The sequence below is a fragment of the Paenibacillus sp. JT31N11 genome (genome assembly GCF_056269285.1).
The window spans coordinates 1-55328 of sequence record NZ_JBWDNQ010000026.1; the positions used below are offsets into that span (position 1 = coordinate 1).

The following is a 55328-nucleotide window of genomic DNA, read 5'->3' on the forward strand; positions in this document are numbered from 1 at the left end:
CCACGCGTACCCATCCCGAACACGACCGTTAAGCCCTTCAGCGCCGATGGTACTTGGACCGCAGGGTCCTGGGAGAGTAGGACGTTGCCAAGCACGAGAAGCCGACCGCAGCACTGTGGTCGGTTTTTTGTTGTCTGCTGGCTTATATCCATATATGATGAAATTTTTAATCGTAGCCGTCAATATTGAAGAATGCATCAAAGTAGCAAGAAGAGGATACCGATATTTCACATCTTTAATTATTCGCTTTATTTAATTTTAATTGTATAAAATAGGCTGGTTCTGCGTGAAGTCAATTAAGCAAATGTTTCGGCAGCTGCCCAGAAAAGGTAAAGAATAGAACAGCCTCCCTTCAAGCCGCAAAGATCTTTTGCCTTGTCCGGTATCAAGTTATGAACATTCTGACGTATAAAAGCGGCAGATACGCCCAAGCTAATAGCAGATCAGAAAACCATGATACGCGGCTTGACGTTTTAAAAAAAATGCGTATAATAAAGTTAAAGTCAAAGAAAGTCAAAGTCAATTAATTAGAATATTGAATGATTTTGATGCTTCTTGACTGCTTAGCTGTTGTTGGTTGCATTTTAGGGAGGTTGGTGAAATGCGCAACATTTCCGATCTCATTGAGCAGTATTTGAAGCATATGCTGCAGGAGAGCTCCGATGGTGCGGTTGAATTGCAGCGTAATGATTTGGCGGATCGCTTTTCCTGCGTTCCTTCACAAATTAATTACGTAATCAGCACCCGGTTTACACTGGAGAAGGGCTACTTTGTTGAAAGTAAGCGCGGTGGAGGCGGATATATCCGTATTCAACGCATTGAGCTGCCGACGTTAACGGTCATACAAGGGCATATTGCCCAAACCATTGGCGATCAGGTGGATCAAGGAGCGGCCGAGGGACTTATTTATCAGCTGGAAGAAGCGCAGCTTGTATCCAAGCGGGAAGGCAATCTGCTGAGGGCTGCAATCTCCCGTGAAGCGATCGCCGTAAAGCTCCCCTTGCGGGATGAAATAAGGGCGCGACTCCTGAAAGCGATGTTGATTACATTACTCGTCAAATCCCGATGAGTACTGCTCACTCCTATAAGGTCAGCTTGAACTTGCTTAACCTTAATGGGAGAATGAGAACCATGGATGCGATTTTTCTTGAACCTTGCAGGAGGAGGGATAGTACGGAATGCTTTGTCAGGAATGCGGTAATAAACCGGCTTCACTTCATTTTACGAAAATTGTAAATGGGGAAAAAACGGAATTTCATATTTGCGAATCCTGCGCACGTGAAAAAGGAGAAGGGTTGCCGGGTGTATCCAACGGATTCTCCATTCACAGTTTGTTATCCGGACTGCTCGACTTTGAACCTGCAAGCGGAGTAAACGCCTTTGGTGCAAGGCCGCAGCAATTACGCTGTGAAACATGTGGTCTTACCTATACACAGTTCAGCAAGATGGGGCGGTTCGGCTGCAGCGAATGCTACACGACTTTTGGCAGCAAGCTGGATCCGATTCTCAAGCGTGTTCACGGCAACTCGTCGCATGTCGGCAAGATTCCGAAGCGCACGGGCGGACAAATTCAGCTCAAGCGTGAAATTGAGGACCTTCGGGCCGATCTGCAGCAGCGAATAGAATGCGAGGAGTTTGAGAACGCAGCTAAAATCCGCGACCAGATTCGTGAACTGGAAGGTAAGGTTACAGATGTTTAGGCTAAGCGTGAAAGGAGGAACCGTTTTTGTCGGAGCGATCTTTTGTACAGGAAGCCTTAAGTGAATGGATGAGAGAAGCTGGGCCTGATTCAGATATTGTTATCAGCAGTCGAGTTCGGATCGCCCGTAATTTACGGAGCCATCCTTTTCCGATGCTCGCCACAAACGAACAGGCGCAGGAGGTTATGGAGAATCTCACCGCTATGGGATCTTCTCCCGAGCTGGGTGAGATTGACCGGTTTGAGACGATTGAGCTCTCCGAGCTGAGCGAGCTTGAACGCAGAGTGCTCGTTGAGAAGCATCTCATAAGCCCGAATCTTGCGAATGAGTCACGCTGCGGGGCACTTATATTAAGTGAAAACGAATCCGTCAGTATCATGGTGAATGAAGAGGATCATCTGCGGATCCAATGCTTGTATCCCGGTTTTCAAATTAAAGAAGCCTGGAGCTTGGCTAACCGCATTGACGATATTTTTGAAGAAGCAACCGATTACGCCTTTGATGAACGCCGTGGTTATCTGACCAGTTGTCCGACGAACGTCGGTACAGGTATTCGTTCTTCGGTCATGATGCATTTGCCTGCGCTTGTCATGACGCATCAGATCAACCGTATTTTGACGGCAATTACTCAAGTAGGGCTGGCAGTGCGGGGAATTTACGGAGAAGGCAGTGAAGCGTTAGGCAATTTGTTTCAGGTATCCAATCAGATTACGCTGGGACAATCCGAGGAAGAGATCATCGATAATTTGCACAGTGTAGCCAAACAAATTATTGAGCACGAAAAGGCGGCGCGTCAGCGTATGCTGGAGGAGTCGCAGATTCGTCTGGAGGATCGGATTTACCGTTCCTACGGAATTCTGTCACATGCGACCATAATGGATTCCAAAGAAGCAGGTCAGCGGTTATCCGATGTCCGGCTGGGAATCGATCTTGGTCTGATCAAAGGGGTATCGCCGCTTGTAATGAATGAAATGATGGTTTTAATGCAGCCGGGTTTTCTGCAGCAGGTGTTTAATGAAAAGATGAATACCGAGCAGCGGGATATCAGGCGGGCAGAGCTTATACGTCAGCAATTACAACTAAGTAAATCCGATCATGGGGGTGTGTAAACATGATGTTTGGCAGATTCACGGAACGTGCGCAGAAGGTACTTGCACTTGCACAAGAAGAAGCGGTGCGTCTGGGTCACAACAATATTGGAACAGAGCATATTTTACTTGGGCTTAATCGTGAAGGGGAAGGCATTGCTGCCAAAGCCCTTATCGGACTTGGTCTGAGCCTGGAAAAAATCCAGGATGAAGTCGAGACGCTTATCGGCCGCGGACAAGAGCAGCCGACCAACATTGCGTATACGCCGCGAGCAAAGAAAGTAATTGAACTTTCGATGGATGAAGCGCGTAAGCTGGGTCATACCTATGTAGGAACAGAGCATATTCTGCTCGGCCTGATCCGCGAAGGCGAAGGCGTTGCCGCCCGCGTACTTAATAATTTGGGCATCAGCCTGAACAAAGCCAGGCAGCAGGTCCTGCAGCTCCTGGGCAGCAGCGAAGCGGTCTCGAGCAACCATGGCGCACCGGCTAATGTAAGTACACCAACGCTGGATGGCCTTGCCCGCGATTTGACCGCTTATGCCAAAGATAATAATCTGGATCCTGTTATTGGACGGGGCAAAGAAATTGAGCGCGTCATTCAAGTGCTCAGCCGCAGAACCAAAAACAATCCGGTTCTTATCGGTGAACCTGGCGTAGGTAAAACCGCTATTGCCGAAGGGTTGGCTCAGAAAATTATCGCGGGTGAAATTCCGGAGACGCTGCGTGACAAACGCGTTATGACGCTCGATATGGGCTCTGTTGTTGCCGGAACCAAATATCGCGGTGAATTTGAAGACCGTCTGAAAAAAATTATGGACGAAATTCGCCAAGCCGGAAACATCGTATTGTTTATTGATGAGCTTCACACGCTTATTGGTGCAGGCGGTGCAGAAGGTGCGATTGACGCTTCGAATATTTTGAAACCAGCTCTGGCACGTGGCGAGCTGCAATGCATCGGTGCCACGACGCTGGATGAATATCGCAAGTATATTGAGAAAGATGCCGCGTTGGAACGCCGCTTTCAGCCGATTACTGTTGATCAGCCTTCGCCGGAGGAAGCTGTTCTTATCCTTCATGGACTTCGCGACCGTTATGAAGCCCATCACCGTGTGAAAATAACGGATGAAGCGATCGAACAGGCGGTTAAGCTTTCGGACCGTTATATTACGGACCGTTTCCTGCCGGATAAAGCGATTGACCTGATCGATGAGGCCAGCTCCAAAGTACGCCTTAAATCCTATACGGTACCGCCTAATTTGAAACAGCTGGAAAATCGTCTTGAGGATATCCGCAAGGAGAAAGATTCGGCGGTTCAAAGCCAGGAATTCGAGAAGGCTGCTGCCCTTCGTGATACGGAACAGAAGATTCGCGAAGAGCTTGATGTTACCAAGAATCAATGGAAAGAAAAACAAGGCCGTACGGATTCGGAGGTCACACCGGAGGATATCGCTCAGGTGGTTGCCAGCTGGACGGGAATTCCGGTGAGCAAACTGGCTGAGGAAGAAACGCAGCGGCTGCTCAAAATGGAAGATATCCTTCATGACCGTGTTATCGGTCAGGATGAAGCCGTCAAAGCGGTATCCCGCGCAATGCGCCGTGCCCGTGCCGGCCTGAAGGATCCGAAGCGTCCAATGGGATCATTTATCTTCCTCGGACCTACCGGGGTTGGTAAAACTGAGCTTGCCCGCGCACTGGCGGAAGCAATGTTCGGTGACGAGAATGCTGTTATCCGTATCGATATGTCGGAATATATGGAGAAGCATTCGACCTCACGTCTGGTCGGCGCGCCTCCAGGGTATGTCGGCTACGAAGAAGGCGGCCAGCTCACCGAGAAAGTACGCCGCAAGCCTTATTCGGTTGTACTGCTTGATGAGATCGAGAAGGCGCATCCGGATGTGTTTAACATCCTGCTGCAGGTGCTGGAGGATGGCCGTTTAACGGACTCCAAAGGCCGTGTCGTCGATTTCCGCAATACGCTGATCATCATGACCTCGAACGTCGGTGCGGATCAAATCAAGCGCAACACGTCACTTGGATTTACAGCCGCACAGGATGCAGGCCGTGACTTTAATATCATGAAAGAAAAAGTGCTCGCGGAATTGAAAAAGAGCTTCCGTCCCGAGTTCCTTAACCGGATTGATGAAACGATTGTATTCCATTCTCTTGGAGAAGAGCATATTGCTCAAATCGTTACCTTAATGTCCGAGGAGCTGCGCAAACGGCTTCGTGAGCAGGAAGTAGACTTCACGCTTACAGATTCGGCCAAAGCATTCCTGGCTAAGGAAGGCTACGATCCGCAGTACGGCGCCCGCCCGCTGCGTCGTGCGATTCAGAAGCATATTGAAGACCGGCTTTCTGAGGATCTGTTGACAGGTAATATCAACAAAGGCGATACGCTTACAATTGATGAGAAAGACGGTGCGCTGACGGTTTCGCCATCAGCACCGGCAGCTGGAGAGCCAGCCACCAAGTAAGCCAAATAATTTTTTAAAACCTTGCCCCTGAAGGCTCTTCGCTTCCTTAGCGAAAGCCCGTCAGGGGCAAGGTTTTTTTGCTACATCCAGCAAATCAGCGTATGATTAGAGTGAGTTGTCATTTGGCGCAGTTGAATGTTCGCTAAACCCCTGAGGAGGTAATAATAATGATCGTTGTTGTGAATACGATAAAAGTAAAAAAAGGCCATGGGGAAGAAGTGGCGCAGCGTTTTCAAAATTCCAAAGGTGTTGAATTAACCCCCGGATTTGTTCGAATGGAAGTTCTCTTCACAGAAGACTTGGAAGAACATGACGAATTAAAGGTATGTACCCACTGGGCAGACAAGCCTTCATTTGAGAGTTGGGTGAACAGCGATTCCTTCCGTCAAGCCCACGCCAAGCGCGCAGGCAGCCCGGGTGGACAATCGCAAAGCCAATCCCAAGGTCAGCACCCGCAGAGCGGCGGGCAGGAGCAGCAGGTCCAACACGGCAGCCAAGGACAAGCTCACCAAGCTTCGCCGCAGGGCGAAAGTGTCATGCTGGGATCGAAAATGACGATTCATAATGTACTTGTTTCACGTACGCCCAACGAGCAATAAATACCGTAATTCTCAACTTCATCGATAATCATCTGTTTCCCGCCCGGTGGTGTATTGCTGAGCGGGAAACTTTTATTTGGACAGCGCGCTTAAGGGTTTATCCCATCCTCTAGAAATGGTAAACTTTGAATGATAAGTAATATGTATAAGGAGCCGCTCATGGCAAAACTTAAAATAAAATTCGCTTGTACGGAATGTGGAACGGAATCGCCCAAATGGTTGGGGAAATGCCCTGGCTGCGGTGAATGGAATACGATGGTCGAAGAAAAGGAATCTGTAGTCAAGACGCCTGGAATGGGTTCCAGACTTATTCAGACGAAAGAAAAGCCGCAATCCATCATACACATAGATAATGAGCAGGAGCCCAGAATTGAAACGACCCTCCTGGAGCTCAATCGTGTGCTTGGCGGCGGGGTTGTTCCCGGATCGCTCATTCTCGTTGGCGGGGATCCCGGCATCGGAAAATCGACGCTACTGCTGCAAACCTCCCATGCGTTAGCCTCCCAGGGTCTTACTGTCCTTTATATTTCCGGAGAGGAATCGGTCAGACAAACAAGGCTGAGGGCCGATCGCCTGGGGGCGCTTACCGAAAAGCTTTATGTGCTTTGCGAGACGAATATGGATCAGATCAGCGATGCGATCGAGTCGCTGGAGCCGGATTTTCTCGTCATCGACTCCATCCAGACGGTATATGATCCCAGTGTCTCTTCGGCACCCGGCAGTGTTTCCCAGGTTCGTGAATGCACAGCTCATTTCATGCGCGTGGCCAAAGTGAAGGGAATCGCCACTGTCCTTGTCGGGCACGTTACAAAGGAGGGAGCGATTGCTGGACCCCGATTGCTTGAGCATATGGTGGATTGTGTCCTTTATTTTGAAGGAGAACGACATCATTCCTACCGGCTGCTCCGGGCAGTCAAAAATCGGTTTGGATCCACCAATGAAATCGGGATATTCGAAATGGGAGAGCTGGGTCTGCGTGAAGTTAGCAATCCGTCTGAACTCTTCCTCTCGGAACGTCCGCTTGGCGTATCGGGTTCGACCGTAGTGGCCAGTATGGAGGGAACGCGTCCAGTATTGGTGGAGCTCCAGGCACTTGTAGCGACAACGAATTTCCCTTCGCCAAGGCGGATGTCTACCGGTATTGACCACAATAGGATGTCGCTCATCATTGCCGTATTGGAAAAACGGATGGGTATGTTTTTGCAAACGCAGGATGCCTATTTGAATGTGGCGGGCGGCGTCAAGCTGGACGAACCCGCTGTTGATCTGGCAGCAGCGGTGAGTATTGCATCAAGCTTTCGCGATGCGCCGACAAGGCCATTCGACGTTGTTTTTGGTGAAATTGGCTTGACTGGAGAAGTTCGGGCCGTTTCGCGTGCAGAGCAGCGGGTCAAGGAAGCGCATAAGTTGGGCTTTAAACGTGTGATTATGCCCACGAAAAGCTTGAAGGGCTGGAGTCCGCCTGCAGGCATCGAAATAATTGGGGTCGAGACAGTGGCAGAAGCCCTCTCGGCAGCACTCGGATAAGAGGGGGAAGATGATGAAGGAGCCGAATCAACTAGAAGTTATGAATCAACTGCTGCAAATGGTCGCACCAGGCACGGCTTTTCGGGAAGGACTGGACAATGTGCTGCGGGCAAAAACCGGCGCGCTGATCGTTGTTGGATACAGTCCTGAGGTTATGGAGGTCGTGGATGGCGGATTTTCGATCAATTGCGACTTCTCCCCTTACTATCTGTATGAGCTTGCCAAAATGGACGGCGCCATTATTTTGAGTGAGGACCGCAAGCGGGTTTTGTATGCCAATACTCAGCTGATTCCCAACAGTTCGATTTCATCGGTTGAGACGGGAATCCGGCACCGGACGGCCGAACGGGTCGCGAAGCAGACCGGCAAGCTTGTGGTTTCCATTTCGCAAAGGCGCAATATTATTACTCTGTATCAGGGTCAGCTCCGCTATTCGCTCAAAGAAATGGGCGTTATTCTGACCAAGGCGAACCAAGCCATACAAACGCTGGAAAAATATAAAACGGTGCTCAATCAGGCGTTTACGAATTTATCAGCTCTTGAGTTTGAAGAATTGGTTACGCTGCATGAAGTGGCTCATGTCGTCAAACGCATGGAGATGCTCATTCGTGTGAAGATGGAGATTAAACGATACGTCAATGAGCTGGGGACAGAAGGCCGGCTTATCAGCATGCAGATGGAAGAATTGGTTGGCGGCGTTGAGGAAGAAGCCTGGTTTTTAATAAAGGATTATGCGAAAAATCCCCATGAGGACAAGATTCGTGAAATTCGCGCAGGCATCCATAAATTGAATTCAGAGGAATTATTTGATAATAGTTCAATTATTAAACTGCTGGGATACACGGGTACCAGTGTGGCCTCTGAAGAAATGATTGCCCCTCGGGGCTATAGGCTGCTCAGCCGTATCCCGCGCCTACCTACCGTTATTATGAATAATCTGGTGGACCGTTTCGAGCGGTTGCCCCATATTTTAATGGCCACTATTGAGGAATTGGACTCCGTGGATGGTATCGGGGAAGTGCGGGCCCGCGCGATTAAAGAAGGGCTGAAGCGGATTCAGGAACAGATGTTCATTGACAGACATATTTAAATCACATACAATGTTAGAATGTGGATAACCATGTAAATCGCTAATAACTGTAAAAAATGGTTTTGGGGCATAGTAAAGATGAGGTGGAACAAAATGATCACGAAGTCGATACCGAGTCTTTTTACGGTGGCGAATTTATTTTTGGGTATCGTCGCCATTATTCTCGTTTTTCCAGAAAATTCAAAACCGGAAATCGCTGCGATGATGGTTATCATTGCGATGCTGATGGATGGCGTGGATGGCCGGGTGGCCCGCGCCCTGAATGCGCAAAGTGAATTCGGCAAGGAGCTGGATTCCCTTTCGGATGTGATCTCGTTCGGCGTTGCTCCGGCTTTTATTATGTATAGTGTAGCCTTCCAGGAGCTGAGCTCGGCGGCCGCGTGGATTATTACCGCGCTGTTTCCCATATGCGGTGCTCTGCGGTTGGCCAGATTTAATGTCATATCCAGCATGCCCGGTTATTTTATCGGATTGCCCATTCCGGCGGCAGGAGGCGTGCTTGCAACACTCGCGCTGTTTCACAAGGATATATCAGTTGCAGTATTGATGGGAAGCACGCTGGTGCTTTCCTTTCTCATGGTGAGTACAATTAAATACCCCAGCTTCAAAAAAATGGGCATTCCCAAAAGTGCGATTTGGGTCGTCCCTATCATCATTGTCGTCACGGTTGTACTGGGCATCCTGTTTCATAACCAGTTGTCCAAGATCCTCTTTATACCTTTGGTTCTTTACGCGCTGTACGGCCTAAAAAAAAACGTTGACCGGCGTCTCCCTTTTCCAGGGCGAAATCGCAAGCGCCGGAAACAAGCCGAATTGCTTGAAGAGATCATACCTACTGAGCATGGTGCATAGAGCTGCTGTAAAAATGTAAAAACAAACCGCCTGCTCATCCCGTAAAGGATGAGTCAGGCGGTTTGTTTGTTATATGATCCTGTTCACAGCTCTGCGATGCGATTACTTTAGGTCAGGTTGAAGAGTCCTAATGTCGAGCACTTGTCAGATTCCTGGGCAACTACATCGTCAAGCTGAATGTCGAGGAGATTGCACATGGCTGACATGTAGAACAGGTTACGGCCAAGCTCGCCTTTAATGGCATCTCTGCAGTGCTCGCACAATTCACCGCTGACGTGGTAATGAAGAGTATTTTTGGCTTGTTCCAAATTGATTTCATCTGTGTACTCTTGCCTTTTAGCATTTAACTCGATACAACCGCATTCCGTCACCGATTTAGCAACAGCTCGATTAACGGAGGCACCGGATTGGCCGTATTTCGATAAAACATCAAGCAAACTGCGATGACGCAAAAGCAGTTCAGAAACTTGTTGCTGAAATTGATCCAATGTTGGGGCGCTCATCGATTCCACCTCGTTTCGGGATTGGCAGTGCTCCTCTTATTATAAGCTTCGACCGCCAGTAATTCAAAACCGTTTTGCGTAATTTGTCTGCTTTATCGACCAAGGTTAATAATTTCTAATACTTTCATCCTTCCCTACGATTAACCTCCGAGAAATTGGAACATAATTGTAAAGGAGGTGGAATTATGATGAAACGAATGATTCAATTGTTTGGTTTATGTTTTGGCGGGGTCCTGGGCGCTCAGATGCACAGCTGGATGAATATAGGGACACTATGGACGGAGTCTTCCTACGGGATGATGCAGCGGTCCGGCAGCTATTATATGAATGTCGGTATTGGAGCTTTGTGCGGCTTGGTGCTGGCCTCGATGCTTGCAGTACCGCTGATCCAGTGGATTCAGCAGGGAGCTGACCGTATATCCTCGATGCCCACTGGGGATCTGTTTTCCGGGGTATTGGGGCTTATGATCGGTCTGGGACTGTCTGCGCTGCTATATCCTGCAGTTGCCGGATTGACGGGCGCCGGGCAATTCATTCCCATAGCATCCATGCTGGTGCTCGGTTACGCGGGTATGCGGATCGGACTCAGCAAACGGGAGGAACTGACTGAACGGATGAGTTTGATTATGGAACGCGGCAAAAGTAACAATGGCGAAGATGACAGCAGCTATGAAGAGCATAAAATTTTGGATACAAGTGTCATTATCGACGGCCGAATCGCCGATATTTGCAAAACCGGATTTATTGAAGGGACACTTGTAATACCAGAGTTTGTGCTTGAAGAGCTGCAGCATATTGCCGATTCCTCGGATCTGCTCAAACGAAACCGCGGTCGTCGTGGACTCGACATTCTGAATAAAATTCAGAAGGAACTGGATGTGAGAGTCCTTATTTATGAAGGGGACATGGAAGAGGGAGAAGTGGACAGCAAATTGGTCAAGCTCGCCAAGGTGCTTCATGGCAAGGTGGTCACGAATGATTTTAACCTGAACAAGGTATGCGAGCTTCAAGGTGTTTCTGTACTTAATATTAATGATTTGGCCAACGCGGTGAAGCCGGTCGTTCTCCCCGGAGAAGAAATTGTGGTTCAGGTGATCAAGGATGGCAAGGAGCATGGTCAGGGAGTCGCCTATTTGGACGATGGAACCATGATCGTGGTGGAGGGCGGCCGGGAATACATCGGAACAACGATGGAGGTGCTCGTGACGAGTGTTCTTCAAACCTCGGCGGGCCGGATGATTTTTGCCAAGCCAAAGCTGTTGGAAAAAGCGCAGTAACACGTTATGATAGTAAACGGATGATGTCTCCATCAAGCGGGAGCATCGAGGTTTACAGTTTATAGCGAGGCGGTTGAAGGGCATGCAGGCAGGACAGGCAAATTGGGGCGTCGTCGTCGTGGCGGCCGGACGCGGAACACGGATGGGAACGAAGGAGAGCAAGCAGTATTTGCTCCTGCAGGACAAGCCCATCATTGTTCATACGCTGGAACGATTTGAGATGTTGGATGAGGTCGGCGAGATTGTCTTGGTTGTAGGCCCTGATGATACGGCCCGCGTCGAATCGATTGTACGGGATAACTTGCTGCTTAAGGTCAAGGCCGTGCTGGCTGGCGGCAGTGAGCGTCAGCACTCGGTTCGGACCGGACTGCAGTCGCTGAGCAAGGAAATGGAATGGGTCATGGTGCATGATGGTGTGCGTCCATTGGTAACTGCCGAGGCCGTACGCTCTTGTATGGCTCAAGCGGTAAAAACCGGGGCCGCTGTGCTTGCTGTGCCCGTTAAAGATACAATCAAGCAGGTTGGTGAAGCCGGTGTGATCGTGGCGACACCAGACCGCCGGAGCTTGTGGGCGATACAAACGCCGCAGGCTTTTCGGCGTTCCCTGCTGCTGGAAGCGCATGAGAGGGCGGCGGCGGACGGCTTTGTCGGAACGGATGATGCCATGGTCGTAGAACGTCTCGGTGTACCCGTTACAGTTGCAGAAGGCGATTATACCAATATAAAAATTACGACACCTGAGGATTTGCCATGGGCGGAATTTCTGCTAGCGGCTCATTTGAACAAAGACAATCAGGGAAATGAATAGAGGGGGAAAGCGGGAATGATTCGAGTTGGACAAGGCTTTGATGTGCATCAACTGGTGGAAGGGCGGCCATGTATTATCGGCGGAGTGACGATTCCCTATGAGAAGGGACTGCTCGGCCATTCCGATGCCGACGTGCTGCTGCATGCAATCAGCGATGCAGTACTGGGCGCCCTTGGACTCGGCGATATCGGCAAGCATTTCCCCGATACCGATCCGGCCTTTAAGGATGCGGACAGCCTGAAGCTTCTGGAGCATATCTGGCAGCTCGTGAAAGAGCGCGGCTATAAATTGGGCAACATTGATTCGACTATTATTGCGCAGCGTCCCAAGATGGCGCCTTTTATTCCTCAGATGGTAGAAGTCATTGCACGAGCGCTGGAGGCGGATGAGCCATCTCAGGTAAATGTGAAGGCAACCACAACGGAGCAGCTTGGTTTTACCGGACGGGGCGAAGGGATTGCTGCCCAATCAGTTGTCTGCCTTGTCAAGACTATGCTATGATCGGTTGAAAACGGAACATCATGGAAGGAGTATTGGATACCATGTCAGAGAATATTCGGGTGCGGTATGCGCCGTCGCCTACAGGGCATCTGCATATCGGCAACGCGAGAACGGCCTTATTCAACTATTTGTTCGCACGCAGTCTGGGCGGGAAGTTTATTATACGTATCGAAGATACTGACCTGAAACGGAATATTGAGGGCGGCGAGGAAAGTCAGCTTACCTATCTCAAGTGGCTGGGCATCGACTGGGACGAGAGCGTTGATGTCGGAGGGGGATATGGGCCATACCGCCAGACGGAAAGGCTCGACATTTACCGCGAATATTGGCAGGATTTGATTGCCAAAGGTCTGGCCTATAAGTGCTACTGCACGGAGGAAGAGCTGGAAGCGGAGCGGGAAGAACAAACAGCGCGCGGAGAGATGCCGCGGTATTCCGGCAAGCATCGCGATTTAACCGAAGAGCAGCGGCAGTCATTTGAGGCGGAAGGCCGTGTACCCAGTATCCGCTTTCGCGTTCCGGAAGGCCGAACCATGACGTTCAGTGACATCGTAAAGGGCGAAATCAGCTTTGAATCCGATGGAATCGGCGATTTCGTTATTGTGAAGAAGGACGGCATTCCCACTTATAATTTCGCGGTTGCCCTTGATGATCATCTCATGGCAATCAGTCATGTGCTCCGCGGAGAAGACCATATCTCAAATACGCCAAGGCAGCTGCTGATCTATGAAGCATTCGGCTGGACGCCGCCCGTATTCGGACATATGACGCTTATTGTGAATGAACAGCGCAAGAAGTTGAGCAAACGCGATGAATCCATTATTCAATTTATTGAGCAATATGATAAGCTGGGCTACCTGCCGGAGGCAATGTTCAACTTTATTACACTGCTCGGCTGGTCTCCGGAGGGCGAGCAGGAGATATTCACACGCGATGAGCTTATTGAAGCTTTTGATCCCGCCAGATTGAGCAAAAGCCCGGCCTTCTTCGATACAGCCAAACTGAGCTGGATGAACAATGAGTACCTGAAAAAGACGGAGCTGACTCGCGTAGTTGATCTCTGTCTGCCTCATTTACAGAATGCCGGCCGGCTCCCGGAGGTTCTGGATGAGAGCGGGAGGGAATGGGCAAGCGACCTGATTGGGCTGTATCAGGATAAACTGCACTGCGCTGCAGATATCGTTCCGCTGACGAGCTTATTCTTTGAGGATGAAATGAACGATGAAGAGGAAGCGAAGCTTGTGCTCGCCGAGGAGCAGGTCCCAGCGGTGCTGCAGGGCTTCGCCGGGCAGTTGGCATCAATAGAGTCCCTGGATGCTGATGGCATCAAGGCGGCAATCAAAGCAGTACAGCAAGCTACAGGCTTCAAAGGAAAGCAGCTGTTTATGCCTATACGTGCCGCCCTGACCGGACAGACCCATGGACCGGATCTTAATCGTACAATCGCTCTGCTGGGCAAAGTCAAAGTGGAGAAACGTTTGCGTTTCCGGTTAAATTAATTCATCTTTTGCCGATAACCGGGCTCGTCTTGAATGCAAGGGCACTTGTCAGTTAATCGGCAGTCCGCTATACTTGTAGTACCTAATTATCAAGTTGTATCGGTTTAAAGGCTTGGAACAGGATTGTTCATTTCCGAGAGGAATCCAGAGAGAGCGACCTTTCAAATTGGAACAGCTGCACATGAATGCAGGATGTCTGCCATTTTGAATAGGCTGGGAGTCGTTCATTCCTTGAAATGCAGCATTGCGCCTGGGAGCCGCTCTTTCGATCCGCGCATGCGGGCGGAATTTCTTTTGTTGTCCGTAACAGGTGCAGCAGGAGAATTCAGCTTGCAGAGTGCGGGGTAGAACGTGACGATTCGTCCGCGTTATGGACTTTAAGATGGGGGTCTTTGTACGGATCTCCAAGCAGAGTGGAACCGCGTCCACACGCCTCTGCAGCCCTCGGGCTGCAGAGGCTTTTCTTTATGCCCAGGGCTGCATGGCCAATCATGCGGTCGGTACAGTTCGATGGCAATGCCTTTCCGAGAGGAGTCTTGACCATGTTTCGCCATATAAAATCCGATATAGATACGGTGCTTTATAATGATCCGGCAGCACGCAGCAAATTCGAGGTCGTATTCACCTATTCGGGTTTGCATGCCATATGGTCTCATCGTATTGCCCATCGCCTGTATAAGCTGCGCTTGTACACGGTTGCGCGCCTGATCTCTCAAATCTGCCGTTTCTTTACGGGCATTGAAATCCATCCGGGTGCGACGATCGGAGACCGGTTGTTCATTGACCACGGTATGGGCGTTGTAATTGGCGAAACATGCGAGATTGGCGATAATGTTGTCATTTATCAAGGTGTGACTCTTGGGGGAACCGGTAAGGAAAAAGGAAAACGGCATCCGACAATCGGCAATAATGTAGTAATCGCATCGGGGGCCAAAGTGCTTGGATCGTTCAAGGTCGGGGATAATGTAAATATTGGCGCCAATTCGGTTGTACTCCGGGAGGTGCCGTCCAACAGTACTGTTGTCGGAATTCCCGGAAGAATAGTCAGGAAGAACGGCGAGCGGGTGAAGGACCGGCTGGATCATGCCCAGCTGCCTGACCCGGTCATTGAAATGCTTCGTGAGATGCACAAGGAAATTGAGAATTTAAGGTCCGAGCTTGAGCGCGAGAGGCAAAAGCAACCTATTGCTGGAGGAGATCCGAGAATATGACTTTGCAAATTTATAATACGATGCACCGAAACAAGGAAGACTTCATACCCCAGGAGCCTGGGCAGGTGAAAATGTATGTATGCGGTCCGACCGTGTATGATTATATTCATATCGGCAACGCACGGCCTGTGATCTTTTTTGATGTAGTGAGGCGGTATTTGGAAGCTGTTGGATATCAGGTGAATTATGTCGTTAATTTTACCGATGTGGATGATAAGCTGATACGCAAGGCCGAACAGCTCGATATGACCGTTGCGGAAGTGGCGGAGAAATTTATCCATGCATTCAACAGCAATATCGAAGGACTGGGCGTGCATAGGGCGACCATCAATCCGCGTGTGACCGATCATATTCCGGAAATATTGGCTTTAATTGAAGGCTTGGTCAACACCGGCTACGCTTATGAAAGCGGCGGTGATGTTTTCTTCCGTACGAGCAAATTCCAGGATTATGGGAAGTTGTCGCATCAAAATATGCAGGAGCTGCAACTGGGTATCCGGATCGAAGTGGACCGTCGCAAGGAGAACGGCCAGGACTTCGTCCTGTGGAAAGCGGCGAAGCCCGGAGAAGTGTATTGGGAAAGCCCTTGGGGAGCAGGGCGCCCGGGATGGCATATCGAATGCTCCGCAATGGCACGCAAGTATCTGGGCGATACGCTGGATATTCACGGCGGCGGACATGATTTGCAATTTCCGCATCATGAGTGCGAAATTGCGCAGTCTGAGTCCTTTACAGGGAAACCGCTCGCCAGGTATTGGATGCATAATGGATATATTCACATTAATAATGAGAAAATGTCGAAATCCCTCGGCAATGGAATTACGGTCAATGAGCTGTTGAAGCGGGTAAAACCGGAAGCAATCCGCTATTTCATGCTGTCGGCCCATTACCGCAGTCCGCTGAACTTTAGCGATGAGACGCTTGCGCAGGCAGAGAACAGCGTGGAGCGGATTGCCAACTGCTACAGCAACCTGCATCACCGTTTGGCTGTCGCCGTAAGCGAGAAGGATGAAGAGGCAGCTGCGCTTCAAATCCGAATAGAAGCTATTCAGAGCGAGTTTAACGCAAAAATGGATGATGATTTTAATACCCCTGATGCGATAACGGCTGTATTTGAGCTTGTCAGTGAGGCTAATCAATATTTGCAGCGTCCGGTTGCATCAACTGAAGGCTTGCAGCTGCTGATCAAGGCGTTTGAATCCCTTGACCGCGTTCTTGGGCTATTGCCGGCTTCAGGTGCTGCAGAATTGCTCGATTCGGATATTGATGCGTTAATTGTCGAACGGACGAACGCGAGATCGGCGAAAAATTGGAAACGTGCGGATGAAATCCGCGATTTGCTGGCGGATCAAGGGATTATTCTGGAGGATACCCCTCAGGGCATTCGCTGGCGGCGCAAATGATGGAAGACCGAAATCAGGGACTTTGGTTCCATCCCCCGGCCAAACAGCCCAATCAAATAAATCCGGTCGTGCTGGCCTATTTGGGAGACGCGGTTTTTGAGATGATGGTTCGCCAATATTTGATTGCCCAGCCGAATCACAAGTCGAATCATCTGCACCGCCTGGCAACCGGCTTCGTTTCTGCAAAAGCCCAGTGCGCGCTTCTTGAGCGGTGGCAGCCGCTGCTCACGGAACAGGAAGCGGACATCGTCCGCCGCGGAAGGAACGCCAAATCGGGTGCCCCCCCGAAAAATGCCAATCTCGCAGATTACCGTCAGGCGACGGCGTTGGAATGTTTGGTCGGCTATTTGTATTATGAGAAACAGACAGAGCGGCTTCGTGAGCTAATGGCAGTTGCCTTTGACGAACCGGCTGCAGCGATCGGCAAATTCGAGGAGGACAACAGATGACTGAGCAAGATTCGCAACAGGACTCACAAGAAGAATGGATTGCAGGCAAGCATCCGGTCATGGAGGCGCTGCGCTCCGGGCGGGAAATCAATAAAATATGGATTGCCGAGCAATCTCAGAAAAATGCGGCGCCTATCATAGCCGAGGCGAAAAAGGCGGGAATTATCGTTCAGTTTGCCGATAAACGCAAGCTTGATCAAATGGCCGAAGGCACTACCCATCAAGGCGTTGTAGCTCAAGCCGCTGCCTACCGCTATTTTGAGTTGGAGGAGTTGCTGGAGAGGGCTCGTTCAAGCGGAGAAATGCCTTTTCTGCTGCTGCTTGATGAAATCGAGGATCCCCACAATCTGGGTTCCATACTTAGGACGGCGGAGTGCACGGGAGTGCATGGCGTGATTATTCCCAAACGCCGATCCGCATCGCTTACGGCAACGGTGTCGAAAACCTCCGCGGGTGCTGTGGAATACGTTGCCGTTTCCCGGGTCACCAATATTGCACAGACGATCGATAAGCTGAAAGAAGCGGGAATTTGGGTTGCGGGTGCGGACGTTGGCGCACATCAGGATGTGTATACCTCGTCCACAAAGTTTGATATGCCGCTAGCTCTTGTCATTGGCAATGAGAGCAAAGGCATCGGCAGGCTGATCCGTGAAAAATGCGATTTTCTGATCAAGCTGCCAATGAACGGGCATCTGAATTCTTTGAATGCTTCGGTGGCTGCTGGTGTGCTGATGTACGAAGTGCTGCGGCAGCGCCGGAGCCTCTAGGCAATGCGACGGCGTGATGATGTACTGCTTGTGGACGGCTACAACATGATTGGAGCATGGCCGGTTCTTGCTGCAATGCGCGACACTGATTTGGAGGGCGCACGCGATAAGCTGCTGGAGATGCTGGCTGATTATCAGGGATTCACAGGCATGTCCGTCACGGTCGTATTTGATGCGCATCAGGTTCCCGGCACAGGATCGGCTTTTAACCAGTTCAGAATCTCTGTAGTCTATACAAAAGAGAAGGAAACGGCCGATTCATGTATTGAACGGCTGGCTTCGGAGCTTGCGCTGCGCAGCCGCAATCTCTATGTGGCGACTTCCGATCTGGTTGAGCAGCATGTCGCTTTCGGCAAAGGCGCTCTCAGGATATCCGCACGGGAGCTGCTGATCGATATCGAGCAGAACCGCAAGGCGATCGAACGCACGATAGAGGACAAGTCCCATCAGCGTAATGAACTGGATACCAATCTGAGTCTGGAAGTCCGGACAAAGCTTGAACGATGGCGCCGTGGGCAGAATTAACTCAGTTCGTCTTTAATTCACATTCAATAATGTCACAATACTTGACGCGAATCCCGCTTGAAACGGGACTAACTTCCAATTTTTCTATTTAATTAAAGTTTTATCGATAGGAAGTTGATTGACGGCCCAAGGTTACATAATGTATACTGATTCTATGTTTCTGAACGGATCTGGTAGAAGTTAGTTATGGCTTGGTATCGTTTCCTGTAGTGGCATAGTGTTACACGTAACCTAATCAACGAAAATGATTGCGTTCGGTTAAATTTTGCGCAATGCACGCCTTTCGAGCCGGAGGGATTGTTCGTGAGCATCGACCTCAAAGAGTGGAAACCGCTGGACTATGACTGCAGAACGGACGAAGATATTGTAGAAGCGGTTCGTGAGGGTGACGGCGAAGCGCTGGAATATTTAATTAATAAGTATAAGAATTTTGTGCGTGCCAAGGCCAGATCCTACTTTCTGATCGGGGCTGACCGCGAGGATATCGTACAAGAGGGCATGATCGGGCTTTACAAGTCAATCCGCGATTTCAAAGGGGACAAGCTTGCATCCTTCAAGGCGTTTGCGGAGCTTTGCATCACGCGTCAGATCATTACAGCGATCAAGACGGCTACCCGCCAGAAGCATATCCCTCTCAATTCCTATGTCTCGCTGGACAAACCTATCTACGATGAAGATTCCGACCGCACACTGCTTGACGTCATCTGCGGAACCCGTGTTTCCGACCCCGAAGAGCTTATTATCAACCAGGAAGAGTTTGTTGGTTTGGAAGACAAGATGTCCGAGATTTTAAGTGATCTGGAACGCAAGGTGCTTATGCTGTATTTGGACGGGCGCTCCTATCAGGAGATCGCTGTGGATTTGGATCGGCATGTAAAGTCAATTGATAATGCTTTGCAGCGTGTCAAGCGTAAGTTGGAGCGGTATCTGGAAATCCGTAACATCAGCAACTGATTGATGGGATAAGTGACTTGCGCCGTCTTGTACGGCGAAGCAGACTTTTTCTGATCGACGTGTCTAGAAAGTGCGGTATATAGTATAGGCTTATAAATTCTAAACGATGGACAGAGGAGCCGGTCAGGCTCTTTTTTTAATTTATAACAGATCCTCTGTCAAACTGACATCCGTTATATGAAAGTGTGGCGGGGAAGGTTTGAAACTCTCACATGCCGCGCATAATGGGAGTAACAGAACATCTTCAACTTTTAGCTGCGGACGATGGGGCATTGTACGGTGATTCAAGGTTTACTCCCGGTCTAGAGATGCGTTTTTCTTGACACGGCATATTGCATATGATAAAGTATTTCAGGTAGCCCTGAAATAGGTCTTTTTTTTGATGGGCTTTGAATCTTGAATCTTGCTTGTTCCACATACAATCAGGATTTAATGGATTCGAACTTTTTTTATTTATGGTAATTCGGGAGGTGTACAGCAATGCGGGTAATTATTACGTTGGCTTGCACAAACTGCAAACAAAGAAACTACGCTTCCAGCAAGAACAAACGGAATCACCCCGACCGCATCGAGATGAAGAAGTTTTGTAAGTTCTGTAACGAACATACTCCTCATCGCGAGACAAGATAGGTCAATTGGGAGGTGTGGAAGTGACATTTTTTGCTAAGATGAGGCAAAGTTTCGGGTCGACTTTTTCCTTTTTTTCTGACAGCGTCGCGGAACTGAAGAAGGTTCGTTGGCCAAGCCGTAAAGAGTTGACAAGCTATACTCTCGTTGTAGTAATAACGATTATAGTGGTTACCATTTACTTCTGGGTTCTTGACATCGGCATTTCCGCATTGGTCGAACTGATCGTTTAAGAAGGGGCCAAGGGTGGCTAGTTATGGAAATGGAAAAAAGATGGTATGTTGTGCATACCTACTCAGGGTACGAAAACAAGGTAAAAGCGAACTTGGAGAAGCGTGTTGAATCTATGGGCATGGAAGATAAAATCTTCCGCGTTCTTGTTCCTATGGAAGAAGAAGTGGTAAACAAAGACGGTAAGCAAAAGATCGTCATGCGTAAAGTTTACCCCGGCTACGTTCTTGTGGAAATGGTTCAAACCGATGACTCCTGGTATGTGGTTCGTAATACCCCTGGCGTGACCGGGTTCGTCGGATCCACTGGTTCCGGCTCAAAGCCGACTGCGCTTCTGCCTGATGAGGTGGAGCAAATCTTGCGCCACATGGGTATTGATGAGCCTAAACCGAAAATCGAATTCGATTTGAAGGAAACGGTTCGGGTGAAGGTTGGACCTTTTGCCGATTTTGTCGGTACGGTGGAAGAAATTCTGCTGGACAAAAGCAAACTCAAGGTGCACGTCAACATGTTTGGACGGGAAACCCCGCTTGAGCTGGACTATACTCAGGTGGAGAAGATCTGATCTTCGTTTTCCTGCGTTGTCTTCGGGCAATACGGGTTGCGTGATGATTCCATCACCGCGGCCAAAGGGATTATTTGAGCAAGGAGGTGTGCATCATGGCAAAAAAGGTCATCAAGATGGTGAAATTGCAAGTCCCAGCAGGTAAAGCGAACCCGGCTCCGCCGATCGGTCCTGCACTCGGTCAAGCAGGCGTTAACATCATGGCGTTCTGTAAAGAATTCAACGCCCGCACAGCTGACCAAGCCGGTTTGATTATTCCGGTTGAAATCTCCGTATTTGAAGATCGTTCATTCACTTTTATCACCAAGACTCCACCGGCAGCCGTTTTATTGCGCGTTGCAGCAGGAATCGAAAAAGGTTCAGGTGAACCGAACAAGAAGAAAGTAGCTACCGTTAAACGTTCGAAAGTTCGTGAAATTGCGGAGCAAAAAATGCCTGACCTTAACGCGGCTTCAGTTGAAGCGGCAATGCTCATGGTTGAAGGTACGGCGCGCAGTATGGGCGTTGTCATCGAAGACTAATAGAGCCTGCGATGCTTAAGGCACAGCAAAAGATATTCTTTTGTTGTAAGTGGGAGGATCTCCAACAGGGAGGATTTTCCGTTATAACCACACGAGGAGGAAATTTTCAATGGCTAAGCACGGTAAGAAATACCAAGAAGCTGCCAAGCTGATTGACAGCGAAGCAACCTACGAAGCCTCAGAGGCGATTGATCTCGTTAAAAAGGCGGCGACAGCCAAATTTGATGAGTCTGTTGAAGTTGCTGTTCGTTTGGGTGTAGACCCAAGAAAGCAGGACCAAGCGGTTCGTGGCGTAGTTGTACTTCCCCATGGTACTGGTAAAACCAAACGTGTGCTTGTTTTCGCAAAAGGCGATAAAGCCAAAGAAGCGGAAGCGGCAGGCGCGGATTTTGTTGGCGATGCTGACATGATCACCAAAATCCAACAAGGCTGGTTCGAATTCGACGTTTGCGTCGCTACTCCGGACATGATGGCTGAGGTTGGTAAACTGGGTCGTATTCTCGGTGGTAAAGGTCTAATGCCTAACCCGAAAGCGGGTACCGTAACGTTTGACGTAACGAAGGCTGTTCAAGAGATCAAAGCCGGTAAAATCGAGTATCGTCTTGATAAAGCAGGTCAAATCCATGCTCCGATTGGTAAAGTATCATTCGACGCAGAGAAGCTGAACGAGAACTTTCGTGCGCTTATCGACGCGCTGAACCGTGCAAAACCGGCAGCTGCAAAAGGTATTTACCTGAAAAATATTGCTGTTTCCTCGACAATGGGTCCTGGCGCACGCGTTAATGCGTCCGTATACCGCTAAGAGGAGCAACATTTAACAATCGCATACGCATACCGTAGACAGTAGGTGCTGCTGAAGCTTAATTTCCTACCGAGGTGTTATGATAAAAGTGTTTGTTCATTTCGATCTTTTTTTTGGATGAAATGTTGACGGACCATCATGGCCTTCGCTATAGCTGCGGGGGCTTTTCTCATGCATCGAGGAAGAAATCCTTCGTTGAAAGCGGGATGCCCGAGAACATAACGGGAGGTGTACGAAAATGGCAAACGTTAAAACTATCGAAAGAAAACAACAATCGGTTAACGAAATCTCGTCGAAACTCCGCGAGTCTTCCTGCACAGTAGTTGCAGATTACCGTGGATTGAACGTGAAGCAAATTACCGAGCTCCGCAAACAGCTTCGCGAAGCGAACATCGAGTTTCAAGTGCTGAAAAATTCACTTGTGCGTCGTGCTACCGCCGGTGCGGAATTGTCTGAACTGGATGCAGTTCTTACAGGCCCAACCGCTGTTGCATTCAGCAAAGACGATGCAGTTGCTCCTGCTAAGCTGTTGAATGATTTCGCTAAAAAGAATGACGCTTTGAAACTAAAAGGCGGCGTTGTTGAAGGCCAAGTCATGAATGCTGATCAAATCAAAGCGCTGGCGGATCTTCCATCACGCGAAGGTTTGCTCTCCATGCTCCTCAGCGTCCTGCAGGCTCCTATGCGGAACTTCGCCCTTGCGGTTAAAGCAGTGGCAGAGAAGCAAGAAGCGTAAAAAAAGGGTCTGGCTCAGCCGGGCACAGTTATAGGTATTTACAAAAAACAAAAAACATTTGGAGGTTCAACCATGAGTAAAGAGCAAATCCTGGAAGCCATTAAAGGCATGAACGTTCTTGAATTGAACGATCTCGTTAAAGCAATTGAAGAAGAATTCGGCGTAACTGCTGCTGCACCAGTAGCAATGGGCGGCGGAGCTGCGGTTGCAGAAGTTGCAGAACAAACAGAATTCGACGTTATTCTTAACGGTCCTGGCGCATCCAAAATCAACGTTATCAAAGTCGTTCGCGAAATTACAGGTCTTGGCCTGAAAGAAGCAAAAGATCTTGTTGATAATGCACCTAAAGCAGTTAAAGAAAAAGTAGCAAAAGAAGAAGCCGAAGCGGTTAAAGCGAAGCTTGAAGAAGCAGGCGCTTCCGTAGAAGTGAAGTAGTAGCAAGCTTGTTTATAGCGGCGAACCCCTTGAGGCTTTGGCTTCAAGGGGTTCGTTTTATTGATTAGCAGTACATACAAGCTTTAGAGTGGAGGGATATGATGTCGGATCACTACTTCACACAAACCCCCGATGTCAAACATGATCGGCAGTTCCATGAAACCGTGCTGCGTGGACAAAAACTGAAATTTGTGACAGATGCTGGCGTATTTTCAAAAGGCGCTGTCGATTATGGGAGCCGCGTACTCATTGAGGCGCTTGAACTGGCAAGAAATGCGAGGGTGCTGGATGTGGGCTGCGGTTATGGACCGATTGGATTGTCGGCAGCCAGACTCGCGGATCAGGGACATGTAACAATGATTGATGTGAATGAACGGGCTGTACAATTGGCAGCAGAGAATGCAAAGCTTAACGCTCTGACCAATGTGACCGTTCTGCAGAGTGATCTGTTCGGGGCGGTCTCAGGGCAAATCTTCGATACCATCATCACCAATCCGCCAATCAGAGCCGGCAAAACGGTAGTTCACCGGATATTTGAGGAAGGCGCACAGCTGCTTGAGCCCGGGGGGGCGTTGTGGGTGGTTATTCAAAAAAAGCAAGGAGCACCTTCGGCTGAATTGAAGATGGAATCCATTTTCGGCAATGTTGAAGAGGTGACGAAAGACAAGGGCTATCGGGTATTTCGGGCAGTCAAAAAAACATAACCAGGCAAGGAAGAATTTGTTGACTTCATTTGCTTGATGTGATATCATTATAAAATGTCAGTATTAAAATGGGCTCTTTCTCTTTAGTTAACTAAAATGTCAAGCGCTATTTTATGAGAGTAAAAGAGCGGTTTTGACATAAATTGTTCACATTTTGGGCAAAATTACTTGATATGAGACTTTCCGTTTTTATACCCGGAAAGCGCCTGACGGAAACATGCTCTTTTTTCGAACTTTCGATAAGGGCTTTTCTTTATTCATTCGAGAAAGTTTGGGGAATTCCTTCTTTCTTGAAAGAAAGTATCACAAGATCGGCGTCTCAAACAAGACGAACGGTCGGTTTTTGCTGGTTTCCAACAGAATTTGCCTGCTGAGCACAGTGATTTATTGAAGGGTGTACGTTCACTTTCTGTGAAGCAGACATGAGGGGTGAGGTTAAGTTGGCAGGACAACTTGTTCAGTATGGTCGACGCACGCGCAGAAGCTATGCTCGTATTCGCGAGGTGCTTGAAGTTCCGAACCTGATTGAAATCCAACAAAAATCGTACGAGAAATTTTTGGAGAAAGATCTTCTTGAGCTTTTCCAGGATATCTCGCCGATTCAGGATTTTACAGGTAATTTGATGCTTGAATTCATCGATTACTCGCTGGGCGAGCCGAAATATTCGGTCGATGAATCGAAAGAGCGCGACGTAACCTATGCGGCTCCGCTGCGGGTTAAGGTCCGGCTTATCAACAAGGAAACCGGCGAAGTGAAAGAGCAAGAAGTGTTCATGGGCGATTTTCCGCTGATGACCGAGACAGGAACGTTCATAATCAATGGCGCGGAACGTGTCATCGTCAGTCAATTGGTTCGCTCACCTAGCGTCTACTTCAGCACGAAGGTGGACAAAAACGGTAAGAAAAACTACACGGCTACGGTGATCCCGAACCGCGGAGCATGGCTGGAGCTTGAAACCGACGCGAAGGACATCGTTTATGTCCGTATCGATCGGACCCGGAAGATACCGGTTACGGTTCTTCTTCGCTCGCTGGGCTTTGGAACAGACGCGGAAATCCTGGATTTGCTTGGGCATGACGAATATATTCGCAACACGCTTGATAAAGACAACACCGACTCAACCGAGAAGGCGCTTATCGAAATTTACGAGCGTCTTCGTCCAGGTGAGCCGCCGACACTCGATAATGCCAAGAGTTTGCTGGTAGCTCGTTTCTTTGACCCGAAACGTTATGATTTGGCAAATGTCGGACGCTACAAAATCAACAAAAAGCTTCATATCAAAAACCGTTTGTTTAATCAACGTTTGGCTGAAACGCTTGTAGATCCAACAACGGGAGAGATTCTCGCAGAAACCGGACAAATGATTGACCGGCGTTTGCTTGACGAATTGATTCCTCATTTAGAGAAGAATGTTGGCTTCAAGACTTACCATGTCGCTAATGGTGTGCTTGATGCAGATAGTATTCCTCTACAAACTATAAGTGTATTCTCGCCTAATGATGACGGAAAAGTTCTTAAAGTAATTGCCAACGGCTTGATTGACAAAGCCGTCAAGCATATTACGCCGGCCGACATCATTTCGTCGATTAACTACTTTATTGATTTGCTTCACGGAGTTGGCAGCACGGATGATATTGACCATCTGGGTAACCGGCGTTTGCGTTCGGTTGGGGAATTGCTGCAGAATCAGTTCCGCATCGGATTGTCCCGTATGGAACGTGTGGTTCGCGAGCGGATGTCCATCCAGGATGCCAATGCCATTACACCGCAGGCGCTCATCAATATACGTCCTGTCATCGCGTCCATTAAAGAGTTCTTTGGGTCTTCCCAACTGTCGCAATTTATGGATCAGACGAACCCGCTTGCTGAGCTTACGCACAAACGCCGTTTGTCTGCTTTGGGACCCGGCGGTTTGACAAGGGAACGCGCTGGCTTTGAGGTCCGTGACGTTCATAACTCTCACTATGGCCGTATGTGTCCGATCGAGACGCCGGAGGGACCGAATATCGGGTTGATTAACTCCTTGTCGAGCTTTGCCAGAATCAACGAATATGGGTTTATTGAAGCTCCATACCGTTGGGTTGATGCGAAGACGGCTATTGTCACCGAGCAGATTGCGTATCTGACGGCCGATGAGGAAGACAACTATGTTATCGCTCAGGCGAATGCACAGTTGACCGAAGGCGGTAAATTCGCCGAGGACTCCGTTATTGTGCGCTACAACAAACAGGCTGACAACATCCTGACCATGCCAACCGATCGAGTTGACTATATGGATGTTTCGCCGAAGCAGGTTGTTTCCGTTGCAACGGCTTTGATTCCGTTCCTTGAGAACGATGACTCCAACCGTGCGCTTATGGGATCCAACATGCAGAGGCAAGCCGTTCCGCTTCTTATTCCGAAGTCACCGCTTGTCGGAACAGGAATGGAGCACAAATCCGCCAAGGATTCAGGCGTTTGTATTGTCGCTAAGTATGACGGCGTTATTGAGCGCGTGTCCGCTAACGAAATCTGGCTGCGCCGCGTCGAATTGATTGACGGCAAGCCGGTTACAGGCGATCTGATCAAGCAAAAGCTGCATAAATTTATGCGTTCCAACCAAGGTACCTGCATCAACCAGAGACCGCTTTGCCGCAAAGGCGATATTGTGAAAAAAGGCGATATTCTTGCAGATGGACCTTCTACGGAAATGGGTGAACTTGCGCTTGGACGCAACGTGGTCGTCGCGTTCATGACGTGGGAAGGCTACAACTATGAGGATGCCATCCTGCTCAGCGAGAAGCTGGTTAAAGAAGATGTGTATACTTCGATCCACATTGAAGAATATGAATCGGAAGCCCGCGACACCAAGCTTGGACCGGAAGAAATCACCCGCGATATTCCAAACGTAGGGGAAGAAGCGCTCCGCAACCTTGACGAGCGTGGAATCATCCGGGTTGGTGCCGAGATCAGTGCAGGAGACATTCTGGTAGGCAAAGTTACCCCCAAAGGCGTAACGGAGCTTACGGCTGAAGAAAGATTGCTGCACGCGATTTTCGGTGAAAAAGCCCGTGAAGTTCGGGATACCAGCCTTCGGGTGCCGCATGGTACGGATGGTATCGTTGTCGATGTAAAAGTGTTTACCCGTGAAAATGGCGACGAACTGCCGCCTGGCGTTAACCAGCTCGTTCGTGCTTACATTGCCCAGAAACGGAAAATTTCCGAAGGCGATAAAATGGCCGGACGCCATGGTAACAAAGGGGTAATCGCACGTATTCTCCCTGAAGAGGATATGCCGTTCCTGCCGGACGGAACACCGGTAGAGGTTGTTCTTAACCCGCTTGGTGTACCTTCGCGGATGAACATCGGTCAAGTTCTTGAGGTTCATCTTGGCATGGCTTGTAAAATTCTCGGTATGCACGCGGCCACTCCGGTATTTGATGGAGCGCGTGAGGATGATGTATTTAACGCCATGGAAGAAGCCGGCATGCAGCGGAATGGTAAAACCGTGCTTTATGATGGACGCACCGGTGAGGAGTTTGAGCGTGAGGTCACAGTTGGCGTCATGTACATGATCAAGCTGGCTCACATGGTTGACGATAAAATCCATGCCCGTTCAACAGGTCCATACTCGCTGGTTACACAGCAGCCGCTGGGTGGTAAAGCTCAATTCGGCGGACAGCGTTTCGGGGAGATGGAGGTATGGGCGCTTGAGGCTTACGGAGCAGCCTATACGCTTCAAGAGATCTTGACCGTCAAATCCGATGATGTCGTCGGCCGTGTTAAGACTTACGAGTCGATTGTCAAGGGTGAGAATGTACCGGAGCCGGGTGTTCCGGAATCGTTCAAGGTTCTGATCAAAGAACTGCAAAGTCTCGGGATGGACGTTAAGATCCTCAGCGAGAACGAGGAAGAGATTGAAATGAAAGAAATGGACGACGAGGATGACGGACAAAGCGACAAGCTGAATCTCAACCTCGAGGGTACGGAAGTTGGCGTGGAGTAACCGTTGATCGGTACGATCGGATAAGATAACAGGCCATTAGCGTCCTCACGGCGTTGCAGAGCCGGACTGCGCGATCAATGCGTAAGTCCGGCTTGAACGGGCAAATTGATTGCGTAACACACAAGTGAATCATGACGAAGGAGGGTTGCTCCTTGTTGGACGTGAACAACTTCGAGTATATGAAAATTGGTTTGGCATCACCGGATAAAATCCGCTCTTGGTCCCGCGGAGAAGTTAAAAAACCGGAAACAATCAACTACAGAACATTGAAGCCTGAGAAAGAAGGGTTGTTCTGCGAGAAAATTTTCGGGCCAACCAAGGACTGGGAATGTCATTGCGGCAAATACAAACGGGTTCGTTATAAAGGCGTCGTTTGCGATCGCTGCGGCGTTGAAGTAACCCGTGCGAAGGTTCGTCGCGAGCGTATGGGGCATATCGAGCTTGCAGCACCTGTATCGCATATCTGGTATTTCAAAGGAATTCCAAGCCGCATGGGGCTTGCCTTGGATATGTCTCCTCGTTCACTCGAGGAAATTATCTATTTCGCATCTTATGTTGTAACGGATCCAGGGGATACGCCGCTTGAGAAAAAGCAGCTTCTTTCCGAGAAAGAATACCGCAGCTACCGTGAGAAGTATGGCTATGGATTCCACGCTGGGATGGGTGCGGAAGCTGTCAAAAAGCTGCTTCAGGATATCGATGTCGAACGCGAGCTTGAAACGCTGAAGGAAGATCTTCGTTCAGCACAAGGTCAGCGTCGTAACCGGGCCATTAAACGTCTCGAAGTCATTGAAGCCTTCCGCAACTCCGGCAATATGCCGGAATGGATGATTCTTGATGTTCTTCCGGTTATTCCTCCTGAGCTTCGCCCGATGGTCCAGTTGGATGGCGGACGTTTTGCCACCTCTGACCTAAATGATCTGTACCGTCGCGTTATTAATCGCAACAACCGTCTGAAACGTCTCCTTGATTTGGGCGCGCCTGATATTATCGTGCAAAATGAGAAGAGAATGCTTCAAGAAGCGGTTGATGCGCTGATTGATAATGGCCGTCGCGGCCGTCCGGTAACCGGTCCCGGTAACCGTCCTTTGAAATCGCTCAGCCATATGCTCAAAGGTAAACAAGGCCGTTTCCGTCAGAACTTGCTCGGTAAACGTGTCGATTACTCCGGCCGTTCGGTTATCGTTGTCGGACCAAGCCTGAAAATGTTCCAATGCGGACTTCCCAAGGAAATGGCGCTTGAGCTGTTTAAGCCGTTTGTTATGAAAGAACTGGTCAATAAAGGCCTGGCTCATAATATCAAAAGTGCCAAACGCAAAGTTGAGCGTGTCAGCCCTGAGGTATGGGATGTTCTTGAAGAAGTCATTAAGGAGCATCCGGTTCTCTTGAACCGTGCCCCTACGCTTCACCGTTTGGGTATCCAAGCGTTTGAACCGATTCTCGTTGAAGGCCGCGCCATCAAGCTTCATCCACTCGTATGTACCGCGTACAATGCGGATTTCGATGGTGACCAAATGGCTGTTCACGTTCCGCTCTCTGCTGAAGCGCAAGCTGAAGCACGGCTGCTTATGCTGGCATCGGGTAACATTTTGAATCCGAAAGACGGAAAGCCGGTTGTAACACCTTCACAGGATATGGTTCTTGGTAGCTACTATTTGACCATGGATAATAAAGAAGCCAAAGGAAGCGGTTCGGTTTTCGCTTCTGTGAACGAAGCGATCTCCTCTTATCAACGGGGAATTGTTTCCCTTCATGCGCGGATTTTTATACCCGTTAAAGTGCTGAACAAGACGATCTTCACCGAAGCGCAGCAGAAATCACTAATTTCCACTACGGTTGGTAAGATTATCTTTAATGAAATATTCCCGGACACGTTCCCGTATATCAATGAGCCGACGAAAGTCAACCTGCTGCAGGGAACGCCTGATCGATACTTTGTTTATGAAAAAGGTACCGATCTGCACAAATTCATGGAAGAAGTTCCACAGATGGGCGCAGTCGGTAAAGAGTATCTTGGTTTGATTATTGCTGAATGCTTCAGACAGTATCACACCACCAAAACATCGGTAACGCTTGACCGGATCAAAGAACTCGGATTTACGTATTCAACTCGTGCAGGGATTACGGTTGCGGTATCTGATGTTATCGTTCCTGAAGAGAAGAAAGCGATCCTCGCCGATTCGGAAGAGAAAGTCAAGGTTGTATCGAATCAGTATCGCCGTGGTTTGATTACGAACGAAGAGCGGTATGACAGAGTTATTGAAATTTGGAGCAAAACAAAGGATACCATCACGGATGTTCTCATGAAATCAATGGACCGATACAATTCCATTATGCTCATGGTGGACTCCAAGGCTCGGGGTAATAAATCGCAAATCACCCAATTGGGCGGGATGCGGGGACTGATGGCAAATCCATCAGGACGTATCATTGAGCTTCCAATCAAATCGAATTTCCGTGAAGGACTTACTGTTCTCGAGTACTTTATCTCGACTCACGGAGCGCGTAAAGGTCTTGCTGATACAGCACTTCGTACGGCTGACTCGGGTTACTTGACCCGTCGTTTGGTTGACGTCGCACAGGATGTTATCGTTCGTGAGGATGACTGTGGGACGGATAAAGGATTTACCGTCAGCAAAATTCAAGACGGTAAAGAGGTTATCGAGGATCTGTACGACCGTATTGAAGGACGTTACTCCTTCGAAACTGTCCGCAATCCATCTACAGGCGAAGTTATCCTGAATCGCAACGAATTGATTGATTCCAACAAAGCGGAAGAAATTATTGCCGCTGGAGTTGAAAAACTGCAAATCCGTTCAGTTCTAAGCTGCCGTGCCCGTCACGGTGTATGCAAAATTTGTTACGGACGCAACCTGGCAACAGGTAAGTTTGTTGAGATCGGGGAAGCTGTAGGAATCATCGCAGCTCAATCTATCGGTGAGCCAGGAACGCAGCTGACGATGCGTACCTTCCATACCGGTGGTGTTGCCGGTGATGATATTACACAAGGTTTGCCGCGTATCCAGGAGTTGTTTGAGGCTCGTAACCCTAAAGGTCAAGCGATTATTTCTGAGCTCGACGGTGTTATCAAAGACATCCGCGAGACAAAAGATCGTCGTGAGATTGAAGTGCAGGGTGAAGCGGAATCCAAAGTCTATGCAGTCACGTATGGTTCCCGTATCCGCGTTGCCAAAGGCAAGCATATTGAAGCTGGAGACGAGCTGACAGATGGTTCGATCGATCCTAAAGATATGCTTCGCATCAAAGGTATCCGTGGCGTGCAGAACTACATTCTGCAAGAGGTTCAACGTGTTTATCGGAACCAGGGTGTTGAGATCAACGATAAACATATTGAAGTTATGATTAAGCAGATGCTGCGTAAAATTCGTATTGTCGATGCAGGTGAGACTACTTTGCTCCCTGGTGCATTCGTCGATATTCACGAATACGAAGCAGCTAACCGTGATGCCTTGCTTTCTGGCCGCGAGCCTGCTGTTGCAAAGCCAGTTCTACTCGGTATTACCAAAGCATCACTTGAGACAGATTCCTTCTTGTCCGCCGCTTCCTTCCAGGAAACCACTCGTGTCCTGACAGATGCCGCGATAAAGGGAAAAGTGGATCAGTTGCTTGGCCTGAAAGAGAATGTTATTATCGGTAAGCTGATTCCGGCAGGTACTGGAATGCAGCGTTATCGGGGCATTCGTCTAAAGGGTTATGATGATGATATCGAAACTACGGTAGAAAAAACCGAAGATGAGATCGTACCGGTTGAGTCGTAATATTCAACCGCTTCGGGATACAAACTACACAAAATATGTTTGATGTAGGGCTGACGGTGGCATCGCCGATTGGACGGTGCCACCGTCGCTTTTTGCCCTATTTTATTCCAAAGGATCGTTGTCCGAAGCGTTCTGCGAAATATGCTGCTAGTTGCTTGACATAGAGCAGCTTGAAGTGCTAATATGTCGTAGTGTGCCTACTTGCATAACCCCTGTATTTGAACCATCCCGATTTTGTGTTATCTCTTAAATGAGTATCGCAATTTGGTTTGGCTTGGAAGGTCGGGATCAGATGCAATTTATAATCGGCAGTAAACAGACGACTAAGATGGTGGAGCAAGGCAAAGCCGTTCTTGTCTATGTTGCGCAAGATACAGATCCACGAATGAAGGATGATATTGTACGGCTTTGTACGACGGCAGGCGTGCCTATCTCATGGGTGGACACGATGAAGGGTCTCGGGGAAACCTGCGGCATTGAAGTCGGCGCTGCAATGGCGGCAGTAGTACCAGAAATTGAATAAGGAAATAACGTTTTTGCCCGAAAGCTGTGCGGCAAGAACTTTCATTTGTTTCTTTATGAACCGCCTGGATCTGTGGGCTTAGAATAAGCCGAAATATTCTAATCTGTTTTATTATTTTGGGAAGGAGGTGGCAGCATGCCAACAATTAATCAACTAGTCCGCAAGGGCCGCGAAGCGAAGGTCGTTAAATCGAAATCGCCGGCACTTCAAAGAGGATTCAATGCACTGAAACGTGAAGAAACAAACATAAGCGCGCCTCAAAAACGTGGTGTATGTACACGTGTCGGTACAATGACACCAAAAAAACCGAACTCTGCACTTCGTAAATATGCACGTGTGCGTTTGACGAACCGCGTAGAGATCACGGCTTACATCGGTGGTATCGGTCACAACTTGCAGGAGCATAGCGTCGTATTGGTTCGTGGCGGCCGGGTTAAAGATCTACCGGGGGTACGTTATCATATCGTTCGCGGAGCGCTCGATACTGCAGGGGTTAACAACCGGAAGCAAGCTCGTTCCAAATATGGCACGAAGCGCGCGAAAGTAAAAAAATAAGATTGATTTATGAATGTTATTTCATGAATACTTGAAGAAAGGGGGATCTGCATATGCCACGCAAAGGTCCAGTTACAAAACGTGACGTTTTACCGGATCCGCTATATAACAGCAAGCTGGTAACTCGTTTAATTAACCGTATTATGCTTGATGGTAAACGTGGAGTTGCCGCAACCATTCTGTATGATGCATTCAAGCTTATCAACGAACGCACAGGTTCGGAACCGATGGAAGTTTTCGAAGCGGCCATCAAAAATATCATGCCTGTTCTTGAAGTTAAAGCCCGCCGTGTTGGTGGTTCTAACTATCAAGTACCGATTGAGGTTAAACCAGAGCGTCGTACAGCGCTTGGTCTCCGTTGGCTCGTGAACTACTCACGCAACCGCGGCGAGAAAACGATGGAAGAACGTCTGGCTGCTGAAATCATCGATGCATCGAACAATACAGGTGCGTCCGTGAAGAAGCGCGAAGATACACACAAAATGGCTGAAGCGAATAAAGCATTCGCCCACTACCGTTGGTAGGATTCGCATAATCGGAAGGAGACGAAATCATGGCAAGAGAGTTCTCCTTGAAAAATACGCGTAATATTGGGATCATGGCGCATATTGATGCCGGTAAAACAACCACGACAGAGCGGATCCTGTTCTACACAGGCCGTACCCACAAAATCGGTGAAGTGCACGAAGGTGCAGCAACGATGGACTGGATGGAGCAGGAACAGGAGCGCGGAATTACGATTACTTCCGCTGCTACAACTGCACAATGGCATGGTCACCGCATCAATATTATCGACACCCCGGGACACGTTGACTTCACAGTTGAGGTTGAACGTTCCCTTCGTGTATTGGACGGGGCCGTAGGGGTTTTCAGTGCGAAAGAAGGCGTTGAGCCGCAGTCCGAAACGGTATGGCGTCAAGCTGACCGCTACAATGTACCGCGGATTGCATATGTCAACAAAATGGATATTATCGGCGCAGACTTTTTGAATGTTATCAGAGATATGCGTCTTCGTCTCAACGCAAATGCCGTCGCTATTCAACTGCCAATCGGTGCGGAGAATGACTTTATCGGCGTAATCGACTTGATTGAACGTGTCGCTTACACATATAAAGACGATCTCGGTAAAGATCCGGAGCAAGTTGAAATCCCGGCAGCATACAAGGATCAAGTTGAAGAACTTCGTCTGGAACTCGTTGAGAAAATCGCCGAGCTTGATGAAGAGCTCACGATGAAATACCTCGAGGGCGAAGAAATCAGCGTTGCCGAGTTGAAAGCGACATTGCGCAAAGGTGTTTGCGAAGTGAAGATTTTCCCGGTAATCTGCGGTTCCTCTTACCGTAACAAAGGCGTTCAATTAATGCTTGATGCCGTTGTCGACTATCTGCCAGCTCCTATCGATGTACCTGATATCAAGGGTCACCTTGAAGATGGAACGGAGACAGTTCGCAGGTCTGCAGATGATGAGCCTTTTGCAGCATTGGCGTTCAAAATCATGACTGATCCATTCGTAGGTAAACTGACGTTCTTCCGCGTATATTCCGGCGTTCTTAATTCCGGATCGTATGTTGTGAATGCAACGAAAGGCAAACGCGAACGGATCGGCCGTATTCTTCAGATGCATGCTAATGCCCGTCAAGAGATCAGCGAAGTTTACTCCGGTGACATTGCGGCTGCAGTAGGTCTGAAAGATACAACAACCGGCGATACGCTTTGTGATGAGAAAAACCCTGTTATTCTGGAGTCGATGAACTTCCCTGAGCCGGTTATCCAGCTTGCGGTTGAACCAAAGACAAAGGCTGACCAAGATAAAATGGGTATCGCTCTTCAGAAGCTGTCCGAGGAAGATCCTACGTTCCGTGCACATACGGACGAAGAGACCGGCCAAACGATTATCGCTGGTATGGGTGAGCTTCACCTTGAAATTCTTGTAGACCGTATGCTTCGTGAATTCAAAGTCGAAACGAATGTCGGTAAACCGCAAGTTGCTTACCGTGAAACCTTCAAAACGCCTGCAAGGGTAGAAGGTAAATTCGTTCGTCAATCCGGTGGCCGCGGTCAATACGGACATTGCTGGGTTGAATTCTCGCCGCTTGAGCCAGGAACAGGCTTTATCTTTGAAAACAAAACCGTCGGTGGTTCCATTCCGCGGGAATATATTGGCCCTGTTCAAGCCGGTATCGAAGAAACAATGAAGAGCGGTGTTCTTGCAGGCTTCCCGCTTGTTGACATCAAAGCAGTTGTCGTCGACGGTTCTTACCATGACGTTGACTCCTCGGAGATGGCGTTCAAAATTGCCGGATCGATGGCACTTAAAGCAGCCAAGGATAAATGTAGTCCTGTTCTGCTTGAGCCAATCATGAAGGTTGAAGTAACCGTTCCTGAAGAATACATGGGCGATGTTATGGGTATGCTTAGCTCCCGTCGCGGCCGAATCGAAGGATCGGACGCCCGTCACGGCGCGCTCATCATCCGTGCCAAGGTGCCTCTATCCGAAATGTTTGGATATTCCACAACATTGCGTTCAGGTACACAAGGCCGTGGTGTTTTCTCCATGGAGCTTTCGCACTATGAAGAAGTCCCAAGATCGATTTCGGAAGAGATCATCTCCAAATCCAAAGGCGCTTCCTAGTAGGATCGCTTTTACAACTTAAGTCTTACAAGTTTTACTTTGGCCAAATGATGACCTGCCCAATAGGCTCGCTCATTATGGCCGATCACATATACAATCTTTTCATATTAAGGAGGAATTAGTTCAATGGCTAAGGCAAAATTTGAACGTAATAAACCGCACGTTAATATCGGTACAATCGGTCACGTTGACCATGGTAAAACAACGCTGACAGCAGCCATCACGACCGTTCTTTCCAAAAAATATGGTGGTGCAGCAATTGCATTTGACCAAATCGACAAAGCACCGGAAGAGCGCGAGCGCGGTATCACAATCTCCACAGCTCACGTTGAGTATGAAACGCCAGCTCGTCACTATGCTCACGTTGACTGTCCTGGACATGCCGACTATGTTAAGAACATGATCACAGGTGCTGCACAAATGGACGGAGCGATCCTCGTTGTATCCGCATCTGACGGTCCAATGCCGCAAACGCGCGAGCACATTCTGCTCTCCCGCCAAGTAGGCGTTCCTTACATCGTTGTTTTCCTGAACAAATGCGATATGGTTGAAGACGAAGAGCTGCTGGAGCTTGTTGAGATGGAAGTTCGCGACCTGCTCAATGAATATGAGTTCCCAGGCGACGACACGCCGATTATCCGCGGCGCTGCTCGTGAAGCTCTGCAAAACCCAGAAGGTCCTTGGGCTGACAAAATCATCGAACTGTTCGAGCAAGTTGACACGTACATCCCGACTCCTGAGCGTGACGTATCCAAACCGTTCCTTATGCCGGTTGAGGATGTATTCACAATCACAGGCCGTGGTACAGTTGCAACTGGCCGTGTAGAGCGTGGCGTTGTTAAAGTATCTGATGAGGTTGAAATCATCGGACTTGCTGAAGAAAGCCGCAAATGTGTTGTTACGGGCGTAGAAATGTTCCGTAAACTGCTTGACTCTGCTCAAGCTGGTGACAACATCGGCGCATTGCTTCGTGGTGTTGAGCGTAAAGATATCGAGCGCGGACAAGTACTGGCTAAACCGGGTTCGGTTAAGCCACACACAAACTTCACTGCTCAAATCTACGTTCTTACTAAAGAAGAGGGTGGCCGTCACAAACCTTTCTTCACTGGTTACCGTCCACAGTTCTACTTCCGTACAACGGACGTAACTGGCATCATCAACCTGCCAGAAGGAACTGAAATGGTTATGCCTGGCGACAACATCACCGTAACGGTTGAGCTGATTGCTCCAATCGCTCTGGAAGATGGAACTCGTTTCTCGATCCGTGAAGGTGGCCGTACTGTAGGCGCCGGCGCAGTAGCAAGCATCCAAAAATAAGACGATGCGGCATTAGCCGCAAGTCTTGGATCAAGCCCTCACTTCGGTGGGGGCTTTTTTTATATCAATCATCCACAGGTGAGCAATTAATGAACTATAGAGTATCAAGTAGGCAATGATGATTGTGTTAGCTTGAAAATAGGAGATTGAATCTTAAATTCCTCCAATTAAGATGTATATTATAGAAGAAACCCAACTGATTGAAATATGTCTGCAATTTACTAAAAATAATGTTGCATTCGCCTAACGATTCAGATATAATAGTGAACGTTGGTCTGCGACGTTGCGATGATGCGAGAGGTTGCCGACACACACGGCTCCTTTGCCATGAGGGGCGTGCCGGGTTTTTCTCGTGGAGTATGTCCGATACTAAATTGGGCGATAGAAGGAGGGACTTATATGGCAAAGCAAAAGATTCGTATACGCTTGAAAGCGTACGATCACAGGATTCTTGACCAGTCTGCGGAGAAAATCGTAGAAACTGCGAAACGTTCCGGGGCAGGTGTATCTGGGCCGATTCCGCTTCCGACAGAGAAGCAAATCATCACCATTCTGCGTGCGGTACACAAGTACAAGGATTCAAGGGAGCAATTCGAAATGCGCACTCACAAGCGTTTGATCGATATTGTTAACCCAACGCCGCAAACGGTCGATGCATTGATGCGCTTAGATCTGCCATCCGGTGTCGATATTGAAATTAAACTGTAATTTTTGCATAACGGAAACAAGAGAGGAAATGAGGTGTCAACATGAAAGGTATCTTAGGTAAAAAACTTGGTATGACGCAAGTGTTTACTCCTGAAGGTAACGTAATCGCGGTTACGGTTATCGAAGCAGGACCTTGTGTTGTTCTACAGAAGAAAGACCAAGAAAATGACGGCTACGAAGCGGTACAACTTGGTTTCTCAGACAAGAAAGAAAAAAGAGCGACTAAGCCGGAAATCGGCCACGCTAAAAAAGCCGATTCGGCTCCTAAGCGCTACGTTCGTGAAATTCGCGGCATTACCATTGGCGAATATGAAGTTGGCCAACAGTTGAAAGCTGACTTGTTCGCTGAGGGCGAATTTGTTGACGTAACAGGTATTTCCAAGGGTAAAGGATTCCAAGGTAACATCAAACGTTGGGGCCAAACCCGCGGTCCAATGGCTCACGGATCGCGTTACCATCGTGGACCGGGTTCGATGGGTTCGATTCAAGCGAACCGCGTACCAAAGGGCAAACGCCTTCCAGGTCACATGGGACATGAAACGATCACGATTCAGAATCTTGAAGTCGTGCGCGTTGATGCCGAACGCAATGTACTGCTCATTAAAGGTTCCATTCCGGGCCCTAAAAATAGCTTTGTAAAAGTAAAACTCACGGTTAAGAAATAAATAACCCTTTAAGAAAGGAGGAACATGAAATGCCGAAAGTAGCAATTTTTAGCGTGAACGGTTCACAAGTTGGCGATATCGAATTATCCGAAACGATATTCGGAATCAAGCCAAACGTTCACGTCCTGCATAGTGCGGTACTGCTTCAGCAAGCTTCGGTTCGCAGAGGCACGCATAAGACGAAAGGCCGCTCTGAAGTACGTGGCGGTGGTCGTAAGCCTTGGAAACAAAAAGGTACGGGCCGTGCACGTCAAGGTAGCACACGCTCACCACAATGGGTAGGCGGCGGAACGGTTTTCGGACCGACTCCTCGCAGCTACAGCTTCAAACTGCCGAAGAAAGTTCGTCGTCTGGCGATCAAATCGGCTCTATCTTCGAAAGTAATCGACAATGATATCATTATTCTGGATCAATTGGCGTTTGCTCAACCGAAGACAAAGGAATTCACAACGATCCTTGGCAACCTCAAGGTAGCTCGCAAAGCACTTGTTGTAACAGCTAACTACGAAGACAATGTTGCATTGTCTGCCCGTAACATTCCGGGCATCAAATTCGTTGCAGCCGATGGCATTAATGTTCTGGATGTCATGACTTATGACAAACTGATTATTACCAAAGAGGCAGTTGAGAAAGTACAGGAGGTGCTTGCGTAATGAAAAATCCTCGCGATCTTATCAAGCGCCCGATTATCACGGAACAAACAAGTGACTTTATGGCAAATAAACGTTATGTTTTCGAAGTGGATATCCGCGCTAACAAAACAGAAATCAAAGATGCCATTCAACAAATTTTCAAAGTTAAAGTTACAAGTGTTAACACTATGCGCGTTCCGGGTAAACCGAAACGTCAAGGTCGCCACAGCGGATATACATCCGAGTGGAAAAAAGCAATCGTGCAATTGAGCGCGGAAAGCAATGAACTGGAATTTTTTGAATCGGTATAGGCCAATTGCTGAGGATAATAGTTCTCGGGCAAACAGCTCTACCGTAAGATAACGGTTAAGGAGGGAATCGAAGTGCCAGTTAAGAAGTATAAACCGACATCTCCAGCTCGTCGTGCTATGTCCGTATCGACGTTCGAAGAAATCACGACAAGCACACCGGAGAAATCGTTGCTTGCTCCGCTTTTTAAAAAAGCCGGACGCAATAATCAAGGTAAAATTACGGTTCGTCACCATGGTGGCGGCCATAAACGTAAATACCGGATAATCGACTTTAAGCGCAGCAAAGATGGTGTAGTAGGTAATGTTGCGACGATCGAATACGATCCAAACCGTACCTCGAACATAGCACTTATCCACTATGCGGATGGTGCAAAAAGCTACATTATCGCTCCAAAAGGTCTGAAAGTCGGTTCGCAAATCGTGTCCGGCGCAGATGCAGATATCAAAGTCGGTAACGCATTGCCGCTGGAGAACATTCCGGTTGGTACTGTTATCCACAATATCGAGATGAAGCCTGGCAAAGGCGGACAGCTGGTTCGTGCTGCTGGAACAGAAGCTCAACTTCTTGGTAAAGAGGAAAGCTATGCGGTTATCCGTTTGTCCTCTGGTGAGGTTCGCCGTATTCTGAAAACCTGCCGTGCAACAATCGGATCTGTTGGCAACGAGGATCACGAACTCGTGAAAATCGGTAAAGCCGGCCGTTCCCGTTGGCTGGGCAAACGCCCTGAAGTTCGTGGTGTTGTTATGAACCCGAACGATCACCCGCATGGTGGTGGTGAAGGCCGTGCTCCAATCGGACGTAAATCGCCAATGTCTCCATGGGGCAAACCAACCCTAGGCTACAAAACGCGTAAGAAGAAAAAAGCATCAAGCCAATACATTGTTCGTCGTCGTACGAAGTAATAGGTGCATGAGCGCCGCCGCGTGACGCGCTGCGTCACGCAAAGCCAGCGTGAAGGGAGGATCATCTATGGGTCGCAGTTTGAAAAAGGGTCCGTTTATCGACGGCTACCTGCTGAAAAAAGTTGAAGTGCTGAATGAGGCGGACAAGAAGACGGTTGTTAAAACCTGGTCTCGCCGTTCAACCATTTTCCCTCAATTCATCGGTCATACATTCGCTGTTTATGACGGTCGTAAGCATGTACCGGTTTATGTAACGGAAGATATGGTTGGTCACAAACTCGGTGAGTTCGCGCCGACACGTGTATACAAAGGACATGGTGACGACGACAAGAAGACAGGCCGTCGTTAATCAATAACAAGTTTCGAATGATCGATCGAGAGGAGGTTCAACGATGCAAGAAGCTAAAGCGAGCGCTAACCACGTCCGCATTGCACCTCGCAAAGCACAGCTGGTTGTGGATTTGATTCGCGGCAAGCAAGTCGGCGAAGCAATCGCGATTTTGCGCCATACGCCAAGATCCGCTTCCCCAATCGTGGAGAAGCTGCTTAACTCCGCTATTGCAAATGCGGAACACAATTACCAATTGGATATAAACAAGCTGGTCGTTGCTCAGGTTTTTGTAAACCAAGGACCAACAATGAAACGTTTCCGTCCGCGCGCCATGGGTCGTGCAAGTCGGATTAATAAAAGAACCAGCCACATTACTTTGGTGGTATCCGAAAAATAAGGAGGGACAACGTGTGGGACAAAAGGTAAATCCGGTTGGTCTACGTATCGGTATTATCCGTGACTGGGAATCCAAATGGTTCGCAGGCAAGGATTTCGGCGAGCTGCTTATGGAAGATGTCAAAATCCGTGAGTATCTCAAGAACAAATTGAGAGATGCGGCTGTATCCCGCTTTGAAATCGAGCGTGCTGCAAATCGCGTTAACGTAACAATCTATACAGCCAAGCCTGGTATGGTTATTGGTAAAGGCGGTTCCGAGGTTGAAAACCTTCGCTCCGAGCTTGCTAAAATCTCCAAAGGCAAAAAAGTACACATCAACATTTCTGAAATTAAGCATCCGGAGCTGGACGCAATTCTTGTTGCTGAAAGCATTGCTCAACAGCTTGAGCGTCGTGTATCGTTCCGTCGTGCTATGAAACAATCCATTCAACGGACTATTCGTTCCGGAGCAAAAGGAATTAAAACAGCAGTCAGCGGTCGTCTGGGCGGTGCGGAAATCGCGCGTTCGGAAGGATACAGCGAAGGCACAGTGCCGCTTCATACGCTTCGTGCCGATATTGACTACGGTACAGCTGAAGCACATACCACTTACGGCCTCATCGGCGTAAAAGTATGGATCTATCGTGGCGAAGTCCTTCCTACGAAGAAGAAAGCTGCTGCTCCCCAGGAAGGAGGCAACTAATCAATGTTGGTGCCAAAACGTGTCAAACACCGTAAACAACAACGTGGTCACATGAAAGGTCGCGCTAAAGGCGGTACTGAAGTTCATTTCGGTGAATTCGGCCTCCAAGCGCTGGAGCCATCATGGATTACCAACCGCCAAATCGAAGCTGCCCGTATTGCAATGACTCGTTATATCAAACGTGGCGGTAAAGTTTGGATTAAAATTTTCCCTGCTAAGCCAATTACACAAAAGCCGCTTGAAGTTCGGATGGGTAGCGGTAAAGGTAACGTTGAGAAGTGGGTAGCTGTTGTAAAACCAGGCAAAGTATTGTTTGAACTTGCAGGTGTTTCGGAAGAAATCGCTCGCGAAGCAATGCGTCTTGCCGCTCACAAGCTTCCAATCAAAACGAAGTTCGTGAAACGTGAAGAAGTGGGTGGTGAAGCAAATGAAAGCTAATGAATTTCGCAACCTAACCTCTGCTGAGCTTGAACAAAAAGTGAATGGTTTTAAAGAGGAGCTTTTTAACCTTCGTTTTCAGTTGGCCACTGGTCAATTGGAAAACCCGACACGTATTCGTGATGTGCGGAAGGATATCGCTCGTGCTAAAACCATTCTTCATGAAAGAGAACTCGGAATTAGCAGCTAATTGCTCCTATCCCGGGAACGATATGCAGGTTCTATCGTAAGAAAGGAGGATGAACAATGAGCGAACGTAATGCGCGCAAAGTTCAAATCGGAAAAGTCGTGAGCGACAAAATGGATAAAACCATCGTGATTGCTGTAGAAACCTACAAAAAGCATGATCTTTACCATAAACGCATCAAATACACGAAGAAATTCAAAGCACATGATGAGAACAACCAAGCTAAGATTGGCGATACTGTCAAGGTTATGGAGACTCGTCCGCTTTCAAAAGACAAACGGTTCCGCCTTGTCGAAATCGTTGAAGCAGCTATTATTTTGTAAAAATGCTTGTTTTTAAGCATTTGGACGGAAGGAGGACGTTGAAATGATTCAACCATTTACGCGTTTGGCCGTTGCTGACAACTCTGGCGCGAAAGAATTGATGTGCATTCGTGTACTGGGCGGTACTGGGCGTCGTGTAGGCCATATTGGCGATTTGATCGTTTGTTCCGTTAAACAAGCAACACCAGGTGGCGTTGTCAAAAAAGGTGATGTTGTTAAAGCGGTTATCGTACGTACGAAGCGTGCGGTTCGCCGTAAAGACGGTTCATACATCTCATTTGATGAGAATGCAGCGGTTATCGTAAAGGAAGACAAAAGCCCGCGCGGTACACGTATTTTCGGACCAGTTGCTCGTGAACTTCGCGATCGTGACTTTATGAAAATCGTATCGCTTGCACCGGAAGTTATCTAAAGAAATCATCTTGCGAACCATACGCAAGAATGCAGGAGGTGTAACTCATGCCACGCTTGAAAAAAGTGTTAGAGTCCCATAACAATAAATTGCACGTCAAAAAAGATGACACGATCATGGTCATTACCGGTAAAGACAAAGGCAAGAAAGGCCGCGTCATTGCTGCGTATCCACGAGAAAATCGTGTTCTCATCGAAGGCGTCAACATGGTGAAGAAGCATACTCGTCCTTCCCAGCTTAACCCGCAGGGTGGAATTATCGAGCAGGAAGCGCCAATTCACGTTTCAAATGTTATGCACATTGATCCAAAGAGCGGTAAAGTAACCCGTATCGGATACAAAACGCTCAACAACGGTAAAAAAGTCCGGATCGCTAAAAAATCCGGTGAGGTAATCGATTAATTGACCGATAGCGGAAAGGAGGTCCACGTTACATGGCTACAACAAGATTGAAAGATCGTTTCCTGAATGACATTACACCTGCTTTGATGCAGAAATTTGATTACACCACCGTCATGCAAGTGCCGAAAATCGAGAAAATTGTTATCAACATGGGTGTTGGTGAGGCTGTTTCCAACTCCAAAGTGCTTGACACTGCTGTTGAAGACCTTCGCTTGATTTCCGGACAGAAGCCGGTAGTCACACGCGCGAAGAAATCCATCGCTGGTTTCAAACTTCGCGAAAATATGCCAATCGGGGTCAAAGTTACATTGCGCGGCGAGCGCATGTACTATTTCCTTGATAAACTGTTTAACGTAACGCTCCCACGCGTTCGCGACTTCCGCGGCGTATCGAACAAAGCGTTTGATGGTCGTGGTAACTATACACTCGGCTTGAAAGAACAACTTATCTTCCCGGAGATCGAGTATGATAAAGTTGATAAAGTGCGTGGTATGGACGTCGTCATCGTCACGACGGCAAAAACGGACGAAGAGGCTCGTGAACTGCTGACCCAAATGGGCATGCCGTTTGCGAAGTAATCCACAGGAGGTACTACCAAGTGGCAAAAACTTCGATGAAGATCAAGCAACAGCGCACACCGAAATTCAAAGTGCAAGCTTATACACGCTGTGAGCGTTGCGGCCGTCCGCATTCCGTTTTGCAAAAGTTTAAAATTTGTCGGATTTGTTTCCGTGAATTAGCATACAAAGGCCAGATTCCTGGCGTTAAAAAAGCAAGCTGGTAATCAGCTTAAGTATCGGGAAGGAGGTTCTCACAATGGTTATGTCTGATCCGATTGCAGATATGCTCACGCGTATCCGAAACGCAAACGTTGTGCGTCATGAGACGGTTGAAATGCCTGCTTCGAAGGTGAAGAAGCAAATCGCAGAAATTTTGAAACGCGAGGGCTTTATCCGCGACGCTGAGTATATCGAAGATAGCAAACAAGGGATTATCCGTATCTTTTTGAAATACGGTCCCAATCAAGAACGTGTCATTACCGGGCTGAAACGTATCAGCAAACCGGGACTGCGCGTTTACACGAAAAGCACTGAAGTCCCTCGTGTTCTAGGCGGCCTTGGAATGGCAATCATTTCAACGTCTAAAGGGGTTATGACCGATAAAGAAGCACGCCAAGTGAAATCGGGCGGCGAAGTCGTCTGCTACGTTTGGTAAGAAACTGTCACAACGATTGGAGGTGTAACAATGTCTCGTATTGGCCGTAAACCGATCCAAGTACCAGGTGGCGTAAACATCGACTTGGACAACAGCTTTATTACAATTAAAGGACCGAAAGGTTCGCTGAGCCGCACGATTCACAAAGACATGAAAGTGGTTGTGGAGGACAGCGTAATCACAATCGAACGTCCGACTGACAATAAATTGCACCGCTCCCTGCATGGCACAACGCGCAGCGTTATCGCTAATATGGTGAGTGGCGTAACTGAAGGTTTCACGAAATCACTGGAGCTCGTGGGCGTTGGTTACCGTGCAAGCAAGGCCGGTGACAAAGTTGTCCTTAACGTTGGATACTCCCATCCGGTTGAAATCACGCCTGAAGGCGGCATCGAGTTTGATGTTCCTTCGAACACCAAGATCATCGTTCGTGGTATCGACAAAGAACTCGTTGGCGCAACTGCTGCAAAAATCCGTTCTGTACGTGAACCAGAGCCGTATAAAGGCAAAGGGATCAAGTACGAAGGTGAACGCATTATTCGTAAAGAAGGTAAAGCCGGTAAGAAAAAATAAACAGCTCTTGCAGCTGTTTAATCGGATAGCATCATAATGGACAGTAAGAAAGGAGTGTACAACGAATGATTACAAAAGGCGATAAAAACAAAGCGCGTTTGAAACGTCACCTGCGTGTTCGTAAGAAAATCAATGGAACCGTGCAGCGTCCGCGTCTTGCTGTATTCCGTTCCTCCAAACACATCTATGCACAACTGATTGATGATGTTCAAGGTGTAACGATTGCATCGGCTTCTACGCTGGATAAAGAAGTTACTGACGTAGGCAACGGCGGCAACGTTGAATCGGCTCGCAAAATCGGTGAGCTCATCGCTGAACGCGCGAAAGCGAAAGGCGTTGAGAAAGTCGTTTTCGATCGCGGTGGATACTTGTACCATGGTAGAATACAGGCTCTGGCTGATGCGGCTCGCGAAGCTGGACTTCAATTCTAATTGAGAAACCTTAATAAGGAGGTAAAACGACTTGCGTATAGATCCGAATACTCTAGAACTGACTGAGAAAGTAGTTCAAATCAACCGCGTATCCAAAGTTGTAAAAGGCGGACGCCGTTTCAGCTTTAGCGCGCTTGTAGTTGTCGGAGACGGCAAAGGATATGTGGGCGCAGGAATCGGCAAAGCGGGCGAAGTTCCGGATGCCATCCGCAAAGGCATCGACGATGCCAAGAAAAACCTGATCCATGTACCACTTGTTAAGACAACGATCCCGCATCTGGTTCTTGGACATTTTGGCGCAGGACGCGTATTGCTCAAACCGGCATCGGAAGGTACCGGAGTGATTGCAGGCGGTCCTGTTCGTGCCGTTCTTGAGCTTGCAGGAGTAGGCGACATTCTTACAAAATCACTGGGTTCTTCGAACTCCATGAATATGGTTAACGCAACGCTTGAAGGGCTTTCCCGCCTGAAACGCGCTGAAGATGTTGCCAAACTGCGTGGAAAAACCGTACAAGAGCTTTTAGGTTAAGGAGGGGAACACGATGGCAAAATTGCAGATCACCCTCGTTCGCAGCCTGATTGGTCGTAACGAGAAGCAACGTGCAACGATTCAATCGCTCGGACTGCGTAAAATTCGTCAATCGGTTGTCCATAATGATAACCCGGCAGTCCGTGGTATGGTGAACACTGTCAGCCATATGGTCAAAGTTGAGGAAGTATAAGATATAGTGCCGCTTGCGGCACAAGAAATTATAAGGAGGTGCAACCTACGATGAAATTGCATGAGCTCACACCAGCACCAGGATCCCGCAAAGAAGCATTCCGTAAAGGTCGGGGTATCGGTAGCGGTAACGGCAAAACAGCTGGTCGTGGTCACAAAGGTCAGAACGCCCGTTCCGGCGGTGGTGTTCGTCCAGGTTTCGAAGGCGGACAAAACCCGTTGTATCGTCGTGTTCCTAAACGCGGCTTTAACAACCCATTCCGTAAAGAGTATGCGATTGTGAACATCGATGAGTTGAACAATTTTGCAGCCGGCACTGAAATCACGCCAGAGTTGCTTATCGAGCAAGGAATTGTCAAAAACCCGCAGAGTGGTATTAAAGTTCTCGGCAATGGCGATATCACTGTTCAGCTTACGGTAAAAGCAAACAAATTCTCTCAATCTGCGGTAGAGAAAATCCAGGCTGCCGGCGGTAAAACCGAGGTGATCTAATTGTTCAAGACCGTGTCCAACATTTGGAAAGTGGAAGACCTTCGCAAGCGGATTTTGTTCACATTGTTCATCTTGCTCGTTTACCGGATTGGTTCCTTTATTCCGGTGCCAGGCGTCAATAAAGATGTATTTAAGAGTGTTGACCAGTCCGGAGCTGATTTGTTTGGTTTGCTGAATACATTCTCAGGTGGAGCATTGTTCCAGTTCTCGATTTTCGCGATTGGAATTATGCCTTACATTACGGCTTCCATCATCGTGCAATTATTGTCGATGGATGTCATTCCTAAATTTGCCGAGTGGGCAAAAGAAGGAGAAAATGGAAAACGCAAGCTTGCACAAATTACACGTTATGGTACGATCGTACTAGGGTTAATTCAAGGTTTCGGTACGGCGATTGGATTTAACCGTCAATACCAGTATGAAATGATTCCAGGTGCAGCGTTTGGTGACTATCTGATGATAGCCATCGTCCTGACAGCAGGTACAGCCTTCCTTATGTGGCTCGGTGAGCAGATAACGGAGAAAGGTATCGGTAACGGGATCTCGGTCCTGATCTTTGCCGGTATCGTTGCTTCCATTCCGCGGCACATTCGATCTATCTATACACAAGAGTTTGTAGATGCTGGAGACACCCTTTTTCTTAACATCATAAAAGTGGTTGTTCTTCTCATCGTTATAGTCGCGATCGTGGTTGGGGTTATCTTTGTCCAACAGGGAATTAGAAAAATACCGGTTCAGTATGCTAAACGCGTAGTTGGACGTAAAATGTACGGTGGTCAATCTACACACATTCCGCTGAAAGTGAACGGAGCAGGCGTTATTCCGGTCATCTTCGCGTCATCGCTTTTGTTATTTCCCGTTACCATCTCACAGTTCTGGTCAACACATGGCTGGGCGGTATGGGTAAAGGATAATTTGACATATGATGCGCCTCTGGGTATGGTACTGTATGTAATATTGATTCTGGCATTCACGTTCTTCTATACCTTTGTACAGATTAATCCGGTACAAATGGCTGACCAGATGAAGAAAAATGGAGGCTACATTCCAGGCATACGCCCTGGTAAGCCAACCTCTTCTTATATCACACGAGTCATGTCCAGAATCACACTGAGTGGTGCGATATTCTTGGCACTCATCTCAATTTTGCCGGTTATATTCGGTAAAATGGCTGGCTTGCCGGCAGATGTCAGACTCGGCGGAACCTCGCTGCTTATCGTTATCGGCGTTGCGCTTGATACGATGAAACAAATCGAGACCCAATTGATCAAGCGCCACTATAAAGGGTTTATCAATAAATAACGATAGGTTCAAAATCGGGCTTCCGTTCAGGTTATAGCGTAACGGAACCCGCTTAGAGCCTATTGTGCTTAAAGCGAGGAACACGCTAATGAACATTTTATTCATGGGCCCTCCAGGCGCCGGTAAAGGTACGCAAGCCGAGAGAATAGTGGATACCTTCGGAATTCCCCATATCTCTACGGGTGACGCGTTCCGACTGGCCATGAAACAAGGCACGCCTCTGGGACAGAAGGCTAAAGAATACGTCGATCAAGGTCTTCTCGTACCGGACGAAATTACGAACGGAATCGTTCGTGAACGTCTGCAGCTTGAAGATTGCCAAAAAGGATTCCTGCTAGACGGCTTTCCACGGACACTACAGCAAGCCGAGGCTTTAGATGGCATGCTTGCTGAAATGGGTCGAAGCATTGACCATGTTGTTAACTTAAAAGTTGACCGCGGTCTGCTGCTTGCGCGTCTGACCGGTCGCCGCATTTGTAAATCTTGTGGTGCGACCTACCACATTATGTTCAATCCGCCAAAGCAAGAAGGCATTTGCGATAAATGCGGCGGCGAGCTGTATCAGAGGTCAGACGATACGGAAGCGAAAGTCGGTACTCGTCTTGACGAGTACATCTCAAAAACTGCTCCTCTTCTGGATTATTACTCGGGCAAAGGGATCCTGCGCGAGGTGGACGGAGAGAGAGAGATTGATGAAGTAACGACGGAGATTGTTTCTGCTCTACGGGGAACAGCCGAATGATTATATGCAAATCCGAGTCGGAATTGCAATATATGAGAGAAGCTGGCCGAATCGTTGCCGAAACGCACCGGTTGTTGAAACAATCCATTCGTCCTGGTATTACAACCAAGGAATTGGACGGGATCGCGGAAACTTACATCCGCAGTCAAAATGCCATTCCATCTTTTAAAGGATACAATCAATTTCCTGCCAGCATTTGCGCTTCTGTCAATGAAGAGCTGGTACATGGAATTCCGGGCTCACGCAAACTGAATGATGGCGACATTATCAGCATCGATATTGGTGCGCAGTACAAAGGATACCATGGTGATTCCGCCTGGACCTACGGCGTAGGCAGTATCAGTGAGCAGACGAACAGGCTGTTGGAAGTGACTGAAGAGTCACTTTATGCTGGTCTGGCGCTCGTTAAACCGGATGTTCGGTTGTTTACGATCTCGCATGCGATTCAACAAGTGATCGAAGCTGCTGGTTTCTCCGTTGTTCGTGAATATGTTGGTCACGGCATTGGAGCCAGCCTCCATGAAGAGCCACAGATTCCGAATTACGGCATGCCCAATCATGGGCCCAGGCTCAAACCGGGCATGGTGCTCGCGATTGAACCGATGGTCAACATCGGGGAGCGTTACGTACGTACGCTGGAGGATAATTGGACAGTCGTTACCGAAGACGGTTCATGGTGCGCACATTTTGAGCACACTGTGGCCGTGACGGCAGATGGCTGTGAAATATTAACCCTACCAAGGGAGCAGGCAGGTTGAACGCATTGGAACATATGCCGGAAATCGGCCGCATAGTCCAGATACTGCGTGGTAAGGAAGAAGGCGGCTATGCTGTTATTATCGGCATCGTCGATGAGAAATTCGTCCTTATCGCAGACGGTGACAAGCGGCGCTTCGATCAACCGAAGAAGAAGAACGTACTGCATCTAAGGATGCAGCCGGTCGTCAGTCATGAAGTGACGGACAGCATGCGGGAAACCGGCCGTGTTACGAATGCTAAGCTGCGTTTTGCAATTCAGAAAGCAGCGCAAGGGAAAGGAGATTGACTGTGGCTAAAGAAGATGTCATTGAAGTTGAAGGTACGGTAATTGAACCGCTGCCTAACGCCATGTTCAAGGTTGAACTGGAAAATGGACACCAAATTCTGGCTCATGTATCGGGTAAACTAAGAATGCATTTTATCCGTATCCTGACAGGAGATAAAGTGGTCATTCAGTTGTCGCCTTATGATCTATCTAGAGGACGCATTACCTATCGGAAGTAAGCCGGTATACGGTTTTGCTAACGAAAGAATTCGGGAGGTAATCACAATGAAGGTCAGACCTTCGGTCAAGCCGATCTGCGAAAAATGCAAAGTCATTCGCCGCAAAGGCAATGTAATGGTGATTTGTGAAAATCCGAAACACAAACAAAAACAAGGATAAAGGAGGGATAACGGTACATGGCACGTATTGCTGGTGTAGACTTACCGCGTGATAAACGCGTCGTCATTGCTCTGACCTACATTTTTGGTATCGGCACAACAACTGCCCACAAGATTCTGAGTACTACAGGGATCAGTGAACAGACACGCGTTCGCGACCTGACTGAAGATGAAGTCAGCAAACTCCGCGAAACGATTGATAAATCCGTTAAGGTGGAAGGCGACCTTCGTCGTGAAATTTCTCTTAACATCAAACGTCTGATCGAAATTGGCTGCTACCGCGGTGTTCGTCACCGTCGTGGTCTTCCGGTTCGTGGTCAACGGACGAAAACCAATGCTCGTACGCGTAAAGGTCCTCGTCGGACTGTAGCGAACAAGAAGAAATAACAAGGGGGGATAACTCAAATGGCAAAACCGAAAAAAGCGGTTCGTACAAAACGTCGTGACCGTAAAAATATTGAATCGGGTGTGGCACACATCCGTTCAACGTTCAATAACACGATTGTTACTATCACTGATCCGCACGGCAACGCGATCTCCTGGGCAAGCTCAGGCAACCTTGGTTTCAAAGGTTCCCGTAAAAGCACGCCTTTCGCAGCTCAAATGGCTGCCGAATCCGCTGCCAAAGCTGCAATGGAGCATGGTATGAAAGCAGTTGAAGTCATGGTTAAAGGTCCAGGTGCAGGTCGTGAAGCGGCAATCCGCTCCCTGCAGGCAGCTGGTCTTGAAGTTAACCTCATTAAGGACGTAACGCCTGTTCCGCATAACGGATGCCGTCCGCCGAAACGTCGTCGCGTATAGTCTAGTCGGGTGTGGTATCAAATATCGACAACTTGTGAATAATGGTTGTGAAGGTTTGGCATACTACATGATTAGACTTCAATTGCGATCATGGTAACGGAGCGACGTTTTGAAGGAGGGGACTATTAGTGATTGAGATCGAAAAGCCGAAAATCGAAACCGTAGAGCTGAACGAGGAAGGCACTTACGGACGTTTCGTAGTTGAACCGTTGGAACGCGGATACGGGACGACGCTCGGGAACTCGCTACGCAGAATCCTGTTGTCGTCATTGCCGGGTGCTGCTGTAACATCAGTTCAGATCGACGGCGTGCTTCATGAATTCTCGACGGTTCCAGGTGTGATGGAGGACGTAACCGAGATCATTCTGAACCTCAAAGGGCTTTCACTCAAAATCCATTCCGACGAAGAGAAGGTATTGGAAATTGACGCTGAAGGCGATGGCAACGTTACGGCGGGCGATATTCGCGCTGATAGCGATGTCGAAATTTTAAACCCTGATCTTCATGTCGCTACTCTGGCTTCCGGTGCACGGCTTCATATGCGTGTATTCGCCAATCGCGGACGCGGTTACGTTCAAGCGGATCGTAACAAACGGGAAGATCAGCCGATTGGTGTAATTCCAGTCGATTCGATCTACACGCCAATTACGCGCGTTAACTATACGGTTGAGAACACCCGCGTTGGCCAAGTAACGAACTATGATAAGCTGACATTGGAAGTTTGGACCGATGGCAGCATCAGGCCGGAAGAGGCTGTTAGCCTCGGCGCCAAAATTTTGACCGAGCATCTTGATTTGTTCGTGGGACTTACGGATGAAGCCAAGGATGCCGAAATCATGGTGGAAAAAGAAGAAGACAAAAAAGAAAAAGTACTAGAGATGACGATTGAAGAACTCGATCTCTCCGTACGTTCTTACAATTGTCTCAAGCGTGCAGGCATCAACACCGTTCAAGAGCTGATAACGAAAACCGAAGAAGACATGATGAAAGTCCGCAACCTTGGACGCAAGTCTTTAGAGGAAGTTCAAGAGAAGCTCGAAGAACTCGGTCTTGGCCTCCGTATGGAAGAATAAAGGAGGGAAAATCGATGGCATATTCAAAATTGAGCCGTGACGCTAGTTCGCGTAAAGCATTATTCCGCGATCTTTGCACTGACTTGTTCCTGTATGAACGGATTCAAACGACTGAAGCGAAAGCGAAAGAGCTTCGCCCGATCGCAGAGAAGCTGATCACGCTTGCTAAACGCGGTGATCTTCACGCTCGTCGTCAAGTAGCTGCTTTTGTACGTCGCGAGTCAATCGATGGCGAGCAAGATGCAATCCAAAAACTGTTTTCCGAGCTGGCTACCCGTTACTCGGAACGTCCGGGCGGATACACACGTATTTTGAAATTGGGACCTCGTCGCGGTGACGCGGCACCAATGGTTTATTTGGAACTCGTGGACCGCGCGTAAACAAACGAAAGGGTGGACCTTGCGGCCACCTTTTTTTTGTGCCATTAAATGCGACTCGGCTCGGACGAGCCTTCGGTACGAGCTAAAGATGGGGCGGCGGATACTGTTGTCCACGTATGATATTGAATTGAATGATAAGGTAATCACATGTGGACAAAGGCAGGAAGTAAGCTCTTCGGCCCTTCTATGCTCTACTCTACGGCTCTTCTCGCTGCACCAGTATGTCTGGAAATTATACTGACTATCGATGGTATGGTTGGAGAAGCCTCTGTAGAGCTGTTGAACTCAACTGCGGTATCTTTAAAGGCTTGCAGCCTTTATCGCAAAGACACAGAGCAGATTGCTTGTTGCAGACCGACAAACAATAGAGCAGACAAACAATAGAGTACCAAGACAAACATAAGCAAAAGCAGATTAACGAAAGAAGCACATCTAGTAACAACGACTGACCTGGCAGCAGTTCAAGCTGGAGCAAGAACAGATTTTGAAACAAACAGAGAACTCAACAATCGCCATACGCGCAATATCAGCTGAGCAACTTGTCGGGGAGGAGGTGTGGGATGCGGAATCTGAGGGTGGTCGTCAGCTATGACGGAACCCGCTATTATGGCTTTCAAACGCAGCCTGGCGGAAATACGATCCAGGATGTGATTCAGGATACCATCAAGAAGCTAAGCGGCGAAGAGGTTCATATCATCGGTTCCGGAAGAACGGATGCCGGCGTTCACGCGCGCGGGCAAGTATTTAATTTTCACACAGCTGCGGCAATTCCGGTTGAACGGTGGGCGATCGCTCTTAATACGAGACTACCGACAGACATTGTTATTCGCAGCGTGAATGAAGTGGAGCCGGATTTTCATTCCAGCTATTCCGCTAAGCGCAAGACATATCGTTATTCAATTGATATGAATAAGTTCCCGGATGTGTTCGAACGACGTTACCGATTTCATCATCCTACACCTCTACGTGTTGACGAGATGCGGAAAGGCTTGGCTGCCCTTGTAGGCACACATGACTTCAGTTCCTTTACATCCAGACGTTCAACCAAGACTACGCATATACGTACCGTATATGAAGCGCGTATTGACGAGCAAGACGGCAAGCTGGATCTTTTTATCTCAGGCGGCGGGTTTTTATACAACATGGTACGGGTCATTACAGGGACGCTGCTGCTTGTAGGAGAAGGCAAACTCACTGCGGATGATGTCTCAGTAATTCTTGAAACCCGGGACCGTTCTGCTGCCGGACCGACCGCCATGGCACATGGTCTGAATTTGTGGGAAGTGGAGTACTTGGAATAGCTGCAATCATATCGAAAAATAGCCCAAACATTATGCTTGCGCTTATGTTCTGTATATAGTAAAATATAACTTGTGCTTTCTTAGTGGCTCTCCCACAGCCCCGACTAAGTTGGCCATCCAAATTGTATATCAAACAAGTTTATGAATCGATGAAACGACATCGTTTCTTCATACATGAGAACGGTTGTTTTAATGAAGAAGGAGGATCATCCATGCGCACCACCTATATGGCTAAGCCAAATGAAGTTGAACGCAAATGGTACGTCATTGATGCGGAAGGTAAAACACTGGGTCGTCTTGCAAGCGAAGCAGCTGCATTAATCCGCGGCAAGCACAAACCAGAATTCACACCGCACGTTGACACAGGCGACTTCGTTGTAGTAATCAACGCTGAGAAAATTCATCTGACAGGTAAGAAGCTTCAAAACAAGCTGTACTACCGTCACTCCATGTATCCGGGCGGATTGAGAGTAACTAGTGCTCAGGATATGATCAACAAAACTCCAGAACGTGTACTGGAATTTGCCATTCACGGCATGCTTCCGAAGAACCGTCTGGGTGACAAAATGAAGCTTAAACTTAAAGTTTATGCCGGATCAGAACACCCACATCAAGCACAAAACCCGGAAGTCTATGAACTTCGCGGATAATTAGAGGGAGGACAGTTTCATGGCTCAAGTTCAATACTATGGAACCGGTCGTCGCAAACACTCTGTTGCACGTGTACGCCTTGTGCCGGGTGAAGGACGAATCATTATCAATAAACGTGACCTCAATGAGTATTTTGGTCTCGAAACACTTAAACTGATCGTGAAACAACCGCTTAATCTTACAGATACAACGGACAAGTACGATGTACTGGTACTTGCTCATGGCGGCGGTATTTCCGGTCAAGCCGGAGCCATTCGTCATGGTATTTCACGCGCTCTGCTCAAAGCAGATCCTGAATTCCGTCCAGCTCTGAAGCGTGCAGGCTTCCTGACACGTGACCCACGTATGAAAGAACGTAAGAAATACGGACTTAAAGCGGCTCGTCGCGCGCCTCAGTTCTCGAAACGTTAAACGAATCAACGAAAAATGCCCCTTCTGCTGGCCAGAGGGGGTATTTTTCTTCATATTGGCTCATTTAAGTCATTGAACAATACCATCATTAGACGTATAATTTAAAGTAGATCACTTTACTAGGAATTCGTTAATGGAGGCATTAGATATGAACCTTTTTGAGAAAGAAGCACTTATAACGCAAAAAGCAGTGGAATTGGAAAACGCATCACCGCAGGATATTATAAAATTTGCCGTCGAAACCTTTCCGAACATTACGTTTGCCTGCAGTTTTGGTGCGGAAGATGTAGTTATCGTCGATATGCTGCAAAAAATCAGCCCAAGTACAGACGTGTTTTACTTGGATACAGATTTTCACTTCAAAGAAACTTATGAAACAAGAGATAAGATGAAAGAAATTTATGGCATGAACTTTGTTGAAGTTAAACCTGAGATTACACCAGAGCAGCAGGCCGGACAATTCGGGGATGAGCTTTGGAAAAGTGATGCTAATCAATGCTGCAATATTCGCAAAGTTCAGCCTCTGACCAAAATTTTGTCCAAATACGAAGCTTGGATTACCGGTATTCGCCGCGATCAGGCGCCGACGCGTGCCAATTCCAAAAAAGTAGAGTATGACACCAAGTTTGGCCTGGTGAAGTTCAACCCAATCGCAAGCTGGACTTCCGAGGACGTTTGGGAGTATATCCGCACGAATAATGTTTATTACAACCCGCTGCATGATAATAACTATCCAAGCATTGGCTGCGAGCATTGCACGCGTCAAGTCATGCCGGGTGA

General features: G+C 48.3%; 69 protein-coding genes, 1 rRNA gene and 1 other annotated feature (1 of these 71 running past the window's edge). Of the genes, 69 read left to right on the forward strand and 1 reads right to left on the reverse strand.

The annotated features are described in order from the left end of the window. The 9 genes from rrf to pssA form a co-directional block, all read left to right on the forward strand. Positions 1-93 (forward strand): 5S ribosomal RNA (gene rrf / locus AC0YNV_RS37750); the annotation flags it as partial. A gap of 508 nt (positions 94-601) precedes the next feature. Next, positions 602-1069 (forward strand): CtsR family transcriptional regulator, encoded by a 468-nt coding sequence (locus tag AC0YNV_RS37755; RefSeq protein WP_210046701.1) that lies wholly within the window; start codon positions 602-604, stop codon positions 1067-1069. Positions 1070-1178: 109 nt separating this feature from the next. Next, positions 1179-1700 carry a UvrB/UvrC motif-containing protein gene (locus tag AC0YNV_RS37760; RefSeq protein ID WP_210046700.1) on the forward strand — a complete coding sequence of 174 codons (522 nt, stop codon included), beginning with the start codon at positions 1179-1181 and terminating at the stop codon, positions 1698-1700. Positions 1701-1768: 68 nt separating this feature from the next. Continuing rightward, the gene (locus AC0YNV_RS37765) at positions 1769-2809 is read left to right on the forward strand and encodes a protein arginine kinase (RefSeq protein WP_475772691.1); all 1041 of its coding nucleotides are present in this window, start codon (positions 1769-1771) and stop codon (positions 2807-2809) included. Positions 2810-2811: 2 nt separating this feature from the next. Beyond that, entirely contained in the window at positions 2812-5265 is a 2454-nt protein-coding gene (locus AC0YNV_RS37770; protein WP_210046698.1) for an ATP-dependent Clp protease ATP-binding subunit, read from the forward strand. A 167-nt stretch (positions 5266-5432) separates the two neighbouring features. Next, positions 5433-5864 (forward strand): antibiotic biosynthesis monooxygenase, encoded by a 432-nt coding sequence (locus AC0YNV_RS37775; protein WP_475772670.1) that lies wholly within the window; start codon positions 5433-5435, stop codon positions 5862-5864. 159 nt (positions 5865-6023) lie between these two features. Continuing rightward, complete coding sequence (gene radA / locus AC0YNV_RS37780) at positions 6024-7391, forward strand: DNA repair protein RadA (protein WP_210046696.1); 1368 nt, start codon at positions 6024-6026, stop codon at positions 7389-7391. 13 nt (positions 7392-7404) lie between these two features. After that, the gene (gene disA / locus AC0YNV_RS37785) at positions 7405-8481 is read left to right on the forward strand and encodes a DNA integrity scanning diadenylate cyclase DisA (protein WP_210046707.1); all 1077 of its coding nucleotides are present in this window, start codon (positions 7405-7407) and stop codon (positions 8479-8481) included. 93 nt (positions 8482-8574) lie between these two features. Continuing rightward, positions 8575-9333 (forward strand): CDP-diacylglycerol--serine O-phosphatidyltransferase, encoded by a 759-nt coding sequence (pssA, locus tag AC0YNV_RS37790; protein WP_210046706.1) that lies wholly within the window; start codon positions 8575-8577, stop codon positions 9331-9333. 107 nt (positions 9334-9440) lie between these two features. On the opposite strand, the gene AC0YNV_RS37795 is transcribed toward pssA, so the two are convergent. Beyond that, positions 9441-9836, reverse strand: coding sequence for a nucleoside triphosphate pyrophosphohydrolase family protein (locus AC0YNV_RS37795; RefSeq protein ID WP_210046695.1), 396 nt, complete (start codon positions 9834-9836; stop codon positions 9441-9443). Between the two features lie 185 nt (positions 9837-10021). On the opposite strand from AC0YNV_RS37795, the gene AC0YNV_RS37800 reads away from it, so the two are divergent. The 60 genes from AC0YNV_RS37800 to AC0YNV_RS38095 form a co-directional block, all read left to right on the forward strand. Then, the gene (locus AC0YNV_RS37800) at positions 10022-11113 is read left to right on the forward strand and encodes a PIN/TRAM domain-containing protein (protein WP_475772671.1); all 1092 of its coding nucleotides are present in this window, start codon (positions 10022-10024) and stop codon (positions 11111-11113) included. An 82-nt stretch (positions 11114-11195) separates the two neighbouring features. Next, positions 11196-11921, forward strand: a complete 726-nt coding sequence (gene ispD / locus AC0YNV_RS37805) for a 2-C-methyl-D-erythritol 4-phosphate cytidylyltransferase (protein WP_475772672.1) — start codon at positions 11196-11198, stop codon at positions 11919-11921. Positions 11922-11936: 15 nt separating this feature from the next. Then, positions 11937-12422, forward strand: a complete 486-nt coding sequence (ispF, locus tag AC0YNV_RS37810; protein WP_475772673.1) for a 2-C-methyl-D-erythritol 2,4-cyclodiphosphate synthase — start codon at positions 11937-11939, stop codon at positions 12420-12422. 41 nt (positions 12423-12463) lie between these two features. Continuing rightward, the gene (gene gltX / locus AC0YNV_RS37815; protein ID WP_475772674.1) at positions 12464-13921 is read left to right on the forward strand and encodes a glutamate--tRNA ligase; all 1458 of its coding nucleotides are present in this window, start codon (positions 12464-12466) and stop codon (positions 13919-13921) included. 542 nt (positions 13922-14463) lie between these two features. After that, positions 14464-15132, forward strand: coding sequence for a serine O-acetyltransferase (gene cysE, locus AC0YNV_RS37820; RefSeq protein WP_475772675.1), 669 nt, complete (start codon positions 14464-14466; stop codon positions 15130-15132). Beyond that, positions 15129-16535 carry a cysteine--tRNA ligase gene (gene cysS, locus AC0YNV_RS37825; protein WP_475772676.1) on the forward strand — a complete coding sequence of 469 codons (1407 nt, stop codon included), beginning with the start codon at positions 15129-15131 and terminating at the stop codon, positions 16533-16535. Before cysE ends, cysS begins: the two co-directional genes overlap by 4 nt. After that, a complete protein-coding gene (locus AC0YNV_RS37830) occupies positions 16535-16984 on the forward strand; it encodes a Mini-ribonuclease 3 (RefSeq protein ID WP_379114377.1) in 450 nt (149 codons plus the stop codon). The genes cysS and AC0YNV_RS37830 overlap by 1 nt, the downstream gene beginning before the upstream one ends. Beyond that, complete coding sequence (gene rlmB / locus AC0YNV_RS37835) at positions 16981-17751, forward strand: 23S rRNA (guanosine(2251)-2'-O)-methyltransferase RlmB (RefSeq protein ID WP_475772677.1); 771 nt, start codon at positions 16981-16983, stop codon at positions 17749-17751. Before AC0YNV_RS37830 ends, rlmB begins: the two co-directional genes overlap by 4 nt. A 3-nt stretch (positions 17752-17754) precedes the next feature. After that, on the forward strand, positions 17755-18276 hold the full coding sequence (locus AC0YNV_RS37840; RefSeq protein ID WP_210046686.1) for an NYN domain-containing protein: 522 nt from the start codon (positions 17755-17757) through the stop codon (positions 18274-18276). Between the two features lie 303 nt (positions 18277-18579). Next, positions 18580-19230 carry an RNA polymerase sporulation sigma factor SigH gene (gene sigH / locus AC0YNV_RS37845; protein ID WP_210046685.1) on the forward strand — a complete coding sequence of 217 codons (651 nt, stop codon included), beginning with the start codon at positions 18580-18582 and terminating at the stop codon, positions 19228-19230. A 480-nt stretch (positions 19231-19710) separates the two neighbouring features. After that, positions 19711-19860, forward strand: a complete 150-nt coding sequence (gene rpmG, locus AC0YNV_RS37850) for a 50S ribosomal protein L33 (protein WP_183604319.1) — start codon at positions 19711-19713, stop codon at positions 19858-19860. A 20-nt stretch (positions 19861-19880) separates the two neighbouring features. Then, positions 19881-20090, forward strand: a complete 210-nt coding sequence (gene secE / locus AC0YNV_RS37855; RefSeq protein ID WP_210046684.1) for a preprotein translocase subunit SecE — start codon at positions 19881-19883, stop codon at positions 20088-20090. Positions 20091-20119: 29 nt separating this feature from the next. Continuing rightward, positions 20120-20653, forward strand: a complete 534-nt coding sequence (gene nusG, locus AC0YNV_RS37860; RefSeq protein WP_210046705.1) for a transcription termination/antitermination protein NusG — start codon at positions 20120-20122, stop codon at positions 20651-20653. A 95-nt stretch (positions 20654-20748) separates the two neighbouring features. Further along, on the forward strand, positions 20749-21174 hold the full coding sequence (gene rplK / locus AC0YNV_RS37865) for a 50S ribosomal protein L11 (protein WP_210046683.1): 426 nt from the start codon (positions 20749-20751) through the stop codon (positions 21172-21174). A 109-nt stretch (positions 21175-21283) separates the two neighbouring features. Continuing rightward, positions 21284-21976 carry a 50S ribosomal protein L1 gene (gene rplA, locus AC0YNV_RS37870; RefSeq protein WP_210046682.1) on the forward strand — a complete coding sequence of 231 codons (693 nt, stop codon included), beginning with the start codon at positions 21284-21286 and terminating at the stop codon, positions 21974-21976. A 14-nt stretch (positions 21977-21990) separates the two neighbouring features. After that, positions 21991-22155 (forward strand) — a sequence feature (ribosomal protein L10 leader region). A 59-nt stretch (positions 22156-22214) separates the two neighbouring features. Continuing rightward, positions 22215-22712: a 50S ribosomal protein L10 gene (gene rplJ, locus AC0YNV_RS37875; protein WP_210046681.1), complete on the forward strand. Its 498-nt coding sequence runs from the start codon at positions 22215-22217 to the stop codon at positions 22710-22712. A 72-nt stretch (positions 22713-22784) separates the two neighbouring features. Further along, positions 22785-23147: a 50S ribosomal protein L7/L12 gene (gene rplL / locus AC0YNV_RS37880; RefSeq protein ID WP_210046680.1), complete on the forward strand. Its 363-nt coding sequence runs from the start codon at positions 22785-22787 to the stop codon at positions 23145-23147. A gap of 101 nt (positions 23148-23248) precedes the next feature. Continuing rightward, on the forward strand, positions 23249-23851 hold the full coding sequence (locus tag AC0YNV_RS37885) for a class I SAM-dependent methyltransferase (protein ID WP_475772692.1): 603 nt from the start codon (positions 23249-23251) through the stop codon (positions 23849-23851). A 422-nt stretch (positions 23852-24273) separates the two neighbouring features. Next, complete coding sequence (rpoB, locus tag AC0YNV_RS37890; protein WP_475772678.1) at positions 24274-27837, forward strand: DNA-directed RNA polymerase subunit beta; 3564 nt, start codon at positions 24274-24276, stop codon at positions 27835-27837. Positions 27838-27989: 152 nt separating this feature from the next. Next, a complete protein-coding gene (rpoC, locus tag AC0YNV_RS37895) occupies positions 27990-31616 on the forward strand; it encodes a DNA-directed RNA polymerase subunit beta' (RefSeq protein ID WP_210046678.1) in 3627 nt (1208 codons plus the stop codon). Positions 31617-31908: 292 nt separating this feature from the next. Next, complete coding sequence (locus AC0YNV_RS37900) at positions 31909-32139, forward strand: ribosomal L7Ae/L30e/S12e/Gadd45 family protein (protein ID WP_210046677.1); 231 nt, start codon at positions 31909-31911, stop codon at positions 32137-32139. Positions 32140-32274: 135 nt separating this feature from the next. Then, positions 32275-32694 (forward strand): 30S ribosomal protein S12, encoded by a 420-nt coding sequence (rpsL, locus tag AC0YNV_RS37905; protein ID WP_210046676.1) that lies wholly within the window; start codon positions 32275-32277, stop codon positions 32692-32694. A 53-nt stretch (positions 32695-32747) separates the two neighbouring features. Further along, positions 32748-33218 (forward strand): 30S ribosomal protein S7, encoded by a 471-nt coding sequence (rpsG, locus tag AC0YNV_RS37910; protein ID WP_189000494.1) that lies wholly within the window; start codon positions 32748-32750, stop codon positions 33216-33218. 29 nt (positions 33219-33247) lie between these two features. Next, positions 33248-35326, forward strand: a complete 2079-nt coding sequence (gene fusA, locus AC0YNV_RS37915) for an elongation factor G (RefSeq protein ID WP_210046675.1) — start codon at positions 33248-33250, stop codon at positions 35324-35326. Positions 35327-35452: 126 nt separating this feature from the next. Next, a complete protein-coding gene (gene tuf / locus AC0YNV_RS37920) occupies positions 35453-36643 on the forward strand; it encodes an elongation factor Tu (RefSeq protein ID WP_210046674.1) in 1191 nt (396 codons plus the stop codon). Between the two features lie 399 nt (positions 36644-37042). After that, positions 37043-37351, forward strand: a complete 309-nt coding sequence (gene rpsJ / locus AC0YNV_RS37925) for a 30S ribosomal protein S10 (RefSeq protein WP_005544556.1) — start codon at positions 37043-37045, stop codon at positions 37349-37351. A gap of 41 nt (positions 37352-37392) precedes the next feature. Continuing rightward, entirely contained in the window at positions 37393-38016 is a 624-nt protein-coding gene (rplC, locus tag AC0YNV_RS37930; RefSeq protein WP_210046673.1) for a 50S ribosomal protein L3, read from the forward strand. Positions 38017-38045: 29 nt separating this feature from the next. Further along, on the forward strand, positions 38046-38669 hold the full coding sequence (gene rplD / locus AC0YNV_RS37935; RefSeq protein ID WP_475772679.1) for a 50S ribosomal protein L4: 624 nt from the start codon (positions 38046-38048) through the stop codon (positions 38667-38669). Beyond that, complete coding sequence (gene rplW / locus AC0YNV_RS37940; protein ID WP_210046671.1) at positions 38669-38959, forward strand: 50S ribosomal protein L23; 291 nt, start codon at positions 38669-38671, stop codon at positions 38957-38959. The genes rplD and rplW overlap by 1 nt, the downstream gene beginning before the upstream one ends. Before the next feature lie 72 nt (positions 38960-39031). Then, positions 39032-39862: a 50S ribosomal protein L2 gene (gene rplB / locus AC0YNV_RS37945; protein ID WP_475772680.1), complete on the forward strand. Its 831-nt coding sequence runs from the start codon at positions 39032-39034 to the stop codon at positions 39860-39862. Positions 39863-39929: 67 nt separating this feature from the next. After that, positions 39930-40211 carry a 30S ribosomal protein S19 gene (gene rpsS, locus AC0YNV_RS37950; RefSeq protein WP_189000472.1) on the forward strand — a complete coding sequence of 94 codons (282 nt, stop codon included), beginning with the start codon at positions 39930-39932 and terminating at the stop codon, positions 40209-40211. 43 nt (positions 40212-40254) lie between these two features. After that, entirely contained in the window at positions 40255-40590 is a 336-nt protein-coding gene (gene rplV, locus AC0YNV_RS37955) for a 50S ribosomal protein L22 (RefSeq protein WP_210046669.1), read from the forward strand. Positions 40591-40603: 13 nt separating this feature from the next. Beyond that, positions 40604-41272 (forward strand): 30S ribosomal protein S3, encoded by a 669-nt coding sequence (rpsC, locus tag AC0YNV_RS37960; RefSeq protein WP_210046668.1) that lies wholly within the window; start codon positions 40604-40606, stop codon positions 41270-41272. A gap of 3 nt (positions 41273-41275) precedes the next feature. Then, the gene (gene rplP / locus AC0YNV_RS37965; protein WP_210046667.1) at positions 41276-41710 is read left to right on the forward strand and encodes a 50S ribosomal protein L16; all 435 of its coding nucleotides are present in this window, start codon (positions 41276-41278) and stop codon (positions 41708-41710) included. Further along, positions 41700-41900: a 50S ribosomal protein L29 gene (rpmC, locus tag AC0YNV_RS37970; RefSeq protein ID WP_210046666.1), complete on the forward strand. Its 201-nt coding sequence runs from the start codon at positions 41700-41702 to the stop codon at positions 41898-41900. Before rplP ends, rpmC begins: the two co-directional genes overlap by 11 nt. Before the next feature lie 56 nt (positions 41901-41956). After that, positions 41957-42220 carry a 30S ribosomal protein S17 gene (rpsQ, locus tag AC0YNV_RS37975; RefSeq protein ID WP_189000461.1) on the forward strand — a complete coding sequence of 88 codons (264 nt, stop codon included), beginning with the start codon at positions 41957-41959 and terminating at the stop codon, positions 42218-42220. Positions 42221-42263: 43 nt separating this feature from the next. Then, positions 42264-42632 carry a 50S ribosomal protein L14 gene (gene rplN / locus AC0YNV_RS37980; protein ID WP_210046665.1) on the forward strand — a complete coding sequence of 123 codons (369 nt, stop codon included), beginning with the start codon at positions 42264-42266 and terminating at the stop codon, positions 42630-42632. Between the two features lie 47 nt (positions 42633-42679). Beyond that, positions 42680-43033, forward strand: a complete 354-nt coding sequence (rplX, locus tag AC0YNV_RS37985) for a 50S ribosomal protein L24 (protein ID WP_475772681.1) — start codon at positions 42680-42682, stop codon at positions 43031-43033. Between the two features lie 32 nt (positions 43034-43065). Then, positions 43066-43611 (forward strand): 50S ribosomal protein L5, encoded by a 546-nt coding sequence (rplE, locus tag AC0YNV_RS37990; RefSeq protein ID WP_210046663.1) that lies wholly within the window; start codon positions 43066-43068, stop codon positions 43609-43611. Between the two features lie 20 nt (positions 43612-43631). Continuing rightward, complete coding sequence (locus AC0YNV_RS37995; protein WP_169281342.1) at positions 43632-43817, forward strand: type Z 30S ribosomal protein S14; 186 nt, start codon at positions 43632-43634, stop codon at positions 43815-43817. A 32-nt stretch (positions 43818-43849) separates the two neighbouring features. Then, on the forward strand, positions 43850-44248 hold the full coding sequence (gene rpsH / locus AC0YNV_RS38000; protein WP_189000457.1) for a 30S ribosomal protein S8: 399 nt from the start codon (positions 43850-43852) through the stop codon (positions 44246-44248). Between the two features lie 30 nt (positions 44249-44278). Beyond that, on the forward strand, positions 44279-44821 hold the full coding sequence (rplF, locus tag AC0YNV_RS38005; protein ID WP_210046662.1) for a 50S ribosomal protein L6: 543 nt from the start codon (positions 44279-44281) through the stop codon (positions 44819-44821). Positions 44822-44886: 65 nt separating this feature from the next. Further along, entirely contained in the window at positions 44887-45252 is a 366-nt protein-coding gene (gene rplR / locus AC0YNV_RS38010) for a 50S ribosomal protein L18 (protein WP_210046661.1), read from the forward strand. Positions 45253-45283: 31 nt separating this feature from the next. After that, the gene (gene rpsE, locus AC0YNV_RS38015; protein WP_210046660.1) at positions 45284-45781 is read left to right on the forward strand and encodes a 30S ribosomal protein S5; all 498 of its coding nucleotides are present in this window, start codon (positions 45284-45286) and stop codon (positions 45779-45781) included. Positions 45782-45794: 13 nt separating this feature from the next. Continuing rightward, complete coding sequence (gene rpmD / locus AC0YNV_RS38020; protein WP_189000446.1) at positions 45795-45974, forward strand: 50S ribosomal protein L30; 180 nt, start codon at positions 45795-45797, stop codon at positions 45972-45974. Between the two features lie 50 nt (positions 45975-46024). Further along, positions 46025-46465: a 50S ribosomal protein L15 gene (rplO, locus tag AC0YNV_RS38025; protein WP_210046659.1), complete on the forward strand. Its 441-nt coding sequence runs from the start codon at positions 46025-46027 to the stop codon at positions 46463-46465. Beyond that, positions 46466-47767 (forward strand): preprotein translocase subunit SecY, encoded by a 1302-nt coding sequence (secY, locus tag AC0YNV_RS38030; protein WP_210046658.1) that lies wholly within the window; start codon positions 46466-46468, stop codon positions 47765-47767. A gap of 88 nt (positions 47768-47855) precedes the next feature. Continuing rightward, the gene (locus AC0YNV_RS38035) at positions 47856-48509 is read left to right on the forward strand and encodes an adenylate kinase (RefSeq protein ID WP_210046657.1); all 654 of its coding nucleotides are present in this window, start codon (positions 47856-47858) and stop codon (positions 48507-48509) included. Next, entirely contained in the window at positions 48506-49267 is a 762-nt protein-coding gene (map, locus tag AC0YNV_RS38040; RefSeq protein ID WP_210046656.1) for a type I methionyl aminopeptidase, read from the forward strand. The genes AC0YNV_RS38035 and map overlap by 4 nt, the downstream gene beginning before the upstream one ends. A 14-nt stretch (positions 49268-49281) precedes the next feature. Further along, positions 49282-49554, forward strand: a complete 273-nt coding sequence (locus AC0YNV_RS38045; RefSeq protein WP_210046703.1) for a KOW domain-containing RNA-binding protein — start codon at positions 49282-49284, stop codon at positions 49552-49554. 2 nt (positions 49555-49556) lie between these two features. After that, positions 49557-49772: a translation initiation factor IF-1 gene (infA, locus tag AC0YNV_RS38050; protein ID WP_015847200.1), complete on the forward strand. Its 216-nt coding sequence runs from the start codon at positions 49557-49559 to the stop codon at positions 49770-49772. 46 nt (positions 49773-49818) lie between these two features. Beyond that, positions 49819-49932 (forward strand): 50S ribosomal protein L36, encoded by a 114-nt coding sequence (rpmJ, locus tag AC0YNV_RS38055; RefSeq protein ID WP_003333770.1) that lies wholly within the window; start codon positions 49819-49821, stop codon positions 49930-49932. Positions 49933-49949: 17 nt separating this feature from the next. Continuing rightward, positions 49950-50318 (forward strand): 30S ribosomal protein S13, encoded by a 369-nt coding sequence (rpsM, locus tag AC0YNV_RS38060; protein WP_210046655.1) that lies wholly within the window; start codon positions 49950-49952, stop codon positions 50316-50318. 18 nt (positions 50319-50336) lie between these two features. After that, positions 50337-50732 carry a 30S ribosomal protein S11 gene (gene rpsK / locus AC0YNV_RS38065; protein ID WP_125663943.1) on the forward strand — a complete coding sequence of 132 codons (396 nt, stop codon included), beginning with the start codon at positions 50337-50339 and terminating at the stop codon, positions 50730-50732. Positions 50733-50860: 128 nt separating this feature from the next. Beyond that, positions 50861-51805 (forward strand): DNA-directed RNA polymerase subunit alpha, encoded by a 945-nt coding sequence (locus AC0YNV_RS38070; RefSeq protein WP_210046654.1) that lies wholly within the window; start codon positions 50861-50863, stop codon positions 51803-51805. 14 nt (positions 51806-51819) lie between these two features. Continuing rightward, entirely contained in the window at positions 51820-52185 is a 366-nt protein-coding gene (gene rplQ, locus AC0YNV_RS38075; RefSeq protein WP_189000425.1) for a 50S ribosomal protein L17, read from the forward strand. Between the two features lie 560 nt (positions 52186-52745). Beyond that, positions 52746-53486, forward strand: a complete 741-nt coding sequence (gene truA / locus AC0YNV_RS38080; protein ID WP_475772682.1) for a tRNA pseudouridine(38-40) synthase TruA — start codon at positions 52746-52748, stop codon at positions 53484-53486. A gap of 212 nt (positions 53487-53698) precedes the next feature. Then, positions 53699-54136 (forward strand): 50S ribosomal protein L13, encoded by a 438-nt coding sequence (gene rplM, locus AC0YNV_RS38085; protein ID WP_475772683.1) that lies wholly within the window; start codon positions 53699-53701, stop codon positions 54134-54136. Between the two features lie 19 nt (positions 54137-54155). Then, a complete protein-coding gene (gene rpsI, locus AC0YNV_RS38090) occupies positions 54156-54548 on the forward strand; it encodes a 30S ribosomal protein S9 (RefSeq protein ID WP_210046651.1) in 393 nt (130 codons plus the stop codon). 148 nt (positions 54549-54696) lie between these two features. After that, a protein-coding gene (locus tag AC0YNV_RS38095) for a phosphoadenylyl-sulfate reductase (RefSeq protein WP_475772684.1) crosses the window boundary here: on the forward strand, positions 54697-55328 show its 5' portion. The gene runs 61 nt beyond the window's last position; the window shows 632 of its 693 coding nt (coding positions 1-632); its start codon is at positions 54697-54699; the stop codon falls past the right edge of the window.

Coding starts and splice junctions, on each gene's coding strand:
- AC0YNV_RS37795 (WP_210046695.1), bottom strand. CDS start 9,836: ATGAGCGCCCCAACATTGGATCAATTTCAGCAACAAGTTTCTGAACTG.
- AC0YNV_RS37885 (WP_475772692.1), top strand. CDS start 23,249: ATGTCGGATCACTACTTCACACAAACCCCCGATGTCAAACATGATCGG.
- rlmB (WP_475772677.1), top strand. CDS start 16,981: ATGACTGAGCAAGATTCGCAACAGGACTCACAAGAAGAATGGATTGCA.
- tuf (WP_210046674.1), top strand. CDS start 35,453: ATGGCTAAGGCAAAATTTGAACGTAATAAACCGCACGTTAATATCGGT.
- rplO (WP_210046659.1), top strand. CDS start 46,025: ATGAAATTGCATGAGCTCACACCAGCACCAGGATCCCGCAAAGAAGCA.
- rpsS (WP_189000472.1), top strand. CDS start 39,930: ATGGGTCGCAGTTTGAAAAAGGGTCCGTTTATCGACGGCTACCTGCTG.
- AC0YNV_RS38035 (WP_210046657.1), top strand. CDS start 47,856: ATGAACATTTTATTCATGGGCCCTCCAGGCGCCGGTAAAGGTACGCAA.
- rplD (WP_475772679.1), top strand. CDS start 38,046: ATGCCGAAAGTAGCAATTTTTAGCGTGAACGGTTCACAAGTTGGCGAT.
- pssA (WP_210046706.1), top strand. CDS start 8,575: ATGATCACGAAGTCGATACCGAGTCTTTTTACGGTGGCGAATTTATTT.
- AC0YNV_RS37840 (WP_210046686.1), top strand. CDS start 17,755: ATGCGACGGCGTGATGATGTACTGCTTGTGGACGGCTACAACATGATT.
- cysS (WP_475772676.1), top strand. CDS start 15,129: ATGACTTTGCAAATTTATAATACGATGCACCGAAACAAGGAAGACTTC.
- truA (WP_475772682.1), top strand. CDS start 52,746: ATGCGGAATCTGAGGGTGGTCGTCAGCTATGACGGAACCCGCTATTAT.
- rplP (WP_210046667.1), top strand. CDS start 41,276: ATGTTGGTGCCAAAACGTGTCAAACACCGTAAACAACAACGTGGTCAC.
- rpsG (WP_189000494.1), top strand. CDS start 32,748: ATGCCACGCAAAGGTCCAGTTACAAAACGTGACGTTTTACCGGATCCG.
- rpmG (WP_183604319.1), top strand. CDS start 19,711: ATGCGGGTAATTATTACGTTGGCTTGCACAAACTGCAAACAAAGAAAC.
- map (WP_210046656.1), top strand. CDS start 48,506: ATGATTATATGCAAATCCGAGTCGGAATTGCAATATATGAGAGAAGCT.
- rpoB (WP_475772678.1), top strand. CDS start 24,274: ATGAGGGGTGAGGTTAAGTTGGCAGGACAACTTGTTCAGTATGGTCGA.
- rpmC (WP_210046666.1), top strand. CDS start 41,700: ATGAAAGCTAATGAATTTCGCAACCTAACCTCTGCTGAGCTTGAACAA.
- rpsQ (WP_189000461.1), top strand. CDS start 41,957: ATGAGCGAACGTAATGCGCGCAAAGTTCAAATCGGAAAAGTCGTGAGC.
- rpmD (WP_189000446.1), top strand. CDS start 45,795: ATGGCAAAATTGCAGATCACCCTCGTTCGCAGCCTGATTGGTCGTAAC.
- rplQ (WP_189000425.1), top strand. CDS start 51,820: ATGGCATATTCAAAATTGAGCCGTGACGCTAGTTCGCGTAAAGCATTA.
- AC0YNV_RS37830 (WP_379114377.1), top strand. CDS start 16,535: ATGGAAGACCGAAATCAGGGACTTTGGTTCCATCCCCCGGCCAAACAG.
- rplA (WP_210046682.1), top strand. CDS start 21,284: ATGGCTAAGCACGGTAAGAAATACCAAGAAGCTGCCAAGCTGATTGAC.
- AC0YNV_RS37760 (WP_210046700.1), top strand. CDS start 1,179: ATGCTTTGTCAGGAATGCGGTAATAAACCGGCTTCACTTCATTTTACG.
- rpsK (WP_125663943.1), top strand. CDS start 50,337: ATGGCAAAACCGAAAAAAGCGGTTCGTACAAAACGTCGTGACCGTAAA.
- rplW (WP_210046671.1), top strand. CDS start 38,669: ATGAAAAATCCTCGCGATCTTATCAAGCGCCCGATTATCACGGAACAA.
- ispD (WP_475772672.1), top strand. CDS start 11,196: ATGCAGGCAGGACAGGCAAATTGGGGCGTCGTCGTCGTGGCGGCCGGA.
- rpsI (WP_210046651.1), top strand. CDS start 54,156: ATGGCTCAAGTTCAATACTATGGAACCGGTCGTCGCAAACACTCTGTT.
- rplF (WP_210046662.1), top strand. CDS start 44,279: ATGTCTCGTATTGGCCGTAAACCGATCCAAGTACCAGGTGGCGTAAAC.
- disA (WP_210046707.1), top strand. CDS start 7,405: ATGAAGGAGCCGAATCAACTAGAAGTTATGAATCAACTGCTGCAAATG.
- gltX (WP_475772674.1), top strand. CDS start 12,464: ATGTCAGAGAATATTCGGGTGCGGTATGCGCCGTCGCCTACAGGGCAT.
- rplR (WP_210046661.1), top strand. CDS start 44,887: ATGATTACAAAAGGCGATAAAAACAAAGCGCGTTTGAAACGTCACCTG.
- AC0YNV_RS37755 (WP_210046701.1), top strand. CDS start 602: ATGCGCAACATTTCCGATCTCATTGAGCAGTATTTGAAGCATATGCTG.
- ispF (WP_475772673.1), top strand. CDS start 11,937: ATGATTCGAGTTGGACAAGGCTTTGATGTGCATCAACTGGTGGAAGGG.
- rplL (WP_210046680.1), top strand. CDS start 22,785: ATGAGTAAAGAGCAAATCCTGGAAGCCATTAAAGGCATGAACGTTCTT.
- rplJ (WP_210046681.1), top strand. CDS start 22,215: ATGGCAAACGTTAAAACTATCGAAAGAAAACAACAATCGGTTAACGAA.
- AC0YNV_RS37900 (WP_210046677.1), top strand. CDS start 31,909: ATGCAATTTATAATCGGCAGTAAACAGACGACTAAGATGGTGGAGCAA.
- rplE (WP_210046663.1), top strand. CDS start 43,066: ATGGCTACAACAAGATTGAAAGATCGTTTCCTGAATGACATTACACCT.
- rplC (WP_210046673.1), top strand. CDS start 37,393: ATGAAAGGTATCTTAGGTAAAAAACTTGGTATGACGCAAGTGTTTACT.
- rpsJ (WP_005544556.1), top strand. CDS start 37,043: ATGGCAAAGCAAAAGATTCGTATACGCTTGAAAGCGTACGATCACAGG.
- rpsM (WP_210046655.1), top strand. CDS start 49,950: ATGGCACGTATTGCTGGTGTAGACTTACCGCGTGATAAACGCGTCGTC.
- rpsL (WP_210046676.1), top strand. CDS start 32,275: ATGCCAACAATTAATCAACTAGTCCGCAAGGGCCGCGAAGCGAAGGTC.
- rpmJ (WP_003333770.1), top strand. CDS start 49,819: ATGAAGGTCAGACCTTCGGTCAAGCCGATCTGCGAAAAATGCAAAGTC.
- AC0YNV_RS37800 (WP_475772671.1), top strand. CDS start 10,022: ATGATGAAACGAATGATTCAATTGTTTGGTTTATGTTTTGGCGGGGTC.
- AC0YNV_RS37770 (WP_210046698.1), top strand. CDS start 2,812: ATGATGTTTGGCAGATTCACGGAACGTGCGCAGAAGGTACTTGCACTT.
- AC0YNV_RS37765 (WP_475772691.1), top strand. CDS start 1,769: ATGAGAGAAGCTGGGCCTGATTCAGATATTGTTATCAGCAGTCGAGTT.
- rplK (WP_210046683.1), top strand. CDS start 20,749: ATGGCAAAAAAGGTCATCAAGATGGTGAAATTGCAAGTCCCAGCAGGT.
- rplV (WP_210046669.1), top strand. CDS start 40,255: ATGCAAGAAGCTAAAGCGAGCGCTAACCACGTCCGCATTGCACCTCGC.
- rplM (WP_475772683.1), top strand. CDS start 53,699: ATGCGCACCACCTATATGGCTAAGCCAAATGAAGTTGAACGCAAATGG.
- radA (WP_210046696.1), top strand. CDS start 6,024: ATGGCAAAACTTAAAATAAAATTCGCTTGTACGGAATGTGGAACGGAA.
- nusG (WP_210046705.1), top strand. CDS start 20,120: ATGGAAAAAAGATGGTATGTTGTGCATACCTACTCAGGGTACGAAAAC.
- rplX (WP_475772681.1), top strand. CDS start 42,680: ATGCCACGCTTGAAAAAAGTGTTAGAGTCCCATAACAATAAATTGCAC.
- AC0YNV_RS37775 (WP_475772670.1), top strand. CDS start 5,433: ATGATCGTTGTTGTGAATACGATAAAAGTAAAAAAAGGCCATGGGGAA.
- rpsH (WP_189000457.1), top strand. CDS start 43,850: ATGGTTATGTCTGATCCGATTGCAGATATGCTCACGCGTATCCGAAAC.
- fusA (WP_210046675.1), top strand. CDS start 33,248: ATGGCAAGAGAGTTCTCCTTGAAAAATACGCGTAATATTGGGATCATG.
- cysE (WP_475772675.1), top strand. CDS start 14,464: ATGTTTCGCCATATAAAATCCGATATAGATACGGTGCTTTATAATGAT.
- rplN (WP_210046665.1), top strand. CDS start 42,264: ATGATTCAACCATTTACGCGTTTGGCCGTTGCTGACAACTCTGGCGCG.
- AC0YNV_RS38045 (WP_210046703.1), top strand. CDS start 49,282: ATGCCGGAAATCGGCCGCATAGTCCAGATACTGCGTGGTAAGGAAGAA.